Source organism: Sulfuricurvum sp. (assembly GCF_028688295.1).
Classification (GTDB): Bacteria; Campylobacterota; Campylobacteria; order Campylobacterales; family Sulfurimonadaceae; genus Sulfuricurvum.
The window spans coordinates 1-43,180 of record NZ_JAQTYM010000015.1; the positions used below are offsets into that span (position 1 = coordinate 1).

42 protein-coding genes and 4 tRNA genes are annotated in these 43,180 nt (G+C 41.0%); 16 read left to right on the plus strand and 30 right to left on the minus strand.

What is annotated here, in order from left to right; translation table 11 throughout:
- Window positions 1-797 (minus strand): MBL fold metallo-hydrolase (locus tag PHR02_RS05040; protein ID WP_299989827.1); only part of this gene is annotated, 797 nt, incomplete at its 3' end.
- Window positions 797-1,030, minus strand: coding sequence for a CDGSH iron-sulfur domain-containing protein (locus PHR02_RS05045; RefSeq protein WP_299989830.1), 234 nt, complete (start codon window positions 1,028-1,030; stop codon window positions 797-799). The genes PHR02_RS05040 and PHR02_RS05045, both read right to left, overlap by 1 nt.
- A 160-nt stretch (window positions 1,031-1,190) precedes the next feature.
- On the opposite strand from PHR02_RS05045, the gene PHR02_RS05050 reads away from it, so the two are divergent.
- On the plus strand, window positions 1,191-2,249 hold the full coding sequence (locus tag PHR02_RS05050; RefSeq protein WP_299989833.1) for a substrate-binding domain-containing protein: 1,059 nt from the start codon (window positions 1,191-1,193) through the stop codon (window positions 2,247-2,249).
- Entirely contained in the window at window positions 2,246-4,327 is a 2,082-nt protein-coding gene (locus PHR02_RS05055) for an EAL domain-containing protein (protein WP_299989836.1), read from the plus strand. The genes PHR02_RS05050 and PHR02_RS05055 overlap by 4 nt, the downstream gene beginning before the upstream one ends.
- Before the next feature lie 60 nt (window positions 4,328-4,387).
- On the opposite strand, the gene PHR02_RS05060 is transcribed toward PHR02_RS05055, so the two are convergent.
- The 4 genes from PHR02_RS05060 to PHR02_RS05075 all read right to left on the minus strand — a co-directional run bounded on the left by PHR02_RS05060 (window position 4,388) and on the right by PHR02_RS05075 (window position 4,813).
- Window positions 4,388-4,475 (minus strand) — tRNA-Ser (locus PHR02_RS05060).
- A gap of 30 nt (window positions 4,476-4,505) precedes the next feature.
- A tRNA-Cys gene (locus PHR02_RS05065) sits at window positions 4,506-4,579 on the minus strand.
- Window positions 4,580-4,588: 9 nt separating this feature from the next.
- A tRNA-Leu gene (locus PHR02_RS05070) sits at window positions 4,589-4,675 on the minus strand.
- A 63-nt stretch (window positions 4,676-4,738) separates the two neighbouring features.
- Window positions 4,739-4,813: transfer RNA gene (locus PHR02_RS05075), tRNA-Gly, on the minus strand.
- A 143-nt stretch (window positions 4,814-4,956) separates the two neighbouring features.
- Here PHR02_RS05075 and ilvD point away from each other — a divergent pair.
- The gene (gene ilvD / locus PHR02_RS05080) at window positions 4,957-6,645 is read left to right on the plus strand and encodes a dihydroxy-acid dehydratase (protein WP_299989837.1); all 1,689 of its coding nucleotides are present in this window, start codon (window positions 4,957-4,959) and stop codon (window positions 6,643-6,645) included.
- An 85-nt stretch (window positions 6,646-6,730) separates the two neighbouring features.
- Here the strand turns inward: ilvD and PHR02_RS05085 are convergent, their stop codons facing one another.
- The 15 genes from PHR02_RS05085 to PHR02_RS05155 all read right to left on the minus strand — a co-directional run bounded on the left by PHR02_RS05085 (window position 6,731) and on the right by PHR02_RS05155 (window position 23,409).
- A complete protein-coding gene (locus PHR02_RS05085) occupies window positions 6,731-8,515 on the minus strand; it encodes a nucleoside-diphosphate sugar epimerase/dehydratase (RefSeq protein WP_299989838.1) in 1,785 nt (594 codons plus the stop codon).
- Complete coding sequence (gene pglE, locus PHR02_RS05090) at window positions 8,512-9,624, minus strand: UDP-N-acetylbacillosamine transaminase (RefSeq protein WP_299989840.1); 1,113 nt, start codon at window positions 9,622-9,624, stop codon at window positions 8,512-8,514. Before pglE ends, PHR02_RS05085 begins: the two co-directional genes overlap by 4 nt.
- Complete coding sequence (locus PHR02_RS05095; protein WP_299989842.1) at window positions 9,624-11,729, minus strand: STT3 domain-containing protein; 2,106 nt, start codon at window positions 11,727-11,729, stop codon at window positions 9,624-9,626. The genes pglE and PHR02_RS05095 overlap by 1 nt, the downstream gene beginning before the upstream one ends.
- A gap of 69 nt (window positions 11,730-11,798) precedes the next feature.
- The gene (locus tag PHR02_RS05100) at window positions 11,799-12,443 is read right to left on the minus strand and encodes an HAD family hydrolase (RefSeq protein WP_299989844.1); all 645 of its coding nucleotides are present in this window, start codon (window positions 12,441-12,443) and stop codon (window positions 11,799-11,801) included.
- A 1-nt stretch (window position 12,444) separates the two neighbouring features.
- Window positions 12,445-13,182, minus strand: a complete 738-nt coding sequence (locus PHR02_RS05105; protein WP_299989847.1) for a class I SAM-dependent methyltransferase — start codon at window positions 13,180-13,182, stop codon at window positions 12,445-12,447.
- Window positions 13,166-14,122, minus strand: coding sequence for an ATP-grasp domain-containing protein (locus PHR02_RS05110; RefSeq protein ID WP_299989849.1), 957 nt, complete (start codon window positions 14,120-14,122; stop codon window positions 13,166-13,168). The genes PHR02_RS05105 and PHR02_RS05110 overlap by 17 nt, the downstream gene beginning before the upstream one ends.
- Window positions 14,119-14,727, minus strand: coding sequence for a sugar transferase (locus PHR02_RS05115; RefSeq protein ID WP_299989938.1), 609 nt, complete (start codon window positions 14,725-14,727; stop codon window positions 14,119-14,121). Before PHR02_RS05115 ends, PHR02_RS05110 begins: the two co-directional genes overlap by 4 nt.
- Window positions 14,717-15,826, minus strand: coding sequence for a glycosyltransferase family 4 protein (locus tag PHR02_RS05120; protein WP_299989852.1), 1,110 nt, complete (start codon window positions 15,824-15,826; stop codon window positions 14,717-14,719). The genes PHR02_RS05115 and PHR02_RS05120 overlap by 11 nt, the downstream gene beginning before the upstream one ends.
- Window positions 15,823-16,758 (minus strand): glycosyltransferase, encoded by a 936-nt coding sequence (locus tag PHR02_RS05125; protein WP_299989855.1) that lies wholly within the window; start codon window positions 16,756-16,758, stop codon window positions 15,823-15,825. Before PHR02_RS05125 ends, PHR02_RS05120 begins: the two co-directional genes overlap by 4 nt.
- 112 nt (window positions 16,759-16,870) lie before the next feature.
- Window positions 16,871-17,722 carry a glycosyltransferase family 2 protein gene (locus tag PHR02_RS05130; RefSeq protein WP_299989858.1) on the minus strand — a complete coding sequence of 284 codons (852 nt, stop codon included), beginning with the start codon at window positions 17,720-17,722 and terminating at the stop codon, window positions 16,871-16,873.
- A gap of 8 nt (window positions 17,723-17,730) precedes the next feature.
- Window positions 17,731-18,597 (minus strand): methyltransferase domain-containing protein, encoded by an 867-nt coding sequence (locus PHR02_RS05135; protein WP_299989861.1) that lies wholly within the window; start codon window positions 18,595-18,597, stop codon window positions 17,731-17,733.
- Window positions 18,594-19,667 (minus strand): hypothetical protein, encoded by a 1,074-nt coding sequence (locus PHR02_RS05140; protein ID WP_299989864.1) that lies wholly within the window; start codon window positions 19,665-19,667, stop codon window positions 18,594-18,596. Before PHR02_RS05140 ends, PHR02_RS05135 begins: the two co-directional genes overlap by 4 nt.
- Window positions 19,667-20,809 carry a UDP-galactopyranose mutase gene (gene glf / locus PHR02_RS05145; RefSeq protein ID WP_299989867.1) on the minus strand — a complete coding sequence of 381 codons (1,143 nt, stop codon included), beginning with the start codon at window positions 20,807-20,809 and terminating at the stop codon, window positions 19,667-19,669. Before glf ends, PHR02_RS05140 begins: the two co-directional genes overlap by 1 nt.
- A 3-nt stretch (window positions 20,810-20,812) precedes the next feature.
- Window positions 20,813-22,537, minus strand: a complete 1,725-nt coding sequence (locus PHR02_RS05150) for an ABC transporter ATP-binding protein (protein ID WP_299989870.1) — start codon at window positions 22,535-22,537, stop codon at window positions 20,813-20,815.
- A complete protein-coding gene (locus PHR02_RS05155; protein ID WP_299989873.1) occupies window positions 22,534-23,409 on the minus strand; it encodes a hypothetical protein in 876 nt (291 codons plus the stop codon). The genes PHR02_RS05150 and PHR02_RS05155 overlap by 4 nt, the downstream gene beginning before the upstream one ends.
- A gap of 74 nt (window positions 23,410-23,483) precedes the next feature.
- On the opposite strand from PHR02_RS05155, the gene asnB reads away from it, so the two are divergent.
- A complete protein-coding gene (gene asnB / locus PHR02_RS05160) occupies window positions 23,484-25,289 on the plus strand; it encodes an asparagine synthase (glutamine-hydrolyzing) (protein WP_299989876.1) in 1,806 nt (601 codons plus the stop codon).
- 2 nt (window positions 25,290-25,291) lie between these two features.
- On the opposite strand, the gene PHR02_RS05165 is transcribed toward asnB, so the two are convergent.
- From PHR02_RS05165 to dcd, 4 genes are all read right to left on the minus strand, one after another.
- Window positions 25,292-25,786 (minus strand): GAF domain-containing protein, encoded by a 495-nt coding sequence (locus PHR02_RS05165; protein WP_299989880.1) that lies wholly within the window; start codon window positions 25,784-25,786, stop codon window positions 25,292-25,294.
- Window positions 25,783-26,304 (minus strand): GAF domain-containing protein, encoded by a 522-nt coding sequence (locus PHR02_RS05170; RefSeq protein ID WP_299989883.1) that lies wholly within the window; start codon window positions 26,302-26,304, stop codon window positions 25,783-25,785. Before PHR02_RS05170 ends, PHR02_RS05165 begins: the two co-directional genes overlap by 4 nt.
- A gap of 120 nt (window positions 26,305-26,424) precedes the next feature.
- A complete protein-coding gene (locus PHR02_RS05175) occupies window positions 26,425-26,661 on the minus strand; it encodes a DUF465 domain-containing protein (protein WP_299989886.1) in 237 nt (78 codons plus the stop codon).
- A gap of 42 nt (window positions 26,662-26,703) precedes the next feature.
- On the minus strand, window positions 26,704-27,264 hold the full coding sequence (gene dcd / locus PHR02_RS05180; protein WP_299989889.1) for a dCTP deaminase: 561 nt from the start codon (window positions 27,262-27,264) through the stop codon (window positions 26,704-26,706).
- Window positions 27,265-27,336: 72 nt separating this feature from the next.
- Between dcd and accB the strand changes: the two genes are divergently transcribed.
- The 3 genes from accB to PHR02_RS05195 all read left to right on the plus strand — a co-directional run bounded on the left by accB (window position 27,337) and on the right by PHR02_RS05195 (window position 31,371).
- Complete coding sequence (gene accB / locus PHR02_RS05185) at window positions 27,337-27,792, plus strand: acetyl-CoA carboxylase biotin carboxyl carrier protein (RefSeq protein WP_299989891.1); 456 nt, start codon at window positions 27,337-27,339, stop codon at window positions 27,790-27,792.
- A 2-nt stretch (window positions 27,793-27,794) separates the two neighbouring features.
- On the plus strand, window positions 27,795-29,135 hold the full coding sequence (locus PHR02_RS05190; RefSeq protein ID WP_299989894.1) for an acetyl-CoA carboxylase biotin carboxylase subunit: 1,341 nt from the start codon (window positions 27,795-27,797) through the stop codon (window positions 29,133-29,135).
- Window positions 29,136-29,241: 106 nt separating this feature from the next.
- Window positions 29,242-31,371 carry a methyl-accepting chemotaxis protein gene (locus tag PHR02_RS05195; RefSeq protein WP_299989897.1) on the plus strand — a complete coding sequence of 710 codons (2,130 nt, stop codon included), beginning with the start codon at window positions 29,242-29,244 and terminating at the stop codon, window positions 31,369-31,371.
- A 224-nt stretch (window positions 31,372-31,595) separates the two neighbouring features.
- On the opposite strand, the gene PHR02_RS05200 is transcribed toward PHR02_RS05195, so the two are convergent.
- On the minus strand, window positions 31,596-32,432 hold the full coding sequence (locus PHR02_RS05200; RefSeq protein ID WP_299989899.1) for a peptidylprolyl isomerase: 837 nt from the start codon (window positions 32,430-32,432) through the stop codon (window positions 31,596-31,598).
- Between the two features lie 92 nt (window positions 32,433-32,524).
- On the opposite strand from PHR02_RS05200, the gene gltX reads away from it, so the two are divergent.
- Window positions 32,525-33,907: a glutamate--tRNA ligase gene (gltX, locus tag PHR02_RS05205; RefSeq protein ID WP_299989901.1), complete on the plus strand. Its 1,383-nt coding sequence runs from the start codon at window positions 32,525-32,527 to the stop codon at window positions 33,905-33,907.
- Here gltX and PHR02_RS05210 read toward each other — a convergent pair.
- Window positions 33,904-34,584, minus strand: a complete 681-nt coding sequence (locus tag PHR02_RS05210) for an MqnA/MqnD/SBP family protein (protein WP_299989904.1) — start codon at window positions 34,582-34,584, stop codon at window positions 33,904-33,906. The two genes, gltX and PHR02_RS05210, sit on opposite strands and share 4 nt — an antisense overlap.
- Before the next feature lie 109 nt (window positions 34,585-34,693).
- Here PHR02_RS05210 and PHR02_RS05215 point away from each other — a divergent pair, with 109 nt between their 5' ends.
- From PHR02_RS05215 to glp, 3 genes are read left to right on the plus strand one after another with little or no spacing between them, the layout of a single operon-like run.
- Window positions 34,694-34,915 (plus strand): MoaD/ThiS family protein, encoded by a 222-nt coding sequence (locus PHR02_RS05215; protein ID WP_299989907.1) that lies wholly within the window; start codon window positions 34,694-34,696, stop codon window positions 34,913-34,915.
- A 2-nt stretch (window positions 34,916-34,917) separates the two neighbouring features.
- Window positions 34,918-35,364 (plus strand): molybdenum cofactor biosynthesis protein MoaE, encoded by a 447-nt coding sequence (locus tag PHR02_RS05220; protein WP_299989910.1) that lies wholly within the window; start codon window positions 34,918-34,920, stop codon window positions 35,362-35,364.
- The gene (gene glp / locus PHR02_RS05225; RefSeq protein WP_299989913.1) at window positions 35,361-36,560 is read left to right on the plus strand and encodes a gephyrin-like molybdotransferase Glp; all 1,200 of its coding nucleotides are present in this window, start codon (window positions 35,361-35,363) and stop codon (window positions 36,558-36,560) included. The genes PHR02_RS05220 and glp overlap by 4 nt, the downstream gene beginning before the upstream one ends.
- Before the next feature lie 87 nt (window positions 36,561-36,647).
- Here glp and PHR02_RS05230 read toward each other — a convergent pair whose 3' ends face one another.
- Window positions 36,648-37,973, minus strand: coding sequence for an MFS transporter (locus PHR02_RS05230; RefSeq protein WP_299989915.1), 1,326 nt, complete (start codon window positions 37,971-37,973; stop codon window positions 36,648-36,650).
- A gap of 100 nt (window positions 37,974-38,073) precedes the next feature.
- Here PHR02_RS05230 and rdgB point away from each other — a divergent pair, with 100 nt between their 5' ends.
- Together rdgB and PHR02_RS05240 are read left to right on the plus strand one after the other, a co-directional pair.
- Window positions 38,074-38,679, plus strand: coding sequence for an RdgB/HAM1 family non-canonical purine NTP pyrophosphatase (gene rdgB / locus PHR02_RS05235; RefSeq protein ID WP_299989918.1), 606 nt, complete (start codon window positions 38,074-38,076; stop codon window positions 38,677-38,679).
- A gap of 10 nt (window positions 38,680-38,689) precedes the next feature.
- Entirely contained in the window at window positions 38,690-38,911 is a 222-nt protein-coding gene (locus tag PHR02_RS05240; protein WP_299989920.1) for a hypothetical protein, read from the plus strand.
- Window positions 38,912-38,994: 83 nt separating this feature from the next.
- On the opposite strand, the gene PHR02_RS05245 is transcribed toward PHR02_RS05240, so the two are convergent.
- Both PHR02_RS05245 and PHR02_RS05250 read right to left on the minus strand, forming a co-directional pair.
- Entirely contained in the window at window positions 38,995-39,474 is a 480-nt protein-coding gene (locus tag PHR02_RS05245) for a hypothetical protein (RefSeq protein WP_299989923.1), read from the minus strand.
- A gap of 146 nt (window positions 39,475-39,620) precedes the next feature.
- Window positions 39,621-40,400, minus strand: coding sequence for an undecaprenyl-diphosphate phosphatase (locus tag PHR02_RS05250; protein ID WP_299989926.1), 780 nt, complete (start codon window positions 40,398-40,400; stop codon window positions 39,621-39,623).
- Between the two features lie 114 nt (window positions 40,401-40,514).
- On the opposite strand from PHR02_RS05250, the gene PHR02_RS05255 reads away from it, so the two are divergent.
- The 3 genes from PHR02_RS05255 to PHR02_RS05265 all read left to right on the plus strand — a co-directional run.
- Window positions 40,515-41,618, plus strand: coding sequence for an aminotransferase class V-fold PLP-dependent enzyme (locus tag PHR02_RS05255; protein ID WP_299989929.1), 1,104 nt, complete (start codon window positions 40,515-40,517; stop codon window positions 41,616-41,618).
- A 4-nt stretch (window positions 41,619-41,622) separates the two neighbouring features.
- On the plus strand, window positions 41,623-42,468 hold the full coding sequence (locus tag PHR02_RS05260; RefSeq protein ID WP_299989932.1) for an ATP phosphoribosyltransferase regulatory subunit: 846 nt from the start codon (window positions 41,623-41,625) through the stop codon (window positions 42,466-42,468).
- Window positions 42,469-42,486: 18 nt separating this feature from the next.
- The coding region (locus tag PHR02_RS05265) for an adenylosuccinate synthetase (RefSeq protein WP_299989935.1) at window positions 42,487-43,180 on the plus strand (694 nt) is incomplete at its 3' end.

Genomic DNA, 43,180 nt, shown 5'->3' on the forward strand with positions numbered 1-43,180 from the left:
GGCTCATCCAGTCCATCATCAGCGAGTTTAAAGGTTCCATAATGGATCGGGATCAGGGTTTTTGCCCCTAAATCCTCTGCCGCTTGGAGTGCTTCGAGAGGCGAGATGTGAAAATGGCGCATGATCGGCTCAGGGCGGTAAGCTCCGATGGGTAAAAATACTTCATCGATTTCAAATCTCTCTTTTATCTCTTTAAAATGTTCCCCATACGCGCTGTCACCCGAATGATAGAGCGTATGGTCGCTATTTTGAATTACGTATCCTCCCCAAAGCGCTTTATTCATATCAATCTGAGTTCGATTACTCCAATGTTTCGATGGGACAAAGGTGATAAATAGCCCCCCCACCATTAACGACTCCCACCACTCCAACTCAAAACACCGTTCACGATCAATCTTACCTTTTAGATAGCGCCAAAACCCGTTCGGTGCGACAATAATTGTTTGAGGATTTTGTTGGAGAAGATAGAGAACAGAGGCTTTGTCATAATGATCATAGTGGGCATGGGTGATGAGGATGATATCGGCATGTAACTGCTCTTTAGGAAGGGGTAGAGGGCTGTATCGGCGGTATAATGGGAGATTACCGAGTACCGGATCGATCGCTACTGTCGTTTCTCCCAGTTTAAGCCATAGAGATGCGTGTCCTATCCAAAGAGCGTATTCGCCGCTAGGTAAATCTTCTTGCGGTATGATGCTCAGATTAGTAGCTATTTTCTCGCGTCGATGCAATAATTTGGATAATTGCCATTTGAGAATGGTTGCTAAAGAAATTTTGGGTGAGGTATAGTGCTCCATTAACCCTGCTGGTGTGAGCCGTCACAGTAGGGTTTACGCCCAGAGCGTCCACATCGGCAGAGCCATTTGTCAGTTTCTACTTCAACGGAAAATTTTATGGGTGTTTTGTCGGTTCCGCTATGGCTACCGTCACAAAACGGGAATGTTTGTGAAAGACCACAGGTGCAATACCAGTATTCGGTATCGGCATCGAGTGACGCTTTAAAAGGCTCATTAATAAACTTAGTTTCCATGATACACTTCCATTATTAAATTCCATAACTATCATTATAACCGCATTTTAGAGAATTAAAAGGGGACTCGTGTTTAGGAAGAAAATAGTGTAAATGAGAAAATTATAAGCTAACTTGTGGATAATAGTCACTAATTTTACGTTGCGAGCATAGGGTTGTCATGAATAAAGTCTCGATTAAATTTTTACTGATGATATTTGCTATCTCATTGGTTACTGTGATTGCTACTTATATTTCTTTCTCTTCAGAAGCCCAGAACAAAAATGCAAACGCGATTGTGATTGATCCGCACGCAAACTTCTCTAACCATTCTCTCAAGCCTCACACAAAAAAGTTGGCCTATATTGTCTCTGATATGAGGATCCCTTTTTGGAGTATTATGGCTCGCGGTATTGACTTCAGTGCTGCTCAGAAGGGATATGATCTTGAGATCTACAGCGCGGAGAACAGCCGAAAAAGTGAATTGGAATTTGTTGCAAAAGCGATACGGGAGAATGTTTCAGGGATCATCGTCTCTCCCACTGCTTCTTCAGCATGTGCGACGATTCTGAAGCTTGCAGATAATGCGGGTATTCCTGTGGTTATCTCCGATATCGGCACCGATGGGGGAGACTATGTAGCTTATATCTCTTCGAACAACAAAGAGGGGGCGTATGAAATCGGAAAAGTTCTCGCGCAAGAGCTCCATCTGCGAGGTTGGGAAACTGGACGTGTCGGCATTATCGCAATCCCTCAAAAAAGGTTAAACGGGCAACTCCGAACCGCCGGATTCATGGAAGCGATGGATGAGTATGGGATAAAAGGGGCGGATATCAGGCAGCAAATTACTTTTTCGTACGAAGAGACGTACCATTTTGCGCAAGAGATGATCAAAAAATACCCCGATCTTCGTGCGCTATGGCTACAGGGTTCTGATCGTTATCAAGCGGCATTGGACGCGATCGCCGATGAGGGAAAAAAAGGACAAATCCTCTTAGCTACTTTCGATGCGGAACCAGAATTTTTAGAACTGATTCCCAAAGGTATTTTGGTCGGTTCAGCGATGCAGCAACCCTATCTCATGGGACAAGAAGCGTTATACGCTATGGATGACTATTTAAACGGAAAAAAAGTAGAAAAAAGTAAACAGCTTCCAATCCTGGCAATTTCCACCCACAATATCAAAGAGAAACTTCCCCTTATTCAACGGAATGTTTTAGGAATGGAGAGAGTGAAATGAAAACGCTCAATTCCAAACAATCTCTTTATGTCACGCTAGGGATTATCATCGTTTCAACCGTCTTAATCAGTATGTCTATCTATACGACGTATCACTATGCTGAGACCAAAAATAAAATCATTGAAAAGATGAAAGAGACCTCAACTGTTACTGTATCATCGCTCCAAAAAAATGTTGCGAATTTGATTGAAGTCTATGCTATTAATGAATATGAGAAGTTATTAGTGAATGAAATAGAGCCTAGGGATATTTTTGCGATCGTGATTGAAGATTTTCGTATGGGAAAAATATTAGGGAAAAAATCGTATATCAGTGGAATAATTCGGGATGAGAAAGGGCATGTTGTCGAAATTGATCCTAAAAATGAACTCCAACTTCAACAGCTTCATAGATGTTACTACTCGGATCAATACGATATTAAATCTACATCGGGAGAGAACCTCGGTACGATAAGAATCTATATCTCAGACGCAACGATGGTGCGTGAACTTAATGAGCTTATCCTTAAAGCGGTGATAAATATCATTGCCGTTTCTGTACTTCTGATATTCTCTCTTTTTATGGCGATACGCTATTTTATATTGAAACCTCTTTCTGACATCGTAGCGGTCATTGTTCATAGTGATGATGGGGGAATCCCGATCAACTTTGTTCCTGAATACGATGCACGAGAAATATTTGTCCTCTCCACTACTATAAATACAATGATTAAATCGATACGGGACTCTAAAATCGAGTTACTCAATCAGCATAATGAGCTGCGAGCACAAAAAAATGCACTGCAGTACCAAGCAACTCATGATGCTCTAACCGGTTTAGCCAATCGAGTGTTATTTAGTGAACGACTCGAGTATGTGATTGCAAAATCAAAAAAACAACATACTCAAATGGCACTCTTATTTATCGATCTTGACCATTTTAAAGAGATTAACGATTCTCTTGGCCATGAAGCAGGAGATAAAGTTCTCACTATTGTTACTCAGCGCTTACGTGAAACCATCTCCAATGAGGAAGCGTTGGCTCGCTTTGGCGGAGATGAATTTACTGTTATTATGGAGGGGTTGCAGGATCTGGAAGAGGCCTCTCGTTTAGCCGATAAAATTTTAAAATTGCTTTCCGAAGCGATTGTTGTCGAGTATAAAGAACTTTATGTGGGATGCAGTATCGGGATCAGTCTGTATCCTAATAATGGAGATACCTCCCAAGATCTTCTTAAATACGCTGATGCAGCTATGTATGCCGCTAAAAATGAGGGGAGAAACAATATCCGCTATTACAGTTCTGACATGACTGCACGGGCATTGGAACGAGTGGTGATGGAGACAAGTCTCCGATCAGGTTTAAAAAACGAAGAGTTTGTTGTCTATTATCAGCCTCAAATGAATGGGAAAAATGACAGATTGATTGGGATAGAAGCTTTGGTGAGATGGCAAAATCCATTGGTCGGACTGGTTTCTCCTGCCGCCTTTATTCCTATCGCGGAAGCCACCGGACTGATTGTCGAACTGGATCGATTTGTGATGAAACGAGCTATGGGACAAATAGCTCAATGGCACAATGAAGGGCTAAAACCTGGAATCTTAGCGATGAATCTTACGATAAAACAGCTTCAACAAAAAGATTTTATCGATTTCCTCCATAATCTTATCCAAGAGACGGGATGCGTTCCCGAGTGGATAGAGCTTGAAGTGACTGAAGATCAAATCATGATCAATCCCGAAGAAGCGATTAAAATCCTTCGCGAGATTAGTTCCATAGGGGTAAAAATTGCCGTGGATGATTTTGGAACAGGGTACTCATCCCTCTCATATCTAAAAAAACTGCCGATCAATAAACTGAAAATTGATCAATCTTTTGTCCGTGATTTACCGAATGATGATGAAGATGCCGCCATCACAAAAGCAATTATAGCGTTGGGAAAAAGCTTAAATCTTGAGATAATCGCCGAAGGTGTTGAAACGGAGGCTCAAAAAGAGTTTTTGGTTCAAAACGGGTGTGAAAATATTCAGGGGTATTTTTATTCGAAACCTATATCGGCAGAAGAGATGAAAAAATTACTTTTGAAAAGTGTTCATTAGATAGACAGTTGATGTTTTGAGTGTCATAAAAGTGCAGTAAATGTGGAGTTTTATAAATGATGGCGGGCCACCAAGGATTTGAACCTTGGGAGGTTTAACCCTCGCCGGTTTTCAAGACCGGTGCAATCGACCACTCTGCCAGTGACCCGTAGTAAAATTGAAGCTATTTGTTACATTTTGGAGGTGGTACCCAGATTCGAACTGGGGGTCAAGGTTTTGCAAACCAGCGCCTTACCGCTTGGCCATACCACCATCCATTTGTGGTGCCCGGAGCCGGACTTGAACCGGCACAGTGTTACCACCGAGGGATTTTAAGTCCCTTGCGTCTACCGATTTCGCCATCCGGGCAACGATAACAAAAAAATACCCCAGTTCAAACATCTTAAAAAGAGTGTTTCAACTGGGATATTATGGAGCGGGAAACGAGGTTCGAACTCGCGACCCCAACCTTGGCAAGGTTGTGCTCTACCACTGAGCTATTCCCGCATTGTTTTTGTGGACTGGAAGTATAGCAAAAAAATAATGGTGTGTAAAGAGGTTTTAGAGAAAATTGCCGTATAATGGCTTTATTATAAAAATATGAGCTAGATTCCTGCCTTCGCGGGAATGACGAAAGATAAAGGATAAAAATGCGCAGTGATACGATTAAACGAGGATTTGACAAAACTCCTCACCGCAGTTTGCTCCGTGCTACCGGACTTAAAGATGAAGATTTTGACAAACCGTTTATCGGAGTTGCAAACTCCCATATCGATATTATTCCGGGACACTTTTTCCTCCAAGAGTACGGTCGTATCGTCAAAGAGGCAATACGTGAAGCGGGCGGAGTACCGTTCGAGTTTAACACCATCGGTGTCGATGATGGTATTGCGATGGGGCATGATGGGATGCTTTATAGCCTTCCAAGCCGTGAATTGATCGCCGATTGTATCGAGACAGTTATGAACGCTCATAAACTCGATGGGCTTATCTGTATCCCTAACTGTGACAAGATCGTTCCAGGGATGCTGATGGGGGCATTGCGTGTCAATGTTCCTACTATCTTTGTCTCAGGTGGTCCGATGAAGGCGGGACATAAAAAAGATGGTACGCCGATCGATTTAGCGACAGCATTTGAAGCGGTCGGAAAACATGCGGACGGTAAAATGTCTGATGAAGAGCTTTATGAGATCGAATGTGAAGCGTGTCCGAGCGGCGGGAGCTGTTCGGGGATGTTTACGGCTAACTCGATGAATACCCTTTGTGAAGCGATGGGGGTTGCATTACCGGGCAACGGTACGGTGCTCGCTATGACCCCTGAGCGTATCGAGATGGTTAAAACGGCGGCACGACGTATCGTCGAGATGGTTAAAGATGAAAATGCTCAAAAATGGAATATGCGCAATATTTTGAATGATAAAGCGATTCACAATGCCTTTGTTATCGATATGGCGATGGGGGGATCTTCCAATACGGTTCTCCATTTGCTCAGTATCGCCAAAGAGGCAGAGGTTGATTTTGATATTACGAAAATCAATGAAATCTCTGAAAAAGTAGCCCATATCGCCAAAATTTCTCCATCCCTTTCAACCGTCCACATGGATGATATCAACCGTGCGGGTGGCGTGAATGCCGTTATGAAAGAGGTGAGTCGACGTGGTGGTGTGTTGGAGCTAGATGCGATGACGATCACGGGTGAGACATTGGGTGAGCGGATCAAGGATGCGGTAATCAAAGATACCAACATCATCCACACCAATGAAAATGCGTATTCGCCAGTCGGTGGTTTGTCAATTCTTTTCGGGAATCTCGCGGAAGAGGGGGCGGTTGTTAAAACAGCGGGAATTACCCCTAATATGCGCAAGTTTAAAGGCTCTGCCGTTTGTTTTAACTCTCAAAACGAAGCCATTGCCGGAATTATGTCTCATAAAGTAAAAGCAGGCGATGTCGTTGTTATCCGTTACGAAGGGCCTAAAGGCGGTCCAGGGATGCAAGAGATGCTCGCACCTACGGCACTCATCATGGGAATGGGACTAGGTGAGAGTGTTGCTCTCATCACTGATGGGCGTTTCTCTGGAGCCACTCGCGGAGCATCGATCGGTCATGTCAGTCCCGAAGCGGCTGAGGGGGGATTAATCGCACTCATCGAAGACGGTGATGAGATCGAACTCGATGTTGATACACATCTATTGCAACTTAATGTGAGCTATGAAGTGCTAGAACAACGCCGTCTCCATTGGAAACCGATCAAAAAAGAGATCGCTTCTAAATGGCTCAAACGCTATAGCCTCCTCGTCTCCAACGCCTCTAACGGTGCCGCACTAAAAACGGAACTGTAATTTTTTGCATTCGCCCTGAGCTTATATGCCCTTTGGGTATGGCAAATGGGCATGTTCATGGTTCGACATGCTCACCACGAACGGGTTACTTGCCGGAGGGTTGAAACTCCGGTACAATCTTACGCAACCCTTCAATGGTATTATCACTGAGTATGAGCTTTTCGATATCTTCTTGTAGTGTATCAATCGGATACACGGTTGAGCGGGCTATCATGATTGATTCAAACGAAGTTTTTTGTTCACTCTCATCAATTAACAGTTCTTCATAAAGTTTTTCTCCAGAGCGCAGTCCAGTCGTAACCATTTCGATAGGTCGTGTCGCATATAAGCGGATCATCGTTTTTGCTAAATCGACTATTTTGACCGGTTCACCCATGTCAAGGATAAAGAGTTCTCCACCGCGTGCTATGGCTGCCGCTTGGAGAACGAGTTGACACGCTTCGCTTATCAGCATAAAGTATCGGGTCACTTCAGGATGGGTAATGGTGAGCGGACCGCCTTGTTCGATTTGGGATTTGAATTTTGGGATAACGCTTCCGCTGGAACCCAATACGTTGCCAAAACGTACCGAGACGATTTCACTTTTACGCGGATCAACGTTTTGAGCATAAAGTTCAACAACCCTTTTTGTAGCCCCCATAATGTTGGTAGGGCGAACTGCTTTGTCGGTAGAGATGATAACTATCTTGCTGACATCATTGGCAATAGCGCTATCGATCAGATTTTGGCTTCCGACAATGTTATTCATAACAGCGGCATGGGGATTTGATTCGCACAAAGGAACATGCTTATACGCTGCGGCGTGGAGAATGATATCGGGTTTAGTCGTGTTGATGATGCTGTCGAGTGTTTTATAATCGATGATATTACATAAATGCAAAATCGCGTGAGGGAGTTTTTCACCGATTTGGTAGAGGTTGTATTCACTGTGATCGATCAGAATAAGTTCTTTAGCATGAAAATGATGGCACTGTAACGCGATTTCAGATCCGATACTTCCCCCTGCACCGGTGATGAGAACGCGCTTGTTTTGAATAAACGATTCTATTGTCTGGGTGTCCAGATCTTTGGGATGACGGGCGAGCAGTTCTTCGACCGATAGATCTTCGATTTTGTTAAGGGTATCATCAAGCAAGCGAGTCCGCTTAATCTCTTGAATCCCCGCGTTAGTTAGCCGTTCATAGGTGTCACGAAGGTATTCGTTTGGGAGTGAACCATCGATAATGGCGGCACTAATACTCTGGCTATCGATTAGATCGCCTATTGCTTCAAGGGGATAGATTTTGATGTTGTTAAGATACGATCCGACCATGTTGAGATTTTTATCTTGTACGGCAATGATGGCTAGAGGATAGTATTCGCGTGAACCCTCAAGGGTACTTTTTATAAGATTCGCCGTGTTGGAGGATATTCCGATAAGGAGAGTTGCTTTGAGTTGGTCATGTTCAATCGCAAAACCGTAGACCACCCTTTTTAAAAGACGAACTCCCCCTAAAAAGACAAATGAGAGAAACAAATCGATAATGATGACACTGCGGGGAAAAGGGGCAAAAAGAGTTGGTGAGAGGGTATGAAGGAGGGCAAATATTCCATACGCTAAGATAAGGGCAAAAAAGAGGTTTTTCGCTTCCGAAAGTGAATAAAAACGCCAGATGATGGTGTAATTTTTGAATCGATGAATCAAAAAAAGTTTAAGGGCGATAAGGGTGAGTGCTACCGGTACAAAAGGGGTTAAAAATTCTGGGGGGATATCAAAATTAAAACGGAGAAGATACGCCGCATAAAGGGTGAAAAGGGATAAAGTGATATCGGACAAGAGGAAAAATAGAATCCGGTTTGCGCTGCTCGGGCGAAGCCATACCGGTCTCATAAGAGAGCCTTTCTAATCAAAGAGCATACCTTCTCAACATCATTATATTCCATCTGAGTTCCGCTTGGGAGGCAAAGTCCTTTTTGAAAGAGGGTCTCTGAAGTTGTGTTTTGAATTGACAATGCGCTGTTGAAAAGGGGCTGCAGATGCATCGGTTTCCAAAGAGGACGGCTTTCGATGTTGTGTGTTTCAAGCAACAAACGAATAGCATTGGGATCGGTATGTTCAAACGTGAGAGTACTCAGCCAACGATTTCCGCGAGCGTCCGGTAATTCGGGCATAAAGGCAATTTCTTCGATCCCTGTTAGCCCATTACGATACCATTCGAAAATCATCCGCCGTTTTTCAATCCGCTTTGCAAGAACTTCCATTTGTGCTACCCCGATGGCGGCGAGGATATTGCTCATGCGATAGTTATAGCCATAGTCGGTATGTTCGTAATGGGGTGCATCATCACGTGCTTGGGTTGAATAAAAACGTGCTCTCTCGATGAGTTCTTTATGTGGTGAGACGAGCATCCCTCCTCCGGAAGTGGTGAGGATTTTATTGCCGTTAAAACTGAAAACCCCAAAAGTTCCAAAGGTACCGCTTTGCTTAGCGTTGTAGGTTGCTCCAAGACTCTCTGCTGCATCTTCGATCAGTGCAATGCCGTGAGCATCGCAAAGTGCTATGATTTTGTCTAAATCGGCGCATTGCCCATACAAATGTGTTAGGATGAGAGCTTTAGGTTTTTTAGGGGCTTTTTGGATAGCTTCTTCAAGAAGAAGGGGATCAAGATTCCAACTTTTTGTGTCGCTATCGATAAAAAAAGGTGTTGCATTTTGATACAGTATCGGAGAAATAGAACCGATAAAAGTGAACGAAGAAGCCAAAACAATATCACCTTCTCCAACACCAAGAACACGAAGTGCCAAATGGATTGCTGCTGTGGCACTGCTGAGGGCAAGGGCATTGGGTGAGAGGGTAAGATCACGGATACTTTGCTCAAATCTCTCCACCATTGGTCCAAGCGGGGCAATGTAGTTGCTCTCGAAAGCCTGTGCAATATACTCCTGCTCACGACCACTCATGTGGGGAGGGGAGAGGAAAAGACGAGGGTGGCTCACCATTATACCTTCAGCTTATAAACTTTGCTTAATGGATCGAGAATGACCGGCTCAAAGAGTTTTGGATCGTATTGTTCAAAGACAAACATTTGAATATAGCTGGAGTTTAGATAAAAGTCATCGACGATTAAAAATCGTCCATAACTTGCCATAAAAATGATATTGAGTCCTTCTGAAGCAAAATGTTGTTCGTTGATATCGATTTTCTGTTCTTGGTTATAACCTACTTGATAGAAACTTTTGATCGGCACCTCTTCACGTCCAAGTTTTATCATATTTTTTTCTTTAATAATTGAGAGGCCATTTCCGAGTTCAACGCTTTTACCACTATCTTGAAACTGCTGTGTTGTATAAAAGAAAGGTTGTTGCAGTTTATTATCCGGATTTTTAAGATCGAGATAGCTAAAGAGGGTAACCGTTGGGAGAATATCCATCATCCGAAGGGGGAGATAGAGATAGATGTCTCGTGTTGATTTTGATAAAACGGCGTTACTGAGCTGTAAGTTAAGTATTAGATCATCGACCGTATCAGCTTTATAAGCAGTGAGCATTTCAGCGATGATAGCACTTTTGTTGTTTTCGTACCCTTTTTCGGTGTATTCAACTGCTAGGCGTGCGATGAGAGCACTATTTTGCTGAGGTTGAACCAAAATGTAGCTAGCAGGGTAGTTGATATCACCACTGTGTTTTCCCCCATCGACGAGAGTTTTTACATCACTATAATAACGGATTGGGTAACCGTAGTCCCACCATGTGATGACATAATCTTCTGTATTTGAAAGCGTACCAAATTTCTCAAGTACAGAGACCTCTTTTGCGGTAAATACGGTCGGTGTCATGTATTCACGAATGTGAAGATAGTTAGGGTAAAGTGCTACGCCGCTAAAAACAACCAAGACGATAACACGGAGCCATCCTTTTTCTATCGGACGGGTGATGAGCATTAGCATATAAGCAAATCCGATAGCCATTGGAGCTACCGCATAGATAGTAAAACGTAACCCTGCACTCATTGCGATAAACCCTAGCCCAATAAGCGGCAACGTAATCAGTAACGGTCGATAAGCGAGGATTGCTGCAACATAGCCGAGTAATCCTAAAACAAAAGTAATCGGATGTCCGCTAATCCGCTCGGCAAAAATTGTAAACGGAATATTACCTGCTTCACGAACGGTTTGGGCTACATTATAAAAATGGAGACCTGCATCATCGGAAACACTGTCTCGGAAAACATACCCTTTTAACTGCCCCCATATCGGATCAATTCCTCCAGTGAAAAAGTAAAGGGAAATAATAGCTATAAAGAGACCCCAAAACCATTTTTGATCAAGGGCAGTTTTGTAATGGAAAAAAGCAAAAATAGCGAGTGCAATGGCTATTTTAATCCACATAGGAAGAGATAAAATACCAATGATGATAAAGAGGGAAATTTTATAAAAATGGTGATTACAACGCTCAAAAATGAGAGCATATAAAAGTGTCGTTACTAAGATCGCTGTATTGAGCGAATAGCTTTGAGGATACCACCATTGGGTGAGTGCAAAAGCGAGGGTGATCGGAAGTAAAAAGCGGTTACGCTGATGGGTGATCGCTAAAATAATCGCGTAGATAGCAAATAGAGGGAGTACGATAGTGAGCATGTCGGTATCGTAGTATCCAGTCATCGTACGATTGTAATAACTATGAGTGACGCTGGCTAAAAGGGCGGCAATAAAACCGATCCCCGTTTGTCCTAAGGTTCTGCCGATTAAAATAATAGGGATAACAATCAAAGAGCCGAAGATAGATGGCATATAAAGAATCAGGGTCTCAAAGTTAACAGGAACTATTTGAGAGAGCCAAGCGGTTAGGAGGGAGATAGGTTCATTGATCGGAGAGAGATCATTTGGCTGATGGGAACCGGCGAGAATGTCACGTGCACCCTCAGCAAAGTAATAGCCGTCATTGGTGTTGATCATGAGCTCATTATTGTATTTGAATTGTTCCATTCCTTGAAACTCTGCAACCCAGATATAACGCATTGAGAGAGAAAAAAGGTATGCGATAACAATCAGTAAAAGAGTGAATCTAAGTACGATATGTTCTTTTGGAAGTTTGAAAATATCCATGGCTATTTTGCCTTTTTAGTCTTGTATAAAATTAGTTATAGTGTATCTAAATGCGCCATAAAAATGGATTTACTTTTCGAAAAGATAATTTTGAATGAGTGGAATAATAGCTAAGCGGGAAGTTGTTTCATAGGTTGCGTTTGAAAGAATATCACGATAGATTCCGTATGAATTTTTATATCTGATCGTAAGCCAATCCAACTGATTTGGAGCAAAAAAATCTTTTTTTGGATTATCAGAGCAATAGATAAATTTATTTTCATTTTTAAAATGTTTCATAACCATTTCAAAAGGGAGCGGATTAGGTTTGGAAGTGTTATAAAGATCAGTAAAGATGGGATAATCAATCCATTTTGAAAGTCCCAGCACATTGAACTTTTGGATTTGCATCTGTGCCATTCCATCGGTAATTAGTGCGGTAGAACCAAAGCTTTTGGCTTTGTTTAAAAGAATAATTGTCTCATCAGCAAGTGTGATATTCGGGGTATGGGTTCGATAGGTCAAAATGAGAAATTCAATAGAAATTTGAAGGTGAAAATGTTCTATCAGTTTATTAAAAATAGAACCGCTTCCTTCTTTTAAAAAAAGGTTCCACATAAAATCAAATGGTTCTTGCGGTACATTAGAAATACTCGAAGCAACAGCCCAAAATCCACTTTTTACAAAATCAATTTCGTCATAGAGGGTATCATCAAGGTCGAATACGGTAACCATCTTATCTTCTTACTGCTTTACAAAACAAATTAGATGTTTCAAACATTTTTGCATCTTTTAATCGGATGAAATAGGGTATGATTTTTCCTACTTTTAAAAGATCAAATAAAATAAATACTCTTTGAAATAAGCAACTTCCATCAAACTCTATGACCGTAAATCCATTATTCTTTAGTAAATTTTCCAATTCAATTTTTGTAAAGTGCTGGTGCCACTTTTTTTCTTTTTCAACATCACCAATCAATCCATTTTGGTTATTGAGATATCTATATTCATATTCTTCTTTGCTATGGTTTAATACATAACAATACTTATGTAGTGTAGGAAATAAAAATTTGAAATTACCCGCGTCTAAAAAAGAAAATAAATTTTTTTGAGGTGTTGTAATGATCAAAACACCCTCTTTTTTTAACACTCTATGTATTTCCCTCAGAACTTTATCTTGATCATGGATATGTTCAAGAACATCCAATATCGTTACATTGTCAAATTCATTATTTGCAAAAGGTATGTTGTCCTCAAAAAAAGTTATTTTTTCGTTATAAGGATTTTGAAGAACAATATCTTTATTTTTATCTATACCCATATACTCCAAAGTTTTTCTTTCTTTACATTGATGTAAAAACATCCCATCATAACATCCGTAATCTAGGCATTTTGAGCCTTCAGATAAATTTTCAAAAGCATAACCGTATCTGTCATAATTAAAAGGGTTGCTAGAACTAAGGTGTGTTCGCATGCGTAAGGACCTCGGCATCGTATCGGAGCATTGTTAGGGTGTCTTCCCAGCTCTCTTGATAAGTGAGTTTTTCACCCATCATTTCTCGTATCATCAGTTCAAAAATATTCATTCCAGCATGATAGCTCAGGGGGTATCCTCCTCCGACGCGAGGATTAATCTCAATAAAAATCAGTTTTTGGTCAGAGGTTTTAAATAGCTGAAGGGTCATAGGCCCCCAAGCTCCTTGCAATGACTTAGATATTTTTTTGACCTCTTTAATGATATTTTGCTCCTTGCAGGTTATTGATTTACTCACTTCACCCGCACGTACTTCAAGACGTTTGCGAGGGATGATGGCAAGAGGTTCTTGAGCTTTTGATAGATAAAAATCGACAGTATATTCTTCTCCCACCACCAGTTCTTGGAAAATATAGCTTTTGTTTTCTCGGTAAAGGGCAGATGCCTCTTGGTACGATGAGACTGGACTCGCACCAAGAGAGCAGCTAGAATTGTCTAATTTGGCGAATAAAGGATAATTACTGTGTTCTAAATCTGCGATGATACGAGGTGTATTAAATCCATTGGAAACAAAAAATTCAAACGTCGAGCTTTTGAGATAAAAAGTATCGCATATGCTTTTTTCGGATACGGCGATGATAATACCGTGATCGACAAAAGATGCTTTTAAATCGGCGAGTATGGAAAGCTCGGTATCAATCGTCGGTATAATTAACATAATGGTATGACGAATACAATAATTAAGGAGAAAAGGGCCGTAGCTTGGATCGTTGACACGCGGAGCTTTTGCATAAAAATCGGCAATTTGACACGCTGCACTAAGATCGGGGACCATGTCGATTGCGTATACTTTTCCATCAGGTGCAAACCGTTTGAGGGTTTCTTGTGCGAAACGGATCAAACTAACACGTCTGCCTGCAGAGGTGATGAGAATATTCATGATATGTGCCCGGTAAATTTTTCCATCGTTGTTTCCCCTTCTTGGGAAATTCCTTCCCGTATAAATACTTTTGCAAATGTTTGAAAAAAGATTTTAAGATCAAACCAAAACGATATATTTTTGACGTAGTCAACATCATACCGAAATTTCTCTTCCCAGCTAATCGCATTACGCCCGTTGATTTGAGCCCATCCTGTAATACCGGGTTTAACATCATGTCGACGTGATTGCTCTAGAGTGTAGAGCGGCAGATATTCCGCTAAAAGAGGGCGTGGGCCGATGAAGCTCATCTCCCCTTTGAGGACATTAATGAGTTGGGGGAGCTCGTCCAGACTGAGGCTTCGGACCCATTTTCCAACCCCTTTTAGACGTAAGCCATCACTGAGTAATTCTCCATTTTTATCTTTTTCATCGCTCATCGTACGAAACTTATAGATAGTAAAAATTTCCCCATGCAATCCGGGACGTTGCTGAGTAAAGAATATAGGTCGACCCATACGAATAGCGATTATAAGTGCAGTTAAAAGGATAATAGGAGAAAAAAGGATCAGTAAAAACAATGCACCAAAACGATCCAATAAAGGTTTGATGAGGTTAACGTACACGATGCAGTCCATACACTTCGAGATGTTTGTTGATAATTGTACTGATATCAAACTCGTTTATCGCTTTCTCTCTTCCCGCTTTTCCCATCTGCTGTGCCAAAGTAGGGTCCATAATCAATTTTTCGATCGCTTTTGAGAGGGCAGCTGAATTTTTAGGAGGGATGATAAAACCGTTAACCCCATCATCTACCGTCTCTCGACATCCTACGACATCGGTGGTTACGATCGGCAATCCCATGCTAAGAGCTTCCATGGAGGTGCGTGGCAGCCCTTCCCGATAGCTTGGTAGGACAAAAATATCGCTTTGAGAGAGGAGATGTCGGATATTGTCTTGATGTGCGAGATAGTGGATAGAAGATTGAGTCCTCATGAACTCTTCACTCAGGCTAAATCGGTTTCCTGCATCAGGGGAGCCTATAAACTGAAAGGTCACTTGGGGATATTTTTGACTAAGAAGTGTTGCCGCTTCTATAAACTCTAATACCCCTTTGTGTTTGATCGCACGCCCTATCATCGTTACACGGAAACCTTCATCTATCTTTGGTCCGGGATGCCATGCTTGGGTATCAATACCAACCCCCTTCATCCTAAAAACTTTTTCAGGAGTAATGATTTTTTTAGAGATTAGATACGCTGGATCGTCTTGATTGACGAACATAACGGTGTCGGAGAGTTTAAAAATACGGGTATAGAGAAATTCTATGAGAGTACGAATAGCACGGCTTTTGAAATCATTTTCGAGATAAAAACTTCCAAGCCCCTCTACGAGGTTGATTATGCGGGGAACTTTGGCTAACACTCCTGCGATAGTGCCGTAGATATTGGGTTTTGCGGTGAAGGTATGCAGTATATCGAGCTTCAGCGGCAAAATCGCATCATAAATATTACGAATAGATCGGATCTCTTTGATGGGATTGAGGCTTGAGCGTTCAATGTCGTAGGGAATATGCGTCACATTGTGTTGCGCAAATCTTCCGCTTACCTCACCGCTTGGACAGATAGCATAAACTGTATGTCCCTGTCTAACGAGTTCTTGCATGATCGGCAAGCGGAAAAGCCAAAGATTGTAGTCCAAGTGGGAGAGAAAGCCGAAGGTCATTTTTCTGATTTTACTGAAAAAATGGAATCAATAAAATTTTTATAAATCGGGAAATATTTTTGTATTGAAAAATTATAAGCATTTTGGAGAGCATATTCCGAATATTCAGTGTAAAGAGCCGAATTATTATAAAGCTGTGTGATTGCATCAATCCATTCATTTTGCTTTTTAGGTAAGAACCCGTTCATCCCTTCTTGGATAATAGTCCGATTTTCTCCGACAGGGCTTGCTACCGATGGCAATCCTGCCGCTTGGTATTGGATCAGTTTAAACCCTGATTTCCCTTGGCTAAAGGGATCAGTACTTAGGGGCATAATACCTACATGAGATTGTTTAAGAAGGGTAGCTTCTGTTTCACTAGACCAGTCATAAAACTTCATAGATACACCGGGTATTGCTCTATTTTCCAATGTTTTGGAAGCAATGATAATAAGATCGTAATTAAGAGTTTTTGCAAGAGTTTGAAATACAGAGGCAAAAGCTTCAATATAGCGATAGGTGATGGGACTGCCAATCCATACTAGTGAGAAACGGTCAAACTTGTGTATAGCTACATTTTGATAGGATTCAAGATTAATGACTGTTGGAATTTTAATGACATTGGGATTGAGTTTTCTCACATACTCTTCAAGATAATCATTTCCTACAATAACAGCGGCAGCATTTTCGACAAGATGATCATATTTTTTTTTGAGCATTTTTTTCCCACGATAGTCTTCCCATACGTTATCATCATAATCAAGAATATAATTTTTATCTTTTAAAAACCATTTTTCAATTCCATAGGGAAGATAAGGGAAAAGTTCACGTTCGATAATAATATTTTGAGATGAGCGTAGAGATGCTATAAAGCGTTCTACGTATGATAGGATAATTCGAAATTTTTGTTTGGGTTGATTAGAAAATAAACGAGTTAAATATTCAATAGGCATAAATGATTGAATTTCGATGTTGTAATTCATTTCAGTAAGACGGGATGCAAAAGCAAAACTACGATATCGGCTTGTCGCACCTTGTGTAGGGTATTTTGTGAAATAGGTGAGATTAGTCATGATACTTCCCAAAAATACCGCGTTTGTAATCGAGGTAGCCCCGTAGCATCATTTTGAATTTAGAGCATCTTTCTTTTTCGTAAAGAAGAACAATGATTATATCGACAAAAAATCTGGATTTTTCAAATTGACAATAAGTTGGAAAATTATTTTGATAAAGTTCAATAATCTTCAAACGATTTCTGAAACTATAATAACGACGTATTGGGCTGTGATTTGTACTGAAAAATTTCTTCCAAAATATTTGATGTTGCTTTAGATTTCCTAAGTTGTGTTCTAGTATTGCATGATTGATTCGAATAACTTTAAATTTTAAAAGATTGCTGCGAAGACAATATTCGTTGTCAACATAATCTATAAATAGGTTTTCTGTAAAGCCTCCGATTTGTTGAAAGACATCTAAATTGAGTAAATTACCTGAGGTCATCGTTGTTAATATTGTCGAATAAAGTTCTTTAGTGGAACTGTTTTGCTGAAACTTATTTGCATGAAAAGGTGAAATGATACTGATTTCGGATGCTGTATGTGTTTGAATATAATGTGTCATTTTTAAAAGCATATCTTGTGTTATCTTGCTATCCTGGTCCATGGTCAAAAGCCATTTATATCCCATATTTATTGCATTTTTGGAACCTATGTTTAATGCATTAGCGATACCTTGATTGCCGTGATTATCAATATAATAGATTTTTGAGTTTTTCAGAAGATTTTTAATAATAGATATCTTTTTTTGATCTGAGTTATCAACAACAAAGACGATCTCTACATCATTGATATAAGTATTAATATTATCAATTACGATGTTGTCAGGATTGTATAATACTACTACTGCTGCTGCTGCCAAAAGGGAATTCATGTATTGTCGGATGGGAAAGGTGATATTAGTTGCGATTTAAAAAATGCTTTATTCATTTGATCGGCATATGCGCTATTGTTTTTTGCTACAACAAGAATATGCATGGGCCAAATAGCTTCTACGCAGATAATTTCCATTTTTATATAATCAATCATTTTTATTGCTATTCGTGTTGTAAAAACGTGATGATGAAGGGCACGGTTTTCAAAGTTATTTAATGAACGTGATTTAAATTCTTGAAATGAACCAGCTCCTGTATCACGAGATAAGTCATGTAAGCTTAAAATTTCTTCCAAGTGAGTCAAATCATTTTCTTGAATATTGACACTATAATCTTCAATTAAATGTTCTATTGTAGTAGGTGGTCTCAGATGGTCAAATGTCCCATCTTTATGTGGTAGTAATAAGATAAGGTAGCCATTGTCCTTTAAAATTCTTTTCCATTCATATAACGCTTTTATAGGATTGGCTATATGCTCAAGTACATGAGAAGAGAGCATAAAATCATAGCTACGTGATGGAATAGGACTCATTTCGATACCGTCTAAAATATATTGATAGCCTATTTTTTGAGAGTGTGAATAGCAATAGTGATATCCTTCTTGTTGTGTATTCCATAAAGTATGATTAGAAAAATTACTGTTATCTAATAAGTTGATTGATTGATAAACTGGAAATATACCATTGTCTGTAAAAATCTGGCTTGGTCCACCAATTTCAAGTCCTTTCCCATTTAAGATTATTTGTTTGACAATAGCAAATGATTTGGGTTTTTGGCGATAAAATCGATTTAATACAATTAAAAATGTTCGTTTTAAACCATGTTCTATATATAAATTTAATAGTTGGTAAATGATTTTCATGGAGTCTGATTCTTTTGATGCAAACCAAAAATTTGCTTAACATCTTTTTTAAATATTTCTTTTTCTGTAAATATATAGGTTCGGTAAGGATCAAAATCGATTGATGCATCAGAAAAATTTTGGAGACAAAATTTTATTTTTGTGATTATTTGATCAACCACCTTCTCATCATCATGAAATTTATAATCTTCTGGAATAGGGATGTCTATATCGTTTTCAGCTGCCCCTTTTTTTCCAGTTATAATACAGCATCCACATATAGCAGCTTCTCTTGGAAATCTATCTTTACCAGGATGATTACCAAAATCTATATAAACTTTAGATATAAGCAAAAGTTTAATAAGCTCATTTCTATTCATGTTGATTAGTGGTACCCACTCTAATTCAGGAGAATATTCTATCAGTTTTTTTGTAAATTCCATTCCTTTTTTTGGATTATATAAAATATGATTTTTCCGTGTAGATAAAGCATGCTTGTATTGCGATGAAGTGTAATCACTATTGATAAAATCGGATAGATAATCTATGAGCTCAATATTAATACCACGAGACAAAAGATGCTGAAAGGCATAGTGTGATTGAACAAGATGATAGTCTACCTTGTTGCCTTTCATACTATCAAGAAAATCAGTATGCATAAAATGTGACAATGAAGGACTTGGTAAGAAATAAGATAAATTGAGAATTTTGGCGAATTTATTAAAATATCCTATCAATTTAATCCAAGTTTTTTTGGATAATTTGATTGCATAATAATTATCGATACTTAACCACCAAATGATTTTTTGAACATACTGAAATTTTTGCAATAAATCAGTATTAACTTCAGGGACAATTAATATATTGGATGAATGATCATCAATTGCAAAAGTCGTTTGGGTTTGATAGCAATTATATTCAGCAGGTTTTGGGGATAACGAATAAGTATCAAAATAATAAATTCTTGTATCTAATCCTAAGTTAATAAGAGCATGAGATAGTTGATGTAGTAATTCTGGTCCTCCACTGCTTATAGACGGAGATGCTATATATATAATCGTATTAGGTGTGATATTTAATCTTTTCATCATTATTCTTTTATTAATATTGAAGATAATTGAAGCGCTTTTTCTACTATATCATCCATATCATAGTACATATATTCCGCCAGTCGTCCAAGTAAAGTCAAATTTGGGTAGTTTTTTGAGTATTCAACATATTTAGCATAGAGCTTTTGGTTTTCATTGGTAAAGATAGGATAGTAAGGGGTGTTTTTTCCTTGTATATATTTTTCTGGGTACTCTTTGAGAATTGTTGTCGTATCACATTCGATGGGATGAATATGTTTAAACTCTGTAATTCTTGTAAAAGTGTGGTCATTAGGATAGTTTATAGTTGCTACTTTTTGATAATGTATTTGATTGACGAGTTCAAAATCCATTTTGACACTGCGATAAGGAAGCTCTCCAAATTTACAGTCAAATAATTCATCAATCTGTCCTGTATAAATAACTTTTCCACTAAATTTCTCCCCAAAAAGGTAAATTTCTTGTTCAGCTATAGAACCAACTTCTTTAAAATCAGTCTGTAACATAATTTCAATATTTGGATGGGCTAATAAGCTTTCAAAGAGTTTCGTATAGCCATATTTAGGAACAGCTTGGTAAATATCGGTAAAGTAGCGGTTGTCCCGATCCAATAGGATGGGAACACGTGCTGTTACAGCGCTATCCATCTCTTCAGGTTTTAGCCCCCATTGTTTGGCTGTGTAATTAACAAAGATTTTGTTATAAACATAATCAGCCAGACGCTGAAGATCTTCATCATCAGATTGTTTGAGTTCAAGAATAGGAATCTTACTTCCTAAAGGATAAGTAGCTAAAAGTTTTTTTTCTAGCAACTTTGCCATTATTGCTGGGAAAGCTTCATAAAGGGTATTAAAATTAAAGGGGAGGGAAATGTTTTTTCCGTCAACAAAAGCTAAAACATGATGTTGATAAGTTTCCCATTCTGTGAATTGAGAGAGGTATTTCCAAACTTCTTCATTATTGGTATGAAAAAGATGGGGACCATACTTATGAATTAAAATATTATTTTGGTCGCGAATATCGTAGCAGTTTCCCCCTATATGTGGACGTTTGTCAATCAATAGAATTTTATCCCCATGTTTCGATAGGCGCTCAGCCATTACTGTACCCGCTAATCCGGCGCCAACGATCAAATAGTCAAACATAAATTACCTTGATTCATTTTGTGCTAATCTCAATTTTTGGTTAGTGTGCAAAAGTTCAACTTTGACATTGCACCCCTCGATTGTACTAAGTCGATGAGCAATCACGATCAATGTTTTATCTTTACATATTTTATAGATTTCTTCCATAATTTTCGCTTCTGTATCATTGTCGAGAGCACTAGTAGCTTCATCGAGAACTAATATTTCAGGATTTCCATAGAGTGCACGGGCGATGGCAATGCGTTGGCGCTGACCTCCGCTGAGCTTGATTCCACCTTCACCAACCATGGTATTAATCCCTTGGTGTTGGATTTCCAAAAACTCCAAAAGAGACGATTGGGTGAGAGCCTCTTTGATTTTGTTGTTATCGATAGGTTTCCCAAAAGCGACGTTTTGAGCTACTGTACCATCGAAGAGATAGATACTTTGCGGTATATAACCGATTTTACTTCGCCATGCTTTGATATTATTTTCATTTAATGTTATGCCATCAACACTGATGGATCCTTTTTTAGGACGGTATAGGCCTATAATCAGATCAACTAATGTCGATTTCCCACTGCCGCTTTCGCCGATAAAAGCAATTTTATCCCCTTTATTAATACTGAGTGAGATATCTTTCAAAATAGGTTTGTTTTCATTGTATTCAAAAGTGATCTGATCGAGTTGAAGCGTTTTCTTGAACTCTATAGATTCGTTTTGCAGCTTTTCTGCATCGTACATTAGATTATTATGAATAATATCGAGAGAGCTTTTGTAAAAAAGGATTTGATTATAACCAGATAAGATGCGATTGGCTGATGGCATAAGTCGATATAGCCCTAAAACAAACATAGAGATAAGAGCCAACGCGCCGGAAATATCACTTTGATATTTGTCCACGAGATAAATAATCATAAAGATGATAATTCCAAATCCTAGAGCTTCTAAAAATAGTCTAGGAAAATGGGTCAGTGTTTCATTACGGATATTAGCCTGTGCATAGCCGGCACTGGCATGGTCGAATTTTGCGAGAATTGATTCAGTATTGGAAGTGAGCTTCATCATTTTAAAGTTACCGAGGCTGCTTTTGATAATTTCAAAAAACTTTTTTTGATGCTCTTCTCGGGAAATCCCCGCTTTTTTTATGGCACGAGATACGGTCAAAATTAGAAAAAAAGCATTGACAATAAGGATTGTACTAATAAGCAAAGTAATCTTCCAATTGATATAAAGCATTATCACATAGATAAAGATGACCACAAAGATTTCACTGAGCATGAGCAAAAGACCTGAAATGAGAGTGGTCATGTTTTGTGCTTCGTTGATAATAGCTTTACTAAGATCAGCACTGTTTTTATCAATAAAATTACGATAACTCATCCCCAAATAATTTTCAAAGAGACGATAGGCAATGAGATGATAACGTCCTTTTGAAAATTTGGCGAGTAGATAAAAATATCCTAGATTGAGTAATGAGCGTAAAAAATAAAAAATTAAAAGGGTTGCACCGATTGTTGTCACAAATTGGATATCATTTTTAAATTTAAAAAATGTGTATAGGTATTCAGTGTAAGAATTCGTATGAATATAATCAAAATTACTGGCTATGTTGATAAAGGGGAGTATAGCCCCTACCCCAATCATTTCGATCAACGAGACAGTAATAGAGATAAATATTAATAGAATAAGAAACTTCTTATCGTGTCGTGTAAGAATGGAAAAAAGTTTGGTAAAAAATACCCTCATTTTTTCCCTACCCGCTCACAATATCGTTTCGCATTTAAAAGTCGCTCTTTATGCCCAGTATCGGCTAATGCTTCTGGCATAACGTTGCGTAGATAATATTCGACATATTTACAAAGGTCGAGATCCCCTTTTATTCCTGCTTCAGCTTTGAATTTTTGGATTGATGTAGAACGCTCGGAATTTAAAAAGAGGGCTTGATTGAACTCAAAACCGAAAAAATTGAGTGATTCTTTAAATTGATGTGATAATTTCTCTTTAATTTCGTTAAAGTAGCGTAAAAATTCCTCTTTGTGAAGCTCTTCAAACTCTTTGAGTTTTCCCTGAAGATCTTCAAGCTCACGACGATGTGTTCCAATCATATGAATAGTATCAACATGATCACGGCGAATTTTTTTGAGTTCTTCTTCAAAGACGGTACGTTTATCGTGTGGAATGGGGGTCTCTTTATTATTAAACTGAGCTTCCATTATTTCTCGTTTTTGAAAGAGCGTGGTTTCTTTAGTAATCAACATTTGAAGTTCTGATTTGAGGGTTTCAAAGGTGTGTTTTTCACTCATGTAGGCATCTTGTGCACTTAAAAAATCTTTGCTGTAAACTTTGAGGGCGTATTGGCTCCGTTGTTCGAAGTCGCTATAACATTCATTGAGATAGCGGATGGTTTTAAATTTAGTGATTAGCTCTTGGTTATAGATAGTGGTGTCAAGGTCTTTGAACATTCCTGCGGCAGAATAGATAAATTCTTTAAAGACATCAAATCTAAAATCTTCGTCAAAATCGAACCCGATCGCATTGAAATATTTCTTGACAATTTTAATATCGTTTTCAAAAAAGGCTAAAATAACCTGTTTTTGAGAGAGGGTGATAGGTATCATTGTTTTCCGCTGCACTAAAGATGATCTTATGGTTAGGTTATGATAGCGTATAATTGCGTAAAAAAAGGTTTCATGTGTGCGGTGTATTCGGAATTATCGGTGATTACAACCCTCAAAAAGCGCGTGAAGCACTTCACAAAATTGCCCATCGCGGGAGAGATCATTGCGGAATTATTGAAGAAAAAAATCTTTTTTTAGCACACAATCGTCTCTCCATTACTGATCCCCATCCTAGATCTCATCAGCCGATGCGCAGGGGAAAAATCCTCATTAGTTTTAACGGTGAGATATACAATCATAACAAACTTCGCGATCAATTATCGGATACACTATGGGAAAACGAAAGTGATACGGAAGTTGTATTGGCAGCGTATGCGCGATGGGGAATAGCGTGTGTGGATTATCTAGAGGGGATGTTTGCCTTTGCTATTATTGATGGAGACAAACTCTATTTGGCGCGAGATCGTTTTGGTAAAAAGCCGTTATTCTACCATCATATAAAAGGATCTTTTGTCTTTGCTTCGGAGATTAAAGCGGTTAAACCTTTTTTATCTTCAGTGCAAATGAATAATGAAGCTCTCCATTCGTATCTCTCTTTTTTAGCACCTGTTCCTCCGTATACATTTTATCAGGGGATAGAAAAATTAGAGTCAGGTGAATGGCTTTGTTTTGAACAGGATAAAGTCACTAAGCACCGTTATTACAAGGTGCTTCAAACTCACTCACGGGTTTTCACGGATAGGGACGAAATTGTAGAAAAAATAGAGATAGAACTGCACCGATCTATTGCTATGAGGCTTGATACAAAAGCTCCGATAGCGGCTCTTCTTTCCGGCGGGTTGGACAGTGCAATGATCTGTGCCATTGCAGCACGACAGGGAAAAAAGCTTCCCGTTTTTACCCTCGGGTATAATGAATACGGAGCGTATGATGAGAGGGCAAATGCAGCAGTTACGGCAAAGTATTTGGGGCTAGATCATACAGAAGTTATTATTTCTCAGGATGATTTTGAGGAACATTTGGATGAGTTGTTGGTCCACATGGATGAACCGCTCAATGATCCTGCCGCATTGCCCTTATATCTATTGATGAAAAAAATAGGCTTAGATGGTTACAAAGTGGTCCTCAGTGGTGAAGGTTCAGATGAGTTATTTTTGGGATATCGGCAATATTTCGAGTATCTCGACATAGAAAAAGCTTCATCACTGCACCACAAAAACTGGCTCAAAAAATATTTTCACAGCCATTTCTCGATGAACCGCGAATGGGAGTGGTACAAACGGGTATTTGATGAGACGCTGCTGTTTCGTACATCGGGTGAAAAATTTACCGATTTGCAGCAAAATAAACTTTGCCGTCGTAATGTTCGGGATAATGAATCACTTCGCTTTTTGCAAACCTATCGAGACGAATTTGAGCAAAGTGGACAGCGCGATCCGAGCTTATGGTACAGCATGATCGATTTGAAACTCTTCGTCGGAGAGCATTTTCTCACTAAGCTTGATCGGGTTTCGATGGCGCATACCCTCGAAGCGAGAACACCGTTTTTGGATCATCGGTTAACCGAAACGGTACTTGCTGTTGATCCTGTACTTCGCATTGGTGGAGGGGAAAGCAAAACCCTTCTCAAGCAAATCGCCCGAAACTATCTTAGTGATGAGATTATTGATCGGAAGAAAAAAGGATTTGCCAACCCCTATATGGAGTGGTTGATTGCTTCAGGACGCCTTGATTTGATTCGGGAAGTGAATGAGAAAACGGGACTTTTTTATCCCGAAGTGATAGAAGAGTATTTAGCGTTAGCACGTCGAGGGAAATTCAAACAACATGTATGGGGGCTCTATGTTCTCAGTCATTGGATAAATAGGGAATTATTGTAACCCTATTTTTCCTCCATCAACAGTGCCAGTTCCAACGTTCCGCTGATATAATTGGCAAAAAAGCTCATAATCCCTTCATCTTTATCATCAAAGTCACCGTGATACTTGTTCAGGAGTTGAATTACTCCAATAACCTCTTGACGCGAGTTAAAGATAGGGACAGCAAGAATATTACGGGTGACGAAGCCGCTTTTTTCATCGATTTTTGTTAAGAATCGGCTGTCTTCATACGGATTGTTGACAAGTTGAGCTGCTTTTTTCTGAACGGTATCACCGACGATCCCCGAATCAATACCAATAGCAATGCGTCCGATTCCATCACTGAGTTTCGTCCAAAGCATTCCTCCCTCTTGATCGACCATAAAGATTGAACATCGTTCGGCATTTACAATTGCTTTTGCTTCTTCAGAGATACTAGGCAAGGCATCTTCGATATGATCTTGTGCATTAAGGCGTTTACCAAAATCGGCAATTCTTTTATAGATTTCTATACTCATTCTATCCCTTTTCTAATAAGTGAAGCTTCATCATCGAAGAGCATAGCAAGCTCAAGGTAACCACTAATGTAATGAGCAAAAAAGATCATAAATTTAGCATCTTCAGGCGTGAACCCTCCAATCTTATTTAAAAGTTGGAAAACGCCGATAATGCGTCGATTGGAATCAAAAATTGGGATAGAAGCAAGATTCTCAGTAACAAAGCCGGTTTTATTGTCAACGGCATGAAAAAAACGGTCATCTTCGTAAGGGTTGTTGACTAAAATCGGTTTTCCCTCTTTTAGGGTATGCCCTACGATTCCGTCATCTTTATGAACCATAATTTTTTCGACCCCATCGGCTAATGTGCTCCAGAGCATTTCAATTTTAGGGTTGTAGATAAAAATAGAGCATCGCTCAGCTTTGATTACCTGCTTGGCATATTCTGAGATCATCGGAAGTCCCTCAGAGAGTGTCGGCCGTTTGAGTAAAGAGCGGCCAAATTCGGCCAGTGCGCTATAAGAAGCGGTGGATATCATTCAATTACCTTTTGTGAAGAATTCACGGAAAAGTAAATCGTATCCATTTAAAGCTAAAAATCAAATCAACAGAGAGGTAATAATTAAAGATTTCCCCTAAGTAGGGGAGAGGAGGATAAATTAGAGGTTGTTTGCTTTTTTGTATTCGATGATCATTGCATAAGCTTCATCTTTAAGCAATAATTTTTCTTTTTTGAGTTTTTCAAGCTCAAGATCTGTCATTGGGACTTCACCATTTTCGGCTTTTGTAATTTGATTGTCAAGATCGTTATGACGATCAAAAATTTTCAAAAAGTGGGCATTTGCCGCATCATTTTGTTTCATTTGGGTGATTACATCGCGGTATTCGTGCAACATTAAGTGTCCTTGCGTGGAAATTTATCGGAATTATAGCACTACTTAATTTAAAATCCGTGGAAGAGTGATTCCCTCTTGTCCTTGATACTTTCCACTTTTGTCTTTATAAGAAGTTTCGCACATTTCATCCCCTTGTAAAAAAAGAACTTGTGCGATCCCCTCATTGGCATAGATTTTTGCCGGTAAAGGGGTGGTATTGGAGATCTCGATGGTGATGTGGCCTTCGAATTCCGGTTCAAACGGTGTGACGTTTACGATGATACCACAGCGTGCATAGGTCGATTTACCCAAACAAATTGCTAAGACGTCACGAGGAATTTTAAAATACTCTACCGTACGTGCTAACGCAAATGAATTTGGGGGAACGATGCATACATCGCCAGTGAAATCGACTACATTCATATCGTCGAAATGTTTTGGGTCAACAACGGTGGAATTAAGATTGGTGAAAATCTTAAATTCGTTCGTCACACGGATATCGTACCCGTACGAACTAAGGCCGTAACTAACGACTCCAACCCCTACTTGATCTTCGCAAAATGGGGTTATCATCCCCTCGTTTAATGCCTTTTCCCGTATCCATCCGTCACTTTTGAGACCCATATTCTATCCGTTCTTAATTTTATTTGTGGTAGTATAGCACATCTATTACCCTACTTTTAGGAGCATTTTCCGATGGATATGAAACAAATCAAAGCACTTTTGCAAGAGTTTGACGCAAGTACTCTTTCAAAATTAAAAATTACTCAAGACGCTTTTTCAATTGAACTAGAAAAAAATATAGGTGTGGTTGCCGCACCTATGATGGCGGCTCCTGTCGCAGTAGCAGCTCCTGCAATTGCAGTATCTGCTGTAGCTGAAAGTGCAGCTCCGGCTGCTGTAGCTCATACAGGTGATATGATCGTTTCTCCAATGGTTGGAACATTTTATGCCTCACCATCTCCTGATTCGGCCCCGTTTGTAAAAGTAGGTGACCGCGTGAAAAAAGGGCAAGTTATCGCGGTACTCGAAGCGATGAAAATCATGAATGAACTTGAAGCAGAATTTGATTGTAAAATTGTGAGTATTCTAGTCTCTGATTCTCAGGCAGTTGAGTACGATATGCCATTATTTGCTGTTGAGAAGCTCTAACTATGGCGGAAATTAAACGTATTTTAGTCGCAAATCGCGGCGAGATTGCGCTTCGTGCTATTCGTACGATTAAAGAGATGGGAAAAGAAGCAGTAGCGGTTTATTCCACTGCGGATAAAGATGCATCCTATCTAAAACTTGCCGATGCTGCGATTTGTATTGGCGCCGCTTCAAGCTCTCAAAGTTACCTGAACATTCCTGCAATTATCGCTGCGTGTGAAATCAGTGGATGTGATGCAGTGTTTCCGGGATATGGATTTTTGTCTGAAAATCAACATTTCGTTGAAATCTGTACCCACCATGGGATTAAATTTATCGGACCGACTCCTGAAGTAATGGTGATGATGTCTGATAAATCGAAAGCGAAAGATGTCATGATTGCCGCAGGTGTTCCGGTTGTTCCGGGTTCTGATGGTGCGATCAAAGATATTGCTGAAGCCAAAGTGCGTGCGAAGGAAGTTGGTTATCCGATTATCCTTAAAGCTGCAGCCGGTGGCGGTGGACGCGGGATGCGTGTGGTTGAAGACGAAAGCTATGTCGAAAATGCTTTTTTAGCAGCAGAAGCGGAAGCGATCGGTGCATTTGGCGATGGTACGATTTACATGGAAAAATTCATTAAAAATCCACGTCACATCGAAGTACAAGTGATTGCCGACTCTCATGGGAATGTTCTTCATATCGGTGAGCGTGACTGTTCCATGCAGCGTCGTCATCAAAAACTGATTGAAGAGTCTCCTGCGGTAGCATTGACCCCTGAAATTCGTGCCGCATTGCACGAGTCAGCGGTTCGTGCAACTAAATACATCAAATATGAGGGTGCAGGGACATTTGAGTATCTCCTTGATGCCGATAAAAATTTCTATTTTATGGAGATGAATACTCGTCTTCAAGTTGAGCATACTGTTTCTGAGATGGTGAGCGGTTTGGATTTGATCGAGATGATGATTCGTGTTGCCGAGGGTGAAGTATTGCCTGCGCAAGATAGCGTTGTTCTTACTGGCCACTCAATCGAATGTCGTATTACAGCAGAAGACCCGATCAAATTTTTACCAAGTCCGGGGAAAATCACCCAATGGATTGCTCCGGGCGGACGTAACGTTCGTATTGATACTCATGCTCACGCTGGGTATATCGTACCTTCTACTTATGATTCGATGATCGGTAAATTGATTGTGTACGGAAAAGATCGTAATGATGCTATCGCACGGATGCATCGAGCGTTGAGCGAGTTTACGATTACAGGGATTCGAACAACGATCCCTTTTCATTTGAAAATGATGCAAAATCCTGATTTTATCAACAACAACTTCGACACCAAATACCTCGAAAACTATAACGGCTAATTGCCGTTATAACTCTTTCTAAATTCATCGTATTAAAACTCTTTTTTAGATTGTTTTCATTAAACTGTTTCTTATACAGGCTGTAATAGTCATTCAAGGGGTAAAGGTGAATAATCTTAGTATTGCACAAAAAGTCCATATTCCGCTCGTAGCGTCTATTGTTATCGGATTTGTGGTTGTCTTGATTAACTATTGGCTCTCTGTAGATCAGATTCGTGAAGAGAGTTATGCTACTCAATCTAAAGAGATGAAAACCGTCTTTACTGAAGCATTGGAATCAAAAAACAGTGTTGGCATTACAAATGCGATTAATATTGCAAAAAATAGTGCCGTCATTAACGGCCTCAGTAGTGGTGATCGAGAGGGGACGTTAAAAAGTCTCAAATCACTCTCAAAAGAGTATAAAGAGCACACAAAATTTGGAAATATCAAAATCCATGTCCATGATAAGGATGTCCGTAGTTTTATCCGTGTTTGGAAACCCGAAAAGTTCGGAGATGACCTAAGTAGTTTCCGTAAAACAATTTTAGCAGTTAAAGAGACACGAAAACCTCTTGTTGCTATCGAAGTTGGGGTGGCAGGATTGGAGCTACGTGGGATTGCTCCTATCGAATTGGATGGTGAATATTTGGGTTCTGTCGAATTTATGCAAGGGCTTAACTCGGTTGTTAAAGATTTACAAAAAAACTTTGGGACTGAACTTATTATTGTAATTGATAACCGCTATTTAGAGAATGCAAAAGAGTTGCAAGATGCTCCAAAAATTGCTAAAGATTATACCTTAGCCGTTAAAGAGGATGTTGTTAATAAAACATTTTTATCTGAATTGAATACGATAGAGTTTGATCCTAAAGCAGGCGCTTTTAACACAGATAATTATTACGTTACTCCAATTGCGATCAAAGATTTTTCAGGTGAAAATGTTGGGTATGCGTTTAGTGCAAAAGAATTAGCAACCGTTGAGGCGATCATTAGTCAATCGGAAGATTCCCTTATGCGGCAAGTGGTTATTATGGCGGTTTTAGACGGTTTTATTCTTTTCTTATTGATTTGGATTGTGCGACGTGCGGTAATTGATCCGATTGAACATTTAGATCACATAGCAGAAGAATTGGGCAGTGGTGAAGCAGATTTAAGCAAACGTTTGCAAATTAATTCGAACGATGAGATTGGAAAAGCGGCAAAGAGTTTTAATATTTTTATCGATAAAGTTCAAAAAATTGCTGAAACAGCTCAACTACGAGCGCAAGAAGCGATGTTTGCAAAAAGTGAATCGGAAAATCAGGTACAAAAAAATGATATGTCATTATCACTTGCGAGACAAATGATTCGTGGTTCTATTTCGAACGCGGGAAGTCTTCGTACTTCTTTGGAAGGAAATATCAAAAATCTTCATGAGGTTAATGAGCTTAATTATGATACCGGTAAAGTTGTTGATGATGTGAGTAATCAAACGGATGAAATCATGGCGAGTATGTCAAATATTACAGAAATGATTAATGACTCAAGGGCTAATTCAGAACAACTCAATCACAATGTAAGTGAAATCTCCAATGTTATTACCCTTATTAAAGATATTTCGGACCAAACCAATTTGTTGGCTCTTAATGCAGCCATTGAAGCAGCGCGTGCAGGTGAACATGGACGAGGGTTTGCCGTTGTAGCGGATGAAGTGCGAAAACTTGCTGAACGCACCCAAAAAGCAACTAGCGAAGTGGAAGCCAACATTAGTGTGTTAAAGCAAAACTCTATAGGGATGCTTGAAAATAGTGAGCGAGTAGAAGAGCAGGCACATTCTTCGTCTGAAAAATTGGATAAATTTAAATCCATCATGGATAAATTAATTCAAAACGTAGAGCAAATTAAAGAAGACAATCAATCGATTAGTTATGAAATTTTTGCAAATATGGCAAAAATTGATCATATGATTTTCAAAAATAATGCTTATTCTGCCGGTTTTGAAGGGGAAGTGGCTCAGCAATTTAGCGATCACCATACATGTGCACTGGGTAAGTGGTATGAACAAGGAGAGGGCAGAACTACTTTCTCTTCACATCCGGTGTACGCAAAAATGCTTGAACCACACAAGAGAGTGCATGAAGAGGTACGTAAAGCAATGCAATTACTCAGTGAAGATCCGAGTAAAAATGGGAAAGCGATTGCACAATGTTTTGAAAAAGCAGAAGAAGCAAGTGATGAACTTTTCGGTATTCTCAATGAGATGGTGGAATCGTAAAGATTCCTTCCTATCTGCTACACACTAAAACGAATGCATCCGTTTTAGTGGCAAGGACTCCTTCGGCTATGCTTAAGCATATAGCCTTTGGTTTCAAAGCTAAAAAATTCAAGCAGTTGAATTTTCTGACGCTTTTCACCTTTGCAATCCCCTAAAGCTACAAAAACTAGGTTTTTGAGAATTTTAGTGGTATTCATACGCTCTTTTTAGCAAAGTGCGTAAGGTTAGTTCGGTAAACGGACAATTTTGATATCTGCATTAAGACGAAGTCGGGTGAAGTAATCATTCAAGACTTGATTTCGTTTCTCTCCCACAATCGCATTGGCAATTTGAGGTCTGATAGATTCAAGATTTTCAGTGACAACATTGTTTTTATCGCGAATATAAAAACTCATAAATCCATTTTTTCCATTTGGCAAAACGGGGCTAAAATTTCCATTTGGTGTTTTATTAAGGATCTGGGCTAATTGTGGATTGATTTTATTATAAGGGATAGTTTCGTCTTTATTTTTAATTATTTCAATGTCGCGCATTGGATCGGCAATTTTTGCCATTAATGCCTCTTGAGATGAGGAAAAGTACGTCGTAACATCGAAACTCTCGGGGCGTGAAAATTCATCCAAATGGAGTTGGTAATATTCATTTTCCTCTTCAGTAGTAGGTTGCCCCATTTTAGAAAAAGCGATAGCACTATAGAGTTTTTGCCCTTTGATAGTCTCTTCTACTTTTATTTTTAAATCTTTTTCACTAAGTCCGCGTACGCTCTGCATAGCGTTTAAAAATTGTTCCATAGAGAGATTATTCTGTGCTGCCATACGGGTGAGTTCTTCATTGATTTCAGCAGAAGAAACGGTAATTTTTTTCTCTACTGCTTCGAGTTGTTCTAATTTTTTACGGATTAGGGTATCGGCACTTTGCGCAGCACTGGTACCACTGAGTTTCATCTCTTCTTGCACCTCATAAAGGGTGATAGGGGTGTTTTTAACCAACACTGCCACACCGCCGATAGGGGCGCTCCATAAAAAAGTAGCGAGTAACGCTGAAAGGGTGAGAGAACGCATTGATGCTCCTATGCAAAAGTTTCCTATTTTACCCGCTTTTAACATAGCCTTAACTAAAATTGCGCAATTGCATCCAATAAAGGATTTTACACATGGTAGTAACCAGATTTGCCCCAAGCCCGACGGGATATCTTCATATCGGCGGATTACGCACGGCACTCCTTAGCTATCTTTGGGCGCGCCGCAACAATGGGAAGTTTTTGCTCCGTATCGAAGATACCGATTTCAGCCGTAACGATGAAGCGGCGGCACTTGCGATCGTGGAAGCGTTTAAATGGGTCGGATTGGAGCATGACGGGACAATCGAGTACCAATCAAGCCGTTTGGCAATCTACCAAGAGTATGCACAAAAGCTTCTCGATAGCGGAAAAGCGTATAAATGTTACATGAGCCGCGAAGAGCTTGATGCCTTGCGTGAAGAGCAGATGGGGCGTAAAGAGAGAGCAAAATACGACAACCGCTACCGCGATTTTACAGGGACACCACCGGAGGGGCGTGAAGCGGTTATCCGTATTAAAGCTCCATTGGAAGGTTCTATTACCGTACACGACGGAGTTAAAGGGGATGTTGTTTTCAATGTCGCCGATATCTTGGATGATTTTATTATCGCCCGTGCTGACGGCACACCGACCTATAACTTCGTGGTAGCCGTCGATGATGCATTGATGGGGGTCACCGACGTTATCCGAGGTGATGATCACCTCTCCAACACTCCAAAACAGATTGTCGTCTATGACGCGCTTGGCTTTGCACTACCGCGCTTTTTTCATGTTCCTATGATCCACAACCATGAGGGGAAAAAACTCTCCAAGCGTGACGGTGCAACCGATGTGATGATGTATAAAGAGATGGGATATACCCCTGAAGCGTTGCTCAATTTCCTTGTCCGTTTAGGATGGAGTCACGGCGATCAGGAAATTTTCTCAATGGCGGAGATGTTGGAACTGTTCGATCCGAGCGATATCAATCGCTCCGCATCGGTGTACAACGTTGAGAAACTCGATTGGCTTAACAGCCACTACATCAAAAATATGTCCAACGACAAATTGTGCGAGCTTTTGGAATTTCACGGGGTGATGCTCGTAAGCCATGATAAGCGGGAAATCTTGCTTGATGCACTAAAAGAGCGTGCCAAAACATTGGTTGAGATGGCAACGCTTATCAATGAGATTTTGGTACGCCCTGCCGCGTTTGATGAAGTGGCACTTAAAAAAGGGTACAAAGAAGATAGCAAAGCGATTCTGGAAGCTTTTGCCCAAGCGCTTAAAAACAGCACAGAGCTTCATCTCCCGAGTGATTATCACCATGTAATGGAAGCGGTTGTTGCGCAGTTGGAGATCGGTTTTGGAAAAATCGGTCAGCCGTTACGTGTTGCACTGATGGGGAAACTCTCAGGCCCTGGGTTAGACAGTGTTATGGCGATCATCGGTGTCGATGAGACGTTGGCGCGGATTGATGCGCTTTTAAATCATTAATATCTAATCTTTCCGAATGAGGGATTCAGCCCCCTCTTTTTCGCTTCTCCCACAAAACGTTTATACCCCTTTTCTTCTTTTACACCCACTTTATAACTAATAAATTTTAGATAATGGGTGATTTGCGCAGGGCTAAGGTTGCTTTTTCGAGATGCTTCCATGAGCATATAATAGGGAATTTTCACTTTCTTGGAAACAAACGCTCGGCTAAGGCGGCGAAGCTCATCGGTGTGATGATGGGTGCATAGCAGGGCAAAGACGAACGGAAGTCCTGTGCGCTCATGCCAAAGCCCCCCCAGATCGATATGCTCACCTCCGTTGTAATAGTAGCGAAGTGCTTTGTCTCCGATTAGTACCTCTCCGTGGACATTGAGAATCTGTGCAAGGAGGTTGGACGTCGCTGAATCGGCATCCGCTTTGTCGGCATTGGGGAGTGATAGGACGCTGAGCACTTCACGTTGTGCGACGATCCCAACCCCGAAGTGACGGCAGTTTTTGGCGGTGATACTGGAGATAAATGCCGCATCGATTCGGCGCATGGCAAACTCGCGGTTGAGGGCTGAGGGGACACCTTTGTGATAATGGAGGCTTTGGTGAAATCGGGTGCTTCGGGCGTAGCGTTTGATAAAGACGTGAAAAGGGAGGAGATTTATAAAATCAATTTTGCCGAAAATCACATGTGCTCCCTAGTAAATAAGAGTTGTATTATACTTAACCCAAAGTAAATAAGTCAGCGTTAGGGCTCTTTTGCTATAATCTCATTAATATGAATATGAGGATTTCGCGATGGTAACCGTAGAATTTTTAGGGCCGATCCAAAAGGCACCGCTAACATTGGAAGTATCATCATTGCGTGATGTGGCTGAGGCATTAAAAAATGACAGTGAAATGGCACAGTGGTTGGAAAACTGTGCCGTAGCGGTCAACGATACACTGGTTGCAACTCTCGATACACTGCTCAAAGACGGTGATAAAGTTTCACTTCTTCCTCCGGTGTGCGGTGGATGAGTATGGTAGAGCTTTATAACGGAGCACTGAATGTTCCTGAAATCATTACCCGATGGTATGCAGAAGAAGCTGAATATAACTACGGTGCCTATATACCCTTTATCGGAACGGTACGCGAGGAAGACGAGATCGAGGGACTAAGTTTCGATGTGTATGAGCCGATTTTATCCAGTTGGTTTGACGCATGGCAAGTAAAGGCTGAGGCTCTTGGGGCAAAGCTCAAAATGGCACATTCTCGAGGAGATGTATTGGTACATGAAAGCTCCTATATCGCGGCGGTATTTTCCCCGAAACGGCGCGTGGCACTTGAGATGATCGAGCAGTTTGTTGAGGATTTTAAAGCTTCCGCTCCGATTTGGAAATACGATCTGAAAAATGGTGAGCGCCTTTATGCGCGTGATCGATCTACCGCTATTGCGGGGGCAGGCATTTTGGGAGGAAAACAATGATTTCGTATGAGACCTCTCAAAATATGATCAGCCTCCTCAGTATCGGCACTGTCCGAAGCGAGCGTATTTTTCTCTCCTCTGCGCTGGGTCGTATTTTGGCGGAAGATATTGTGGCAGATAGTGATTATCCTCTCCATCCCACCTCAGCAATGGATGGGTATGCGATTCTGCACAGTGATTTAGATGAGTATGAGTCGCTCGAAATTTTAGGCGATAATCCCGCCGGAGCCGACGAAATTGGCGGCGTGATGAGCGGTGCGTGTATCAAAACCTTTACCGGATCATTAATGCCAAAAGGTTCTGATACCCTCATTCCGATTGAAAATGTGCAGGTAGAGGGTGCGCAAATTCGTATTGTAAAAGAAGTTTCTTGCGGGTTTGCCGTCCGTCCAATCGGGGAAAGCTACCGCGAGGGAGAAGTCTTAATCGCGCGCGGAACGAAAATCGGTTTTGCCGAAATCGGTGTCTTGGCGGGGATTAACCGAGTGATGATCCGCGTTGCTCAGCGTCCGCGTGTGGCGATCATCGCAACGGGGAGCGAGATTCTCGACATCGGAGAAGCTGCGCGTCACGAGGGGCAGATTCGAAGCTCAAACAGCTACACTCTCCAAGCCCTCGTCGATGCTCTCGGAGGCGAGAGTGTTCAAATGGGGATCGTCGGAGACGATAAAAATGCCATTATGGAGCGTTTCGAAGAGGCGATCAGTTCATGCGACATCGTCGTGAGCACGGGCGGGGTGAGTGTCGGCGATTACGATTTCGTCAAACACATCGTCCCGCGCCTTGGTGCCGAAGTGATCTTCAAAGGGGTGAATATCAAACCGGGTCAACACGTCATGGTGGCTCAGCGCGGATCGAAATTCATCGTCTCTTTGCCGGGGTTTGCCTACTCGTCTACCGTCACCTTTATCCTCTACGCCGCACCGTTGATCGCTCGGATGTTAGGGGTTGAGAACCCGTACGACGTGATCGAAGCGACCCTAAAAGTACCGTTTGCAAAACGTTCGAACAAAAGCGAATTTACCGCATGTAATTTGACCTTTGAAGAGGGGCGTTATTGGGTCGATTTTGAGGGGAAAAAGACGGGTAGTTCCGCTATTTTGACCAATCTTCTCGGAAATGCGGGGCTTATGATCTGCGGTGAAGAGGATGGGGATTTGGAATCGGGGACACTGGTTAGAGTTATAAAATTATAATTTAGAACGCAAACGTAGCAAAGCCCCTTTTGCTACGTTAACACTAGGTTTCCTTCGGCAGGAAGCCCATGCACGTTTACGTGCATTTTAACCTTTAACTATCTTCGCTTTAATCGCCTCTTCTTCTACCATATCTTTACGATACTTCACAGCGACAATATTTTCGGTTTCATTGATATACCACTCTGCAATATGCTCATGTTCCAAGTTATTTAATTTTTCCATATCGACATGATCTACCGGGATATAAAGATGGGAATAACGGTGAGGATTTTTCATTTTAAATGTCCACAAAAGCCACAGTGTACTGATAACGATCAATCCAATAGCCAATACTTCACGGTTGGAGTATTGTAGCGCAATTCCCGCAGCAGCACCTCCGAGAAAAGTCATAAAATAGGCAACGCCGTTGGCAATCCCAAGCGCGGCTCCCTTTTGATGTACTTTAGCGTATTTGGAGATCATCGATTGAACGAGCGGCTCCATCATGTTAAATGCCATAAAGAAAGCGATGACTCCGAGAACAAACTCCCAGCTTTTGGTTGCAAATCCCATTAGGGTGAATGAGACGATAAACAAGACGATAGAGAGCAAAAAGATTTCGCGTGGTTTATTGTATTTTTCACCAAACACCGCCGCAGGTCCCATAGCGATAAGCCCCATGAACATTGCCGGGACATAAACCTGCCACAGCTCTTTGGCTTCCCATTTGAAGATACCTGCCGTGTCTAAAAGCAAGATCGGGATGAGGACGAACGCGACGGTCATCAACCCTTTTTGCATCCCGTTTGTGATGATCATACTAAGCAGATTAGGGTCTTTCAAGATATCAGCCGTCGTAGTGGTTGAGTGATAGATGTGACGGATGCGCGGAGGGGTAGGGACTTTCGTAAAGAGTACCAACATCGCCAAGATGGAGAGTACGGCGGTGATCCAAAACAATGATGAGACACCCGCATAGGCACTGATAACGGGACCGGCAGCCATAGCCAGAGCGAAACTGATTGCGATGGTTCCCCCCATAAGTGCCATTGCTTTTCCACGTGACTCTTCGCTCACTAAATCACTGATCATGGCTGGGATTACCGCACCGATAGCTCCGGCACCTTGTAAAAAGCGCCCTGCCATAAGAGTATAGATATCCGTGCTCACCGCACAGATGATGGAACCGACTAAAAAGATGATCAGTCCCACAAGAAGCGTTGGCTTACGACCGATTTTATCGCTCATCACCCCAAATGGAACTTGAAAAATGGCTTGTGTGAGGGCATAGCCTCCGACGATAACCCCGACGAGAAAGGGAGTTGAACCCTCAAGTCCAAGGGCATACGCTGAGAGAACGGGGAGAACGAGAAAAAGACCGAAAAATCGTAAGGATAAAATTGCAGAGAGAGGGAGAACTGTTTTAAACACCTTGTCACCTTAAATGAGTTAAAATTTTCGTCATTATAGTACATCTGCGTATGAGGCGGATGATTGAGAAAATATTGCTAAGTCTAATCTAAGGAATGAAATGAAAGTTGTATTGGCAACATCGAACAAAGGAAAGGTGCGTGAAATCATTGAACTGCTTCATGATCGGGAGGTTTTCCCTTATACCGAGCTGATAGAGGGATTTGAAATCATCGAAGATGGCGATACCTTTAAAGAAAATGCGTTGATCAAAGCTCGTGCCGTTTATGCGGCACTGGGAGATCACGAGGCGATCGTAATTGCCGATGATAGCGGTATCAGTGTCGATGCATTGGATGGGGCTCCAGGGATTTACAGCGCACGTTACGGTGGAGAGGGTGCGAGTGATCGGGATAATCTTCTGAAACTGGTAGAGGCGCTAAAAGAAAAAGGTTTAAATACTTCTCACGCTCACTATACGGCGGCGATTGCGATTGTGTCGCGCGAAGGGGAAAACTGTGTTCATGGATGGATGCACGGAGATGTGATTACGCAGTTACGTGGCGAGAACGGCTTTGGATACGATCCGATCTTTATCCCGAGTGGATACGATCAAACGCTCGGAGAACTGCCGAATGATGTGAAAAAAGGGCTTTCGCATCGCTCCAAAGCGTTGGAGTTGGCGAAGATTTTGATCGATCAGATTAAGGTTTTACGGACAAGATAGGAGTTCCAAAATGATCCCTTTGGATGAGTATGAGAATGAACTTTTAGAGAGTGTCGAAAACGGTGAATGGGTGAGTAAAGGGAACGTAGATGAGCGGTTGAGGGTGTTGCAATCCTATATCAAAAACCAGAACAAAAAAGCTAGATTCCCGATCTACCTTAAATGGCACGTGAAGTCGGGAATGACGGAGGAATTTACGTCGTTCGCCCTGAGCTTGTCGAAGGGTATTTAGTTCATGGTTCGACAAGCTCACCACGAACGGAATTGCCGCCTCTTCGTCATTCCGTACTTGATACGGAATCCATAGATTTAAAATTAGAGTGCTAGAATACCTAAGCCAACAAGTATCGCAGATAAAATGAATGCTAGAGCAAACGCTATTGCCATTCCACCAATGATTCCGAATAGTACATGCCAATTCGACTGTCTTAATTCCTTATCTGCAACAAATGCATTGACTTTGGCATTTTCTGGTATTAAAGTTATATTGTTTGATAAAAAATATTGTTTTGTTAAGAGAGCTAATCCGAATCCTATTACACTTGATAATAAAAAACCTACTGCTGGTTTAAGATGCATGAAGATTGAAATAAGAAGAAAACCTACCGTAAAAAGCAATCCAATAATAAGTGCCGAGTTTCTTTTTTTACTATCTCCAAAACTTCCATAGTTTTTTACCAAAAAATAAAACCCTGTTGGAAATCCGCCAACCATTGAGCCAATTAAGAGATGCACAGGAGAAAAAAGTTTTCCCTGTAATTGATTTACTTGAGATGGGATTTGACTTTCTGACATTTAAGATTCCTTTTTCAATTTTTTATAAGTTTATTTTAGCAGAGAGAGAGAGAATGGTGTCAATGAGTTAATTTGTTATTTAATATTTTCTGTTATTTTATTTATCTAGCTGGATTCCCGATCACGTCGGGAATGACGAGAAGCTCTCACGCCGGAAGTGTAGTAATCAAATAAAAGAAAATAATCCCCACAACGATTCGGTAAATCGCAAATGGGGTAAAGGTATGACGGCTAACGAAGGCAACAAACAGCTTCACCGTTGCAAGGGCAAATACAAAAGCCGTTATAAATGCTATAGAGAGCATGAAATAGTCATCCACCACCATTTCATTACGGTGCTTGATGAGATCGTACGCGGTAGCAATGATCATGGTAGGGATAGCAAGGAGAAACGAAAACTCCGCCGCACTTTTACGGCTAAGTCCCATCACTAATCCACCGATGAGTGTAGCCCCTGAACGGCTGGTTCCTGGGATCATTGAGAGGCTTTGAAAAATACCGATAGTAAAGGCTTGTTTAAAGGTTAATTCACTGATATCTTTCCCTGCATCGATGGGTTTATCACGACGAAGATATTCAAATAGCAAAAATACTATCCCTCCTGCGATCAGCATAATACTCACGGTTTCGACTCCAAAAAGAGCTTTAATCTGCTTATAAAATAAAAAACCCAAGACTCCTGCGGGGAGAAAAGCGACACCGATTTTTAACCATAATGTTTTGTCTTGGAGAAGTCTTTTAGCGTATAAAAATAAGACGGCGAGGATACTCCCTAGCTGTATAGAGACTTCAAATGCTTGATGGGCGTTGGTTTGCTCTAACCCTAAAAGATGTGAAGCTAAAATGAGATGCCCAGTAGAGGAGATAGGGAGAAATTCGGTGACCCCTTCGAGGGCTCCGAGGATCAATGCGTCAAATAATGTCATAAAAAGCTCTTTTTTGTGTGCAATTGTACCATAGCTTTACCCCTTAAACCTCCGCTAACCTCAATTAGGATAAAATGCGCGGATTTATGACACTTTCCCTCAAGGAATTTTTGAATGTTACTTTTTACCCCAGGCCCTACCCCTGTTCCTGAATCTGTCCGTGTTGCGATGGCAGGCGAGACACTGCACCACCGTACGCCGGAATTTGAAGCGATTTTTGAACGAACCCGCACATTGTTATTTGAACTTCTTGGGATGGATGAAGTATTGATGCTTGCGTCATCGGGCACAGGAGCGATGGAAGGTGCGGTGATCAATCTCGCTCACTCCAAACTCCTCTCGATCAATTCGGGAAAATTCGGTGAGCGTTTCGGCAAAATCGCCGTAGCTCATGGGATCGCAAACGTTGAAATTAAACACGAATGGGACACTCCGGCAACCGTAGAGGAAGTCCAAACGGCATTGAACGCAAACCCGGATATCGATGCGATTGCGATTCAAATCTGCGAAAGTGCGGGCGGATTGCGCCACAGTGTTGAAGCGATCGCAGCGGCAGTTAAAGTACATAACCCAGCTATTATGGTGATTGCTGATGGTATCACGGCGGTGGGTGTTGAGAAAATCGACGTCACCAATATCGACTGTTTGATTTCAGGGAGCCAAAAAGCATTGATGCTCCCTCCGGGGCTTGCGATCATGGGTCTCTCCAATGCGGCGATTGAAAAAATGGGAAGCGGCAAAGGGTATTATTTCAACCTCGTTACCGAGATTAAAAATCAGCGCAAAAACACGACAGCATGGACGGCGGCAACGACGATTACCATCGGATTAGAGTCTATTTTGAACCGCATCAAAGCAGAGGGTGGACTCGATAAGCTCTACGCCGACACGGCGCGCCGTGCGCAAGCAACCCGCGAAGCGATGGTAGCAATCGGTCTTTCTATTTATCCAACAGCTCCCGCTGATTCGATGACGACGGTAGGGGACGCGGAAGCGAAAAAAATCCGATCAACTCTCAAAGCGTTCGATGTGAATGTCGCGGGTGGACAAGATCACATCAAAGATTCGATTTTCCGTATCAACCACATGGGTCTGATCGCTCCGTATGAAGCGTGTTGGGCAGCGAATGCGGTGGAATTGGCACTCGATAAAATGGGACGCCGCGCCTATGACGGAACCGCTAACCGCGTGTTTAACACCGTCTATTTTGGACTCTAGTATTATGGTATTTGAACACGAAATCCCTGAGGGTTCCAAGCTCTATTTTGCCGCTACGGCAAAGACCAAACGACTTATCGAAACCAAAGCGAGCACACTTCTGAGCGATGCAGGCTTTGAAGAGATCATTACACCGCTGTTTTCATATCATCAGCACATGAGTGTTTGCGATCAGCGTGAGTTGATCCGAGTTAATGACAGCGAAAATCATCCGATCAGCCTCCGTGCCGATTCGACGATTGATGTCGTCCGTATCATCAACAAACGCCTCGGCGGTAATACGGAACACAAAAAATGGTTCTATATCCAACCGGTATACCGTTATCCTGCGGACGAGCAGTATCAAATCGGGGTTGAGATCATTGATGAGCCGAATCTCAAAGTTGCACTGACCCAAGCCACGCGGATTTTAAATGTGTTGGAGATGAAGCCGTTATTGCAAATATCCAATATTAATATTCCACGACTCCTTACCGAGATGTTGAATTTGAACTTGGATGATTTTCGTCATGTGAACATCGAGAAATTTTTGTCCCTTAAAATCGACTGGTTGACCCGATTGGTTTACATGCAGCATGCTGATGAGATCGATGCTGTTGCCGCAATCGTCCCAGACGCGATCAAACCGGAGCTTTTGAAAATAAAAGAGCTCTGCGAAGGGCTCGAATATCCGAATGTAGTCATAGCCCCTTTGTATTACGCTAAAATGCTCTATTATGATGAGCTTTTTTTCCGTGTTATCGAGGCTAATGAAGTCTATGCGATGGGCGGACGCTATAAAAGCGACGAAACTGTTTCAGTCGGATTCGCTATTTACACCGATGCGTTGATTGACGCATTACACCAATAAACTAAAGTAGGATTATTTATGAAAGCGGATTTAATAGTAGGGATTCAGTGGGGAGACGAAGGAAAAGGGAAAATCGTTGATTTGCTCGCGCAAAAATATGATTGTGTCGCCCGTTATCAAGGGGGGCATAATGCAGGACATACTATCGTTGTTGATGGCAAAACACATGCCCTTCACCTAATTCCATCAGGAATTTTGAACCCGAAAGCGATCAATATCATCGGTAACGGTGTGGTTGTTTCTCCTGAAGCGTTGATCAAAGAGATGAAACAGTTTGATAATCTTCTCGGACGTTTGTTCGTTTCTGAATCGGCGCACATGATCTTGACGTTTCACACATTGATCGACCAAGCCAAAGAGAAACTTCGCGGTGAAAAAGCGATTGGTACCACGGGCCGCGGTATCGGGCCTGCATATAGTGAAAAAATTGCCCGTGCAGGATTCCGCCTCGGTGAGCTTCGTGATGTTGCAACCCTCACCAATCGTGTCATGGAGTATTTTGAACAAAATAGTGCAATTTTTCAAGCGTTGGATATCTCCTTACCAAGTAAAGAAGAGTTAACCGTAGAACTAACAACCTTTTCGGAAGCGTTGGTACCGTTTTTGGCAAACACAACGCAGATGGCATGGAAACTGATGGATGATGAGAAAAAAATTCTCCTAGAAGGTGCTCAGGGGACGATGCTTGATATCGATCACGGTACCTATCCGT

What these genes read in the sequence shown, in the direction of transcription:
- glp (WP_299989913.1), top strand. Translation starts at nt 35,361, where the DNA reads ATGATTTCGTATGAGACCTCTCAAAATATGATCAGCCTCCTCAGTATC.
- PHR02_RS05260 (WP_299989932.1), top strand. Translation starts at nt 41,623, where the DNA reads ATGGTATTTGAACACGAAATCCCTGAGGGTTCCAAGCTCTATTTTGCC.
- PHR02_RS05250 (WP_299989926.1), bottom strand. Translation starts at nt 40,400, where the DNA reads ATGACATTATTTGACGCATTGATCCTCGGAGCCCTCGAAGGGGTCACC.
- PHR02_RS05085 (WP_299989838.1), bottom strand. Translation starts at nt 8,515, where the DNA reads ATGAGACCGGTATGGCTTCGCCCGAGCAGCGCAAACCGGATTCTATTT.
- PHR02_RS05175 (WP_299989886.1), bottom strand. Translation starts at nt 26,661, where the DNA reads ATGTTGCACGAATACCGCGATGTAATCACCCAAATGAAACAAAATGAT.
- PHR02_RS05255 (WP_299989929.1), top strand. Translation starts at nt 40,515, where the DNA reads ATGTTACTTTTTACCCCAGGCCCTACCCCTGTTCCTGAATCTGTCCGT.
- PHR02_RS05155 (WP_299989873.1), bottom strand. Translation starts at nt 23,409, where the DNA reads ATGATACCTATCACCCTCTCTCAAAAACAGGTTATTTTAGCCTTTTTT.
- PHR02_RS05050 (WP_299989833.1), top strand. Translation starts at nt 1,191, where the DNA reads ATGAATAAAGTCTCGATTAAATTTTTACTGATGATATTTGCTATCTCA.
- PHR02_RS05095 (WP_299989842.1), bottom strand. Translation starts at nt 11,729, where the DNA reads ATGGATATTTTCAAACTTCCAAAAGAACATATCGTACTTAGATTCACT.
- PHR02_RS05200 (WP_299989899.1), bottom strand. Translation starts at nt 32,432, where the DNA reads ATGCGTTCTCTCACCCTTTCAGCGTTACTCGCTACTTTTTTATGGAGC.
- PHR02_RS05215 (WP_299989907.1), top strand. Translation starts at nt 34,694, where the DNA reads ATGGTAACCGTAGAATTTTTAGGGCCGATCCAAAAGGCACCGCTAACA.
- rdgB (WP_299989918.1), top strand. Translation starts at nt 38,074, where the DNA reads ATGAAAGTTGTATTGGCAACATCGAACAAAGGAAAGGTGCGTGAAATC.
- PHR02_RS05170 (WP_299989883.1), bottom strand. Translation starts at nt 26,304, where the DNA reads ATGATATCCACCGCTTCTTATAGCGCACTGGCCGAATTTGGCCGCTCT.
- PHR02_RS05120 (WP_299989852.1), bottom strand. Translation starts at nt 15,826, where the DNA reads ATGACCTTCGGCTTTCTCTCCCACTTGGACTACAATCTTTGGCTTTTC.
- PHR02_RS05220 (WP_299989910.1), top strand. Translation starts at nt 34,918, where the DNA reads ATGGTAGAGCTTTATAACGGAGCACTGAATGTTCCTGAAATCATTACC.
- PHR02_RS05245 (WP_299989923.1), bottom strand. Translation starts at nt 39,474, where the DNA reads ATGTCAGAAAGTCAAATCCCATCTCAAGTAAATCAATTACAGGGAAAA.
- PHR02_RS05150 (WP_299989870.1), bottom strand. Translation starts at nt 22,537, where the DNA reads ATGAGGGTATTTTTTACCAAACTTTTTTCCATTCTTACACGACACGAT.
- PHR02_RS05190 (WP_299989894.1), top strand. Translation starts at nt 27,795, where the DNA reads ATGGCGGAAATTAAACGTATTTTAGTCGCAAATCGCGGCGAGATTGCG.
- PHR02_RS05135 (WP_299989861.1), bottom strand. Translation starts at nt 18,597, where the DNA reads ATGAAAATCATTTACCAACTATTAAATTTATATATAGAACATGGTTTA.
- PHR02_RS05240 (WP_299989920.1), top strand. Translation starts at nt 38,690, where the DNA reads ATGATCCCTTTGGATGAGTATGAGAATGAACTTTTAGAGAGTGTCGAA.
- PHR02_RS05105 (WP_299989847.1), bottom strand. Translation starts at nt 13,182, where the DNA reads ATGCGAACACACCTTAGTTCTAGCAACCCTTTTAATTATGACAGATAC.
- PHR02_RS05140 (WP_299989864.1), bottom strand. Translation starts at nt 19,667, where the DNA reads ATGATGAAAAGATTAAATATCACACCTAATACGATTATATATATAGCA.
- accB (WP_299989891.1), top strand. Translation starts at nt 27,337, where the DNA reads ATGGATATGAAACAAATCAAAGCACTTTTGCAAGAGTTTGACGCAAGT.
- PHR02_RS05165 (WP_299989880.1), bottom strand. Translation starts at nt 25,786, where the DNA reads ATGAGTATAGAAATCTATAAAAGAATTGCCGATTTTGGTAAACGCCTT.
- PHR02_RS05100 (WP_299989844.1), bottom strand. Translation starts at nt 12,443, where the DNA reads ATGGTTACCGTATTCGACCTTGATGATACCCTCTATGACGAAATTGAT.
- PHR02_RS05055 (WP_299989836.1), top strand. Translation starts at nt 2,246, where the DNA reads ATGAAAACGCTCAATTCCAAACAATCTCTTTATGTCACGCTAGGGATT.
- gltX (WP_299989901.1), top strand. Translation starts at nt 32,525, where the DNA reads ATGGTAGTAACCAGATTTGCCCCAAGCCCGACGGGATATCTTCATATC.
- PHR02_RS05110 (WP_299989849.1), bottom strand. Translation starts at nt 14,122, where the DNA reads ATGAATATTCTCATCACCTCTGCAGGCAGACGTGTTAGTTTGATCCGT.
- glf (WP_299989867.1), bottom strand. Translation starts at nt 20,809, where the DNA reads ATGTTTGACTATTTGATCGTTGGCGCCGGATTAGCGGGTACAGTAATG.
- PHR02_RS05125 (WP_299989855.1), bottom strand. Translation starts at nt 16,758, where the DNA reads ATGCCTATTGAATATTTAACTCGTTTATTTTCTAATCAACCCAAACAA.
- pglE (WP_299989840.1), bottom strand. Translation starts at nt 9,624, where the DNA reads ATGGTGAGCCACCCTCGTCTTTTCCTCTCCCCTCCCCACATGAGTGGT.
- PHR02_RS05045 (WP_299989830.1), bottom strand. Translation starts at nt 1,030, where the DNA reads ATGGAAACTAAGTTTATTAATGAGCCTTTTAAAGCGTCACTCGATGCC.
- dcd (WP_299989889.1), bottom strand. Translation starts at nt 27,264, where the DNA reads ATGGGTCTCAAAAGTGACGGATGGATACGGGAAAAGGCATTAAACGAG.
- ilvD (WP_299989837.1), top strand. Translation starts at nt 4,957, where the DNA reads ATGCGCAGTGATACGATTAAACGAGGATTTGACAAAACTCCTCACCGC.